The 41,512-nt window shown below is 41.9% G+C and carries 30 protein-coding genes and 2 rRNA genes (1 of these 32 running past the window's edge); 19 read left to right on the top strand and 13 right to left on the bottom strand.

The window, feature by feature from the left end:
- From BM375_RS15060 to BM375_RS15020, 9 genes are all read left to right on the top strand, one after another.
- A 23S ribosomal RNA gene (locus BM375_RS15060) occupies window positions 1-128 on the top strand; the annotation flags it as partial.
- A 97-nt stretch (window positions 129-225) separates the two neighbouring features.
- Window positions 226-337 (top strand): 5S ribosomal RNA (gene rrf, locus BM375_RS15055).
- 343 nt (window positions 338-680) lie between these two features.
- Window positions 681-1,127: a carboxypeptidase-like regulatory domain-containing protein gene (locus BM375_RS15050; RefSeq protein ID WP_093367252.1), complete on the top strand. Its 447-nt coding sequence runs from the start codon at window positions 681-683 to the stop codon at window positions 1,125-1,127.
- 6 nt (window positions 1,128-1,133) lie between these two features.
- A complete protein-coding gene (locus BM375_RS15045) occupies window positions 1,134-3,926 on the top strand; it encodes a SusC/RagA family TonB-linked outer membrane protein (RefSeq protein ID WP_093367251.1) in 2,793 nt (930 codons plus the stop codon).
- A gap of 23 nt (window positions 3,927-3,949) precedes the next feature.
- Window positions 3,950-5,470, top strand: a complete 1,521-nt coding sequence (locus BM375_RS15040; protein ID WP_093367250.1) for a SusD/RagB family nutrient-binding outer membrane lipoprotein — start codon at window positions 3,950-3,952, stop codon at window positions 5,468-5,470.
- A gap of 57 nt (window positions 5,471-5,527) precedes the next feature.
- Window positions 5,528-7,003, top strand: coding sequence for a S10 family peptidase (locus tag BM375_RS15035; RefSeq protein WP_093367248.1), 1,476 nt, complete (start codon window positions 5,528-5,530; stop codon window positions 7,001-7,003).
- A 65-nt stretch (window positions 7,004-7,068) separates the two neighbouring features.
- The gene (locus tag BM375_RS15030; RefSeq protein WP_093367247.1) at window positions 7,069-9,933 is read left to right on the top strand and encodes a tetratricopeptide repeat protein; all 2,865 of its coding nucleotides are present in this window, start codon (window positions 7,069-7,071) and stop codon (window positions 9,931-9,933) included.
- 119 nt (window positions 9,934-10,052) lie between these two features.
- Window positions 10,053-10,550, top strand: coding sequence for a DinB family protein (locus BM375_RS15025; protein WP_093367246.1), 498 nt, complete (start codon window positions 10,053-10,055; stop codon window positions 10,548-10,550).
- Window positions 10,551-10,820: 270 nt separating this feature from the next.
- A complete protein-coding gene (locus BM375_RS15020) occupies window positions 10,821-11,090 on the top strand; it encodes a hypothetical protein (RefSeq protein WP_093367245.1) in 270 nt (89 codons plus the stop codon).
- 68 nt (window positions 11,091-11,158) lie between these two features.
- On the opposite strand, the gene sucD is transcribed toward BM375_RS15020, so the two are convergent.
- Together sucD and BM375_RS15010 are read right to left on the bottom strand one after the other, a co-directional pair.
- Entirely contained in the window at window positions 11,159-12,031 is an 873-nt protein-coding gene (gene sucD, locus BM375_RS15015; RefSeq protein WP_093367261.1) for a succinate--CoA ligase subunit alpha, read from the bottom strand.
- A 79-nt stretch (window positions 12,032-12,110) separates the two neighbouring features.
- Window positions 12,111-12,644: an RNA methyltransferase gene (locus BM375_RS15010; protein ID WP_093367244.1), complete on the bottom strand. Its 534-nt coding sequence runs from the start codon at window positions 12,642-12,644 to the stop codon at window positions 12,111-12,113.
- A 164-nt stretch (window positions 12,645-12,808) separates the two neighbouring features.
- Between BM375_RS15010 and rpsT the strand changes: the two genes are divergently transcribed.
- Window positions 12,809-13,063 carry a 30S ribosomal protein S20 gene (gene rpsT / locus BM375_RS15005; protein ID WP_093367242.1) on the top strand — a complete coding sequence of 85 codons (255 nt, stop codon included), beginning with the start codon at window positions 12,809-12,811 and terminating at the stop codon, window positions 13,061-13,063.
- Window positions 13,064-13,179: 116 nt separating this feature from the next.
- On the opposite strand, the gene BM375_RS15000 is transcribed toward rpsT, so the two are convergent.
- Together BM375_RS15000 and BM375_RS14995 are read right to left on the bottom strand one after the other, a co-directional pair.
- Window positions 13,180-14,037 (bottom strand): 3-keto-disaccharide hydrolase, encoded by an 858-nt coding sequence (locus tag BM375_RS15000; RefSeq protein WP_244525924.1) that lies wholly within the window; start codon window positions 14,035-14,037, stop codon window positions 13,180-13,182.
- A gap of 14 nt (window positions 14,038-14,051) precedes the next feature.
- Window positions 14,052-14,864 carry a helix-turn-helix transcriptional regulator gene (locus tag BM375_RS14995; protein ID WP_093367239.1) on the bottom strand — a complete coding sequence of 271 codons (813 nt, stop codon included), beginning with the start codon at window positions 14,862-14,864 and terminating at the stop codon, window positions 14,052-14,054.
- Window positions 14,865-15,049: 185 nt separating this feature from the next.
- On the opposite strand from BM375_RS14995, the gene BM375_RS14990 reads away from it, so the two are divergent.
- Window positions 15,050-16,540, top strand: coding sequence for a succinate CoA transferase (locus BM375_RS14990; RefSeq protein ID WP_093367238.1), 1,491 nt, complete (start codon window positions 15,050-15,052; stop codon window positions 16,538-16,540).
- A 25-nt stretch (window positions 16,541-16,565) separates the two neighbouring features.
- On the opposite strand, the gene gldG is transcribed toward BM375_RS14990, so the two are convergent.
- From gldG to BM375_RS14970, 4 genes are all read right to left on the bottom strand, one after another.
- A complete protein-coding gene (gene gldG / locus BM375_RS14985) occupies window positions 16,566-18,986 on the bottom strand; it encodes a gliding motility-associated ABC transporter substrate-binding protein GldG (RefSeq protein WP_093367236.1) in 2,421 nt (806 codons plus the stop codon).
- Between the two features lie 155 nt (window positions 18,987-19,141).
- A complete protein-coding gene (locus BM375_RS14980; protein ID WP_093367235.1) occupies window positions 19,142-19,720 on the bottom strand; it encodes a hypothetical protein in 579 nt (192 codons plus the stop codon).
- Between the two features lie 120 nt (window positions 19,721-19,840).
- Entirely contained in the window at window positions 19,841-23,089 is a 3,249-nt protein-coding gene (locus BM375_RS14975) for a S41 family peptidase (protein ID WP_093367233.1), read from the bottom strand.
- A gap of 114 nt (window positions 23,090-23,203) precedes the next feature.
- The gene (locus tag BM375_RS14970; protein ID WP_093367232.1) at window positions 23,204-24,598 is read right to left on the bottom strand and encodes a 3-keto-disaccharide hydrolase; all 1,395 of its coding nucleotides are present in this window, start codon (window positions 24,596-24,598) and stop codon (window positions 23,204-23,206) included.
- Between the two features lie 171 nt (window positions 24,599-24,769).
- Between BM375_RS14970 and BM375_RS14965 the strand changes: the two genes are divergently transcribed.
- On the top strand, window positions 24,770-26,104 hold the full coding sequence (locus BM375_RS14965) for a Gfo/Idh/MocA family oxidoreductase (RefSeq protein WP_244525923.1): 1,335 nt from the start codon (window positions 24,770-24,772) through the stop codon (window positions 26,102-26,104).
- Window positions 26,105-26,131: 27 nt separating this feature from the next.
- Window positions 26,132-27,133, top strand: a complete 1,002-nt coding sequence (locus BM375_RS14960) for a 3-keto-disaccharide hydrolase (protein ID WP_093367229.1) — start codon at window positions 26,132-26,134, stop codon at window positions 27,131-27,133.
- Between the two features lie 67 nt (window positions 27,134-27,200).
- On the opposite strand, the gene BM375_RS14955 is transcribed toward BM375_RS14960, so the two are convergent.
- The 3 genes from BM375_RS14955 to BM375_RS14945 form a co-directional block, all read right to left on the bottom strand.
- Window positions 27,201-28,148, bottom strand: coding sequence for an MlaD family protein (locus tag BM375_RS14955; protein WP_093367227.1), 948 nt, complete (start codon window positions 28,146-28,148; stop codon window positions 27,201-27,203).
- Between the two features lie 57 nt (window positions 28,149-28,205).
- A complete protein-coding gene (locus BM375_RS14950) occupies window positions 28,206-29,057 on the bottom strand; it encodes an N-acetylmuramoyl-L-alanine amidase family protein (protein ID WP_244525922.1) in 852 nt (283 codons plus the stop codon).
- Window positions 29,058-29,138: 81 nt separating this feature from the next.
- Window positions 29,139-29,996 carry an N-acetylmuramoyl-L-alanine amidase family protein gene (locus BM375_RS14945; RefSeq protein ID WP_093367226.1) on the bottom strand — a complete coding sequence of 286 codons (858 nt, stop codon included), beginning with the start codon at window positions 29,994-29,996 and terminating at the stop codon, window positions 29,139-29,141.
- 204 nt (window positions 29,997-30,200) lie between these two features.
- On the opposite strand from BM375_RS14945, the gene BM375_RS14940 reads away from it, so the two are divergent.
- The 3 genes from BM375_RS14940 (at window position 30,201) to BM375_RS14930 (ending at window position 35,666) form a co-directional block, all read left to right on the top strand.
- Window positions 30,201-32,813, top strand: a complete 2,613-nt coding sequence (locus tag BM375_RS14940; protein ID WP_244525921.1) for a putative LPS assembly protein LptD — start codon at window positions 30,201-30,203, stop codon at window positions 32,811-32,813.
- Between the two features lie 99 nt (window positions 32,814-32,912).
- Complete coding sequence (locus BM375_RS14935; protein ID WP_093367224.1) at window positions 32,913-34,160, top strand: competence/damage-inducible protein A; 1,248 nt, start codon at window positions 32,913-32,915, stop codon at window positions 34,158-34,160.
- A gap of 114 nt (window positions 34,161-34,274) precedes the next feature.
- Entirely contained in the window at window positions 34,275-35,666 is a 1,392-nt protein-coding gene (locus tag BM375_RS14930; RefSeq protein WP_093367222.1) for a dihydrolipoamide acetyltransferase family protein, read from the top strand.
- Window positions 35,667-35,712: 46 nt separating this feature from the next.
- Here BM375_RS14930 and BM375_RS14925 read toward each other — a convergent pair whose 3' ends face one another.
- On the bottom strand, window positions 35,713-37,074 hold the full coding sequence (locus tag BM375_RS14925; protein ID WP_093367220.1) for an MATE family efflux transporter: 1,362 nt from the start codon (window positions 37,072-37,074) through the stop codon (window positions 35,713-35,715).
- Window positions 37,075-37,247: 173 nt separating this feature from the next.
- Between BM375_RS14925 and BM375_RS14920 the strand changes: the two genes are divergently transcribed.
- The 3 genes from BM375_RS14920 to BM375_RS14910 all read left to right on the top strand — a co-directional run bounded on the left by BM375_RS14920 (window position 37,248) and on the right by BM375_RS14910 (window position 40,482).
- Window positions 37,248-37,772: a Sec-independent protein translocase subunit TatA/TatB gene (locus BM375_RS14920; RefSeq protein ID WP_093367218.1), complete on the top strand. Its 525-nt coding sequence runs from the start codon at window positions 37,248-37,250 to the stop codon at window positions 37,770-37,772.
- 106 nt (window positions 37,773-37,878) lie between these two features.
- Entirely contained in the window at window positions 37,879-40,101 is a 2,223-nt protein-coding gene (locus BM375_RS14915; protein WP_093367217.1) for a Tex family protein, read from the top strand.
- A 90-nt stretch (window positions 40,102-40,191) separates the two neighbouring features.
- The gene (locus tag BM375_RS14910) at window positions 40,192-40,482 is read left to right on the top strand and encodes a hypothetical protein (RefSeq protein ID WP_093367215.1); all 291 of its coding nucleotides are present in this window, start codon (window positions 40,192-40,194) and stop codon (window positions 40,480-40,482) included.
- Here BM375_RS14910 and BM375_RS14905 read toward each other — a convergent pair.
- Window positions 40,479-41,512, bottom strand: the 3' portion of a protein-coding gene (locus BM375_RS14905) for a translocation/assembly module TamB domain-containing protein (RefSeq protein ID WP_449618946.1). The gene runs 3,370 nt beyond the window's last position; 1,034 of the gene's 4,404 nt are visible here — the last part of the coding sequence; the start codon falls outside the window, past its right edge; its stop codon occupies window positions 40,479-40,481. The genes BM375_RS14910 and BM375_RS14905 overlap by 4 nt on opposite strands.

The following is a 41,512-nucleotide window of genomic DNA, read 5'->3' as shown; positions in this document are numbered from 1 at the left end:
GTGCGAAACCGGCCACGAGATGAGACTTCTGATAAGGGCCGTGGGAGATGACCACGTCGATAGGCCATAGGTGTAAAGGTTGAGAGACCAAAGCCGAGTGGTACTAATAGCCCGGGACTTTCCATGCCCGGAAGGTTGTTGTCTTCCTTCTTACTTCTTTCTACCGATTATGTTTATGCTATGGCTGGGGCTTATATGTCCTGAGCTGCTGGCAAAAAAAGATATTCAGGTGCCTATATCGGCGGTGTCTACCTCTTCCCATTCCGAACAGAGCAGTCAAGCCCGCCAGAGCCGATGGTACTGCCGTAACAGGTGGGAGAGTAGGTCGGTGCCTAATTTTATACGGAGCCCCTTACAGGAAACTGAAAGGGGCTTCTTTCGTTTTAACCTATTTTGTCTTTTGTTAAACTTATCTGTTTCTATCGTTAAAATGTTAATGAAGATGCTACTTTGTTAACATTATTTTAATTTATATTGGTCTAAAATATAAGACTACTGACCTCGGCTACATCATTTTATTAATGATTATTGAGTACCGCTTAGTTTTAAAAAACTGAAGCACATATAAATTATATAAAGTATAGAATTATGGAAAGAAAAGGTCTACTTAACCCTCCTCCTTGAAAGATTGTTCAAGAACATTGTTTTTATTTTTTAATGTTAAACTAAAATACTATTCGATGAAACCTAAACAATCAAAAGACTCAGCAATTCCCAAATTGCTAACTAAAAATTATTTTAAATCACGGCAACTTATTGTTCTTGCTCTGGGCTCGAGCATATTCCTTTCTTATGCGCAAGCTGAAAGTGCAAATCTGAGTTATTCGCCGAGTAGCAGTTCAAATTTTGCTACGACAAATACTTCTTTAACTTTCTCCTCTCAGCAATTAAGTGTCAGAGGTGTGGTGGTAAATGCTGATGGGCAGCCTATTGAAAATGCAACCGTTAAAGTTAGAGGCTCGAGTGAGGGCACCCAAACAGGGACTGACGGTACTTTTAATCTGGAAGTTCAGGGAAGCAGACCTGTTCTTGTTATTACCCACGTAAGCTATTCTCCGAAAGAAATTACAGTTGCAGGTAATCAACCTTTGCGTATTGTGATGGATGAAGGTGCTGAAAATATTTAAGAGGTAGTGGTGACTTCCTTTGGTATTCAACGCGACCGCAAAACGTTAGGATATGGTATCAGTGAGGTAAAGGGCGATGATTTGACGAAAGCACCGACTACCGAAGTTACGAATGCCTTAGCCGGAAAAGTGGCTGGTGTACAAGTAAGCGGTGCGGGCGGTGGATTTGCTGGTTCAAATGTGACTATCCGTGGTTTTTCAACTTTTACAGGGAGTAACCAGCCTTTGTATGTTGTAGATGGTATTCCTTTGGATAATTCCGGTGGCGGAAACTCTGTTAATACGGGAGTCGTGAATTCCAGCCGGATTTCGGATATTAACCCACAGGATATTGAATCTGTAAATGTATTGAAAGGTGCTGCTGCAACTGTCCTTTACGGTTCAAGAGCAGCTTCCGGGGTAATATTGATTACGACAAAGAAAGGAAAAAAAGGACAACGCAACCAGATTTCTTTTGGTACGAATACTGCAGTCGGTAGTGTTTCCAGAATGCCGGATTTTCAAAATGAGTATTCGCAAGGTACTAATGGGCAATACAATAATAGTGTAACTGGTTCCTGGGGAGCAAAAATTGCTGGTCAGTCGGTTAAAAACTGGTTTGGTGAGGATGAAATTCTTCAGGCATACCCTGATAACATCAGCGACATTATGCAAAACTCTGTTAACTCGGTAAATGATGTGAGCTTTACCGGGGCTTCAGATCGATTTGACTACCGTGTTTCTTATGGCTATACCTTAGAAACAGGATTGCTTCCGAAAAATGATATAAAACGGAATAATATATCTGCGAATGTTTCTACACAGCTGACCGATAAATTTAAGATTGGAACATCGTTTTCTTATGTAAATAATATTTCCAACCGTACACAAGGGGGAAATCAAGGTGCTAACCCTCTTTGGAGAGGGATTTACACGCCAAGAAGTTATGATTTGACTAATATGCCATTCGAAGACGCCGAAGGAAATCAGCTATGGTTCGCTCCGGAGGATCATCCGTACTGGTCGATTGAAAACGTGAAAAACAGAGGGGAAGTGAACAGGTTCTATGGTAACCTGAATTTGAAATATGATATTTTGACTTGGCTTTCTGCGGATTTGAAAATCGGAGCGGATGTATTCAGCATGAATTCTAAAGGCTTTGATAACAAAGGGATTCGCAGTAATGGTAATACGAGTTCTGCCGGGGCAGGAGGTGTCGTGGATAGAAGTATGACCATGAAAAATATCAACTCTTATTTTACACTGACTGCTAACCGTGCACTGAGCGAGAATTGGAATCTACTTGCTACATTGGGTAATGAGGTCATCTCCAATAATAGAAATAATCTACAATCGACAGGGTTGGGTATTGTATTGCCAGATTTTGATAATCAAAGTAATTTCTTGACTTTTAATACTTTAGGTGAGATTACGAGGGAGCGTGCTATAGGTTTGTTTGGTGATGTTGTGTTGGATTATAAGACGTTTTTATCTTTAAATGTGAAAGCGAGAAATGATTTTTCATCGACCTTAGCCAAAGGAAATCGTTCGATATTTTATCCGGCAGCAGCAGTAAGCTTTGTGCTTACAGAGGCATTTCCTTCGATGAAGAGCAATGTCCTGTCTATGGCAAAGATTAGGGTGAATGCGGGTGAAGTAGGTAAAGGTACAAGCCCTTATGCGACGAACACCTATTACTCCAGAGCAAGCGCTTCCGATGGATTTGTATCCACCTTGGTTAGTTTCCCTTTTAATGGTTTAGCTGGTTATACCTTGGATAACGGTGCTGGTAATCCATTGTTGCAACCTGAATTTACACGGGAGTACGAGATTGGAACGGAATTGTCGTTTTGGAATGGCCGTTTAGGTTTCGAGGGTTCGGTGTATAAACGGGATACCCGGAATCTTATTTTTGCGGTGCCATCACCAGCGACTTCTGGATTTACGTCTCTGCGTACCAATGCCGGTAGCTTATCTACCAAAGGTTTAGAAATGATGCTGACCGTTGTTCCTGTGAAATCTGATAAGGTAACCTGGAGATCGGTGTTCAATTTCACAAAATTCAAGTCCATTGTGGAAGAGTTAGCTCCGGGGGTGAATAATATTTCCATAGGTGGATTTACTTCGCCTAATATTCGACTGGTGGCGGGTGAGGAGTATGGACAAATATGGTCAAATGCTTACGAACGGAATGATCAGGGGCAGATGATTATCAATGCGAATGGTTTGCCAAGACCAACCTCGAATGTCCAAAAGGTGGGAAATCCTAATCCTAAGTTTAATTTAGGCTGGTCAAATGATATTTCTTATAAAGACTTTAGCTTTTCTTTCTTGTTGGATTTTAAATACAAAGGCGATATTATGTCCCGGACTATAGGGGATTTGCGCATTCAAGGTGTGGCTAAAGAGACTGCAGAATTTGCCCGTGTGGATGCTTCCGGCGCAGTGACAACACCTTACTTGTTTGAGGGTGTATATCAGGACGGAACCCCGAACACGACGCATGTTACAGCTCAGCAATATTACAGCTTGCAAGGAAAGTATGTCGCATGGGAAGGCTACGTATTAGACGCAACTTTTCTTAAATTAAGAGAGGCTAATATTACCTACAGACTACCTTCAAGGCTGTTGTCCGGGCAAAATTTGATTAAGAGCGTTAATATATCTGTGTATGGACGTAACTTGTTGACTTATGCACCAAATTTCCCGCATCTTGATCCAGAACAAAACTTGTTGGGGATTAGCAATGCAAGAGGATTAGAGTTTGGTTTTTCACCTACTCCTCGTACAATTGGGGGCAGTGTTCGATTTAGTTTATAGATTAGTTATTAGATAAAAAGGATATGAAAAAGATATTTAGTTTACTTTTGGTTACGTCATTGCTGAGCACTTCCTGTGAGTCGTTCTTAGATATAAATGACGATCCAAATAGTGTTACAAAAGTTGGCGTGAATCAATTGCTACCTTCCGTTACTGTGAATGTTGGGTATTTGGGAGCGAGTGATTTGTTTCGTGTTGCGGGGGTGTTTTCACAGCAATTCAGCGGACAAGGGCCTGTAAATGGTCATGTGGCTTTTAAAGAATATGAGCGGTATAATGTGAATGATTCAGATATAAATAATCAATGGGTCGCTATTTTTGGTACGACATTGAGTGATATTTCTATTCTGATAGAACAAGCTACCGCTGAGGGTAGTCCACATTATGCAGGCGTTGCGAAACTGTTGAAAGCTTATGTTTATCAGATCACGGTAGATACGTGGGGCGATGTTCCCTATTTCAATGCATCCCAGCATAATGAAAACCGTACGCCTGAGGTCGATGATGATGAAGCGATCTATGCGGATTTGATTCGTCTTATCGATGAAGGAATCTCTGATATTAAATCTTCAAGCTCAACTTTATCACCAAACAGCTTCAGTACAATATATAACGCAAACAGTTGGGATGCGTCACGTGATAAATGGGAGAAATTTGCGAATACGCTGAAACTTCGGATTTATCTGCATTACAGTGCCAAAGATCCGGCGTTCACAAGACAAAAGATCGCTGAGCTGATAAATAGCGGGGCGAAATTTTTTGAAGGCAATGAGGATAGCTTCCAGATGGCTTTTACAAGCAGCCCGCAAAGACAAAATCCGGTATACAGCATAGAGTTAGGACAATTCCGTAACCAGTTTTTGCCTAACAAATATATTGTAGAGTTGATGAATGGTAACGAAGACCCGCGTCGGGAGAAATTTTTTACTCCTTCGCCTTATTATTCAAATCCTAAAACGTATAAAGGGGCAAGTGTTCTGGATGGAGGTGCGAGTAGCTCATACTCCAGATTACATGAGTATCTATACGGCTCTGTAGCGTCTTTTAATCCAGGGCTGATTGATAGCGAAGGCAATATCCAAACAGGTGCGTTAACTTACTCAGGCGCATCTCCGGCAAGATTGCTTACTTATGCTGAATATAACTTTATTCGTGCGGAAGCTGCGTTGCTTTATGATGCACCGGGTGATGCTGATGCGTTTTTTAAAGCCGGTATTCGTGCTTCTTTTGCAGAAGGAGGTTTAAGCGAGGCGGCTTTAAGCAGCTACTTAGCAACGAAAGGTACTTTGACAGGGAGCAATCAACAAAAGCTAGAGCAGATTATTACGGAAAAATATATTGCTAATTTTGGTGTAGTAGTCGAGCCTTGGACAGATTACAGACGGACAGGCTACCCGAGTTTAACACCTTTGTCCCAACCTTTGGCGATTTATAGTGAAGTTCCACGTACATTGTACTATTCACAGTCAGAGATCAATAATAATCCGAACGTGAAACAAAAAGCAAATCTGTTGGAACGTGTTTTTTGGGATACAAAACAGTAATAAGTTTAGAAATTTTATTATTTTATGGACAAAATAATTTTTAAATATAAATCAATTATGAAAAGAGTTCTTTCTTTAGTGTTGTGCTGTATAGCCTTTAGTATTTCGGCTTCAGCGCAACGTGTGCCTGCCGCGGACAGTGCTGTGGTGACCAAACATCAGATGACGGCTAACGGCCAGCGCTTTGCTTATACCGCAAAAACAGGTACGCAACCCGTATGGGATAATAGCGGAAAAGTTGTAGCGACAGTTCACTATACTTATTACTCCCGGGATGATGTTCAGAATCGCGACAAGCGGCCTTTGGTTATCTCTTTTAACGGAGGCCCGGGCTCAGGTTCGGTATGGATGCACTTGGCTTATACTGGTCCACGGTTATTGAATATTGATGATGAGGGGTATCCTTTGCAACCTTATGGTGTAAAAGAGAATCCTTATTCTATCATGGATGTGGCGGATATTGTGTATGTGAATCCGGTAAATACGGGTTATTCCCGGGTTTTGGATGAAAAGGCTGACCGTAACCTGTTTTTTGGAACGAATGCAGATATTAAATACCTGGCTGAATGGATTAATACCTTCGTAACCCGTAATAACCGTTGGGCTTCACCGAAGTATTTAATTGGAGAAAGTTACGGTACTACGCGTGTATCGGGCTTGGCTCTGGAACTTCAAAATGCGCAATGGATGTATCTGAACGGTGTCGTGCTTGTCTCGCCAACCGATTTAGGAATAAAGCGTGAAGGAGCAGTAGACATTGCGAATCGTCTGCCATATTTTGCGGCAACGGCTTGGTTCCATAAACGTTTATCGGCCGATCTTCAAAACAGGGATTTGGAAGAGTTCTTACCGGAAGTGGAAAAATTTACTTTAGATGAATTGTTGCCAGCTGTGGCGCGTGGACATAGTGTGGATGCCGCTACAAAAGAACGCCTTGTTAAGCAAATGGCTAAATATTCGGGACTTTCTGAAACGATTATCCGTCAGAATAACTTCGATATTTCTACTTCGTTGTTCTGGAAAGAGCTGATGAGGGATAAAGGCATGACAGTGGGGCGTTTGGATTCTCGTTATTTAGGGATAGATTTTCGTGACGGAGGGGAACGTCCGGATTATAATGCCGAGCTTACTTCCTGGTTACATTCGTTTACCCCAGCGATTAACTATTATTTCTTCAATGAGCTGAACTATAAGACCGATGTGAAATATAACATGTTTGGTCCTGTACATCCATGGGATAGAAGCAATGACAAAACAGGTCTAAGCCTTAGACAGGCTATGGCTGCCAATCCTTTCTTGCATGTAATGGTTCAATCGGGTTATTACGATGGCGCATGTGATTATTTCAATGCGAAATACAACATGTGGCAGATGGATCCTTCCGGTAAGCTTTCTTCACGGATGGATTTCAAAGGGTATAGAAGTGGTCACATGATGTATCTGCGTAAAGAAGATTTAATCAAGGCGAATGAGGATATTCGTCAGTTTATTAAAAATTCTTTACCAGCTCCGGATCAACCGGCTAAATATTAATTCCATTAGCGGTGTTTAATGATGTAGAAACGTTATTGAACACCGCTTTCTTTAAAATTGTAAGTATGCGTTTAAGTCGTTTTATAATTGTTTTGTTCTTAGGTTTTACAACCTTGCAGGCACAGGATTTAGTGAATGATACGAAAGCTGTCCAGGCATTGTTGAAACAGGAGAAAGAAAAATATAAGTCTAACCTTCTAAACCCGAAGCAGACTTATTCCGCATTGCTCAGATTGTTGGAATTAGGCGAGTGGGATTATGTAGTCAATCAATTGCAGGATAACAAAGGGTTGAGTGCTGTGGAATCTGCCGAATTGTGGGCAAAATACCACTGGTTGAATAATGATTTCTTTGCCGTTGAAAAAGCTCTTCAGCATTTAAAAGCAGCGGATAAATCTGATTTACGCATTCAACGTTTATTCGCCTTGTTGGATATTGAGGCTTGGGAACTTACCAAAGCCGAACAGCTTGCGAAGCAGCTTTTGGAAAAGTACCCGAACGATATAGAAACAAGCTTAATCCTTGGCAGGGCATTGCTTTTGCAGAAGAAATATCCGGAAGCATTGGATTTAGCCCATAAAATGATTGCCCATGATACAAAGGATGCATCGGGCTATTTTTTGAAGGCGGATATTTTTTTCTGGGACCAAAAGCCTAAAGAAGCAGAAGAGACCTTGGTACAAGGGTTGAAGTTAAATCCTTTGCATGCTGATTCTCGATTTTACTATGGTTATGCTATTTGGAGAAGAATTGATGCAACGCAATTGAATGATATGGTGGCCCAATGGGAATTGGCTTTGGGTATCAATCCGCTACATTATCAGGCTCATTGGCATCTGGGTAACGGACATACAAATCTGACGTTTACAGACTATGTTGATGATCAGGAGAAAGCTATTCGCGGAGAATTGGAAGAAGCGGATGAGCTGTTTACGGCAAATAAAATAGCGGAAGCATTTCAAGTTATTGACCGTGTAGAAGCGAAGTATCCACAGTCTGTCTTGCCGGCAATGCATCGGGGTTCATTACTGTACGGTGATTTTGACGCGATGGATCGGAAAGAACGTTTGGATAAAGCGGAGCAGGTGTTTTTGTCTATTTTACAGAAGAAAAAGCACTATGGCCCAGCGCACAATGGATTGTCGGCTGTATTGAAATCAAAGCGTATCCCTTTCCTGTCCACGTATGAGGAGAAGATGAAAGCGTATCGAAATCCTAAAATAGATAATATGCAGGATTTCTTGCAGGTCTTTCCGGATGTAGCCTATTACCCGGGCAATGTGGCGAAAGGTATGGCGTGGAATCAGTTATATACTGCTGTGGTTTATTTTCCTTTTTTAGTTAAGCAGCATCGTGATTTCGTTATCCCTCCTTTGCATGAGGACTTGGCAATTGCGATGAAAGCTCCTTATTTCCGTTTTAACACGACCTTTGATAATCGGCAATGGATGGATATTCGTGGCGTAGGAAGTGGCGCAGCTTCTATAGAATATACAGAGCGTGGCGCTTTTGAAGAGCGGAATGTATTATTACATGAATATGTCCACCTGTTTCACGGACGCGTATTGACCGATGAGCAAAACCGCAAAATCAAGGCGTTGTACTATAACGCCATGGTGAATGGCCTGACATTGGATTACTATTCACAGAACAACGAATCGGAGTATTTGGCGCAGACTTATCCGGCTTATTTTGAGGAAGTCAAAGTGCATCCATTGGATTTTAAATCTATGAACACGACGGCTGATTTGAAGACGAAAGACCCTGAGATGTATGCTTTTCTGCACGATATGATTACCAAAGAGAAAGCGTATCTGGCGGGAGATAAGCAAGCTATGGCATCGAACTGGTCTCAGGTGTATGTGAATCTGGCAAGTGAGGCTTCAAAGAATGACCTGACGTCGGCTTATCTCTTATTGGATACAGCATTACAATACGATAGTAAATATCTGCCTGCTCACTTAGCGTATGCAAGGTATCAGATAAGCGAACACAAATTTGATCTGGCTAAAGAACGTTTGAACCTTGCTAAGGGAATTAACACACAATATGCACCGATTTATGCGGTTGAGGCAAGCCTGATTGTTGCTTCTGAACCGGCTGACATCCAAAAACAAGCGGCTTTGTATCAGAAAGCTTATGAGCTGGAAACGGACTACATGGAAAAAGCACAGAATGCCAATATGTTGCGAAACTTCTATTTCCAGAGAGGCATGCTGAAAGAAGCGTTAGAAGTGGCGTTGGAATACTGGAAGAACGGTTCGGAAATCTCGACCTACCTGCGGGACAGGAAGGATGATAACGTAGCTTTCTACGCCTGGCAAAAAGCATTGCTGGGAGATAGTAGTCCAATCAAGGATTTGGCTTATTTAGTTTCGCAGAAACCACAGAATTATAACCTGCGCAGACAGTATGCAGAAGTGTTTCTGGCTAATGGTCAGTATACAGAGGCTTTGGAAAATCTCATGCCGGTATACCGTAATTTGCAAGCTTCACAGGTTAGCCGTCCGGAATTTGAATTGCTGTTGGCGGAAACGTATGCTGGCTTGGGCAATCTGGCGGAAAGGGATGCATTTCTGGCTAAGCTTACCGCTGCGGAGGCTGATGTCGTTCGTCTGGAACCGTTATATAACCTTCGATTGGTGCGGTTGCTTTACAAAGCCGGAAAAGCGACAGAAGCAGCACAGCTGTACAGCCAGATCAAGAAAGAGGATATGCTGTTTTATCGTTCAGCCGATTTGCTGACCCAGGCGTATGCGGCTAAGGACAGCGGAAATAGCGATAAGGCTTTAGAGCTGGTTCGGCAGGCGTTGAAAATCTATCCTTATGAAGCGGAATCTTTGGTGCTTTTGAATCAGCTTGCTGAAAAAAGTGATAAAGCAAAAGAGTTAGCCGCTATTTATCGGTCTAAAGTAAATGATATTCCATAGGGAGGCAAGAGGATTAAAATAACATACTTTCAATGTTTTTGATATTAATCCAGTTGTAAAAAACATCATATACTAATTTATTTTTACCTAAATTTAGAAAGAATAAAAGTATCAATATTATGAGCATAAAAGAGGGATTTTTGATTGAACTGGAACGAGAGACAGCAAATACAAGACGTATTGTCGAGCGGTTGGAGGATAAACACTTAAGCTGGAAGCCGCATGTTAAGTCGATGTCAGCAGGTGAATTGGCGGGTCATGTTGTGGAATTGCATAATTGGGTGGCTGGGGGTCTTGGCTTAGTAGAGTTTGATTTTCATCAGCATTATGTGCCTTTCAAGCCTACAACTGTAGCAGAGATTTTGGCTAAGCTGGATGATGGTTATGAAAAGAATGTAGCGATGATTAATGCGTTGTCAGATGAAGATTGGTCTTCATTGTGGAAATTGAAAGCAGGAGAGCACGTAATTGCTGAGATGCCGAAAATAGGTGCTATGCGCTTCATTATCCAGAACCATCTGGTTCACCATAGGGGACAGCTTTCAGTCTATTTGAGAATGCTGGATATTCCTGTTCCGGGAATCTACGGGCCTTCTGCGGATGACAATAATGTCTAATGAAAAAGAACTTTTGCGTATGTTAATCTATGGCAAATGCAGGAGATGCTGTCATAGTGAGTTTGAAGTTTGAACCTGAGTAGTGTAAGTTGATTAAACAAATGAAATTACAGTTATTAGAAGACTTAAGCTCACTTTTAGCCTTTTCGAGAAAGGTAAGTAACCAGAAAGGTGAAAATTTTAATTTAATTTCCCTTCTTAATATGGAACGGGATGAAATGAGGACGCATTCTCGTATTATAGGGGAATTATTGGAGCTTTCAATTTGGAATGACTGATAAGCGGCATTTTTATTACGGTTTATCATTTAATGAGAGTGTTGGTGAGAGGAAGGATACTTATGAAAAAATTAGAAATAGAATCAAAATTGCTGACGGAAGGTTTAATGATTTTTCAAATGAATACTGGTTGTATTGGCGTGATTCTGAAGATTTTTTAAATTGGAAAGACAATAGTGAGTTATTGAATATGAAAAATGGTGTTGGATTAAGAGAAATCTGCGATAAAGTTGAGTTTATGTTAGATTTAATAGAAGACTGATCATAAGTAAATAAAAAAGGATCTTCCAATTGGAAAATCCTTTTTTTAATACAGTTATGTCGCTTAGACTATTTCGCTAATTCTTCAGCAATAGCTGCACCGATTTCCGCAGGAGATTCTACTACGCGGATACCACACTCACGCATGATAGCCATTTTAGCAGCAGCTGTATCATCAGCACCACCAACGATAGCTCCAGCGTGACCCATACGGCGTCCTGGAGGCGCAGTTTGTCCTGCGATAAAACCTACTACAGGTTTAGTGCCGTGTTCTTTGATCCAACGAGCCGCTTCAGCTTCCATACCTCCACCGATTTCACCAATCATGATGATACCTTCGGTTTCAGGATCGTTCATTAACAATTCAACAGCTTCTTTCGTTGTTGTACCGATAATAGGGTCACCGCCGATACCGATGGCTGTAGTGATACCTAATCCTGCTTTTACAGTCTGGTCAACAGCTTCGTAAGTCAATGTACCTGATTTGGAAACAATACCTACTTTACCTTTTTTGAAGATAAAACCTGGCATGATACCGATTTTAGCTTCTTCCGCAGTGATGATACCAGGACAGTTAGGTCCGATTAAACGAGAATTTTTGTCGCTCAAGTAAGATTTTACTTGAATCATATCTTTTGTAGGGATACCCTCTGTGATACATACGATAACTCCAATTCCTGCAGCAGCAGCTTCCATAATCGCGTCAGCAGCAAAAGCAGGTGGAACGAAAATAATAGAAACGTTAGCACCGGTTGCGTCTACTGCATCTTGAACAGTATTGAATACAGGACGGTCTAAGTGTGATTGACCACCTTTACCTGGAGTAACACCACCAACAACGTTTGTTCCGTACTCAATCATTTGAGACGCATGGTAAGTACCTTCATTGCCGGTAAAACCTTGTACGATTACTTTAGAATCTTTATTTACTAATACACTCATTTTTTCTGTTTTTTTGCAAAGCAAATCTACCATTTTGCCACGACTTCTAAAAATTAACTGCGGCAAAAGAGGCTTTTTTTTATAAAAGCGTTAACTTCTTGACAAAATCCCACAAGACAATGCCTATCGTGACTGATACATTGAAGGAATGTTTAGTACCAAACTGTGGGATTTCCAGACAGGTGTCAACCTGTTGCATGGCTTCTTCAGATACACCATGTACCTCATTTCCAAAGATGAAGGCATACTTTTTGTCATTGTCTTTCGGAAATTCGTGAAGCATGACGCTACCTTCGGCCTGTTCGATAGCCAACAGTTGGTAACCTTCTTGTTTTAAGTCGTGCAATGCTTCTGTAATGTTCTTATGGTATACCCAATCTACGGATTGTGTAGCGCCAAGTGCTGTCTTTTCGATCTCCCGATGCGGGGGAGTTCCTGTAATACCGCACAATATTATTTTTTCAATGGCAAACCCGTCTGCTGTGCGGAAAGCAGAGCCTACATTGTGCATGCTGCGTACATTGTCCAATACAAGGACAATCGGTATTTTTGTTTGATTTTTAAAGGTGTCGATATCTACTCGATTCAATTCCTCCATGGATAGCTTCTGCATAATGCAAAGTAAAAGGTAAAAAATCAAAAGTCAAAAAAATTAAATCAAGCGCAGGAGGAGGTATCAAGGTAATTTTTTCAAATAGATTTTGAATATTAGAAATAGTATGTTATTTTTGCATTCCGAAATTAGTATAAAAGAAAAAATAAATATAGCTAAGAGAAATGGCAAATCATAAATCAGCGATTAAAAGAATTAGAGCTAACGCTGCGAAGCGTTTAAGAAATCGTTACCAAGCAAAGACAACTCGTAACGCAATTAAGAAATTACGTAATACAACTGACGCTACTGAAGCACAAACATTGTTGCCTAAAGTTGTTTCTATGCTTGATCGTTTGGCTAAGAAAAACGTTATTCACAAGAATAAAGCAGCTAACAACAAGTCTAAATTGACGAAGTTAGTTAACAAGTTAGCGTAACTTTAGTTAGATTGTTATAAAATATTTAGGGGATGTATATTCTACATCCCCTTTTCTTGTTGAACTTTTTTGAGTACAGTCATTCTTCGAAATCAAAGAATGACTGTATAAGTTTTTTATTGTGCTAACACTTTCTGAATAACCTCGTCCAATTTGGCTTTGTCAGCTTTATAGGGTGCAAGGTCGTATAATTCTACTTTGCGGAAATCAATAGGATGGCTTTCACTTTGTAGGTAAATATAACCTTGATTCAATAGTTTACCATCGATTTTTTGTGCGGGATCATAATTGTCTACATTTCCTCCTCCGATTTGTGGTTTGAAATACTGCAATACGATTTCTTTATCAAGGATATGTTGTATGATAGAGTCTCCCAAAACGACAAATTCTGCTGTTACCCAGTCATCACCATGATAAGTTTTGGATGTTGAGCTTTTGCAATGTGGTGTGAATAGTTTGTCATCAATGACAACATTAGTACCAGGTGTACATAGGTTGGAATTGGTCCGTTCGTCCGTTCCATTTCCGCCGAGCAGTTGTCCCTCAATTGAGATAGGAAAATCCTGATCTTTTAACATAGTCTTTGGATCTTGGCCATGGAGCATTGCTCCACTATTGCGCCAGGCCCAACCTTCACCTCCTTTAGCTTGTTCGTCCACGAACCGGTATTCTACGCGTAATACGTAGTAGCTGTATGGTGTGTTGTATGCTAAATGGCCATATTGTTGGTTGAACTCATCATAGCCATCATAGCGAACTTTTAATAGACCATCTTCCACACGATAGGTATTAGCATAGTTCTCGCCAACTTCGTGTAATCTGATTTTCACGGTCCAATCGTTGATGTCTTTTCCATTAAATAATTGTATTGGTTTCGGCGTGCCGTTATCATCTACGGTACTTTTTTGTGTGCTGTTCGCACAGTTCATAAATAAAAGGCTGCAGGCAATTGCTGTTATAAATTTTAGCTTCATACAAGTGGTTTAAGTTATAATAATAATTTTTTGTTCTTGACGTATTCTGTCGGTCTGACGCCTATGATTTTATTGAATGTATTACTGAATGTAGGTAAGCTGGTATAGCCGACCTGAATGGCTACTTCGTGGATGCTGAGCCCGCTGTCCAGTAGTAGTTTTAAAGCGGTGAGCATACGTAGTTGTGTGTAATACTGGATAAAGGTCATGTTTAGCTCTCTCTGAAATAGGCGGGATAGTGTACGGTCGCTTATATCAAAGTTGGTAGCTACAGCTTTGATATGCAGATTGTCTGCCATTTTCTTCTCTAAGAATGTAACGACTTCTTTAAGAAGAGGATGCTTAGGATAGGGTAGGGCAAGCGGTAATTCTGTATGGGAAAGCTCGGGCAGGATAAGTTTGAAAGCCTTAGCGATAGCAAATTTTGCCTCTTCAGAAGGGAATATGTTTCCGTTCCAGCGGTTGGTGAACATAATGAGTTCGATTAATAAATCGTTGACCGGATATATGTTGACTTTATTGTAAAAATCAGTGTCAGTATCGAAGACAGGGAAGTAGAGATTGCGCATGATGACTTCGGGATTGCTGGGATGGATGCTGTGCTCAACTTCTGGCGGGATCCAGATATAATGCCTTGCCGGCAGATAATAGGACTTTTCTCTCGTGCGTAGAAAAACCATACCACCTTCGGTGTATAAAAACTGCCCCTTTTGGTGACTGTGCTCTTGAATGACTTCCCCCATCATGGCATGATGACAATAGATGCTATCGGGAAACGCGTCCACATCCGTCAAGTAATATTTGTCTACATAGCGTTTATTGTCCATGATTTTCTTCTTCGTGCTATAAATTTCTTGTTTTTAAATGACATAAGCAACTCCCATTGTGGCAATAACTACGCGTTTGCATGATTTGTGTCATTTTTACACTACGATAATCTTATTTTCAGTATTTTGTACAGATTTGTTGCATATAGCAAAGACAGAAATATTAAAAGATCGTATCAATAAAAATGGTAGAAGAAAGAATAAAATTAGCATCACTTAAAGACAAAATAATGACGGCCCAAAAGGCAGTACAGATCTTTGAAAACGATATGGTCGTTGGTTCCAGTGGGTTTACCAAAGCAGGAGATAGCAAGGTTGTGTTGGAAGCATTGGCAGAACGTGCAAAAAATGAAAACCTAAAGATAACTTTAATGACCGGTGCTTCTTTAGGTCATGATACCGATGGAAAACTGGCGGAAGCCGGCGCTCTGAAGAAGCGTATGCCCTTTCAGGTAGATAAGGTATTGCGAAGTAAAATCAACAGTGGTGAAGTACTCTTTATCGATCAGCATTTGAGCGAAAGTGCCGAATTGCTGCATAATAAAAATCTTCCACCGGTGGATATTGCAGTTATTGAGGTAGCATTCATTGATAGAGACGGTAGTCTTGTGCCTACCACTTCGGTGGGTAATTCAGCCACTTTTGCAGAACTGGCGGAAAAGGTGATTATTGAAATCAATACAGCCATCCCAATGGATATTTATGGTATCCATGATATTTATAAGGCAGAAAATTATCCTTATCGTAACGTTATTCCTATCGTTGCGCCATGGAATAAAATCGGACGTAAAACGATAGCAATCGATCCAACGAAAATTGTCGGCATCGTGTTTACCGATAAGCAGGACAGCCCTGCGGATATTGCAGAGCCTGATCCAAAGACCATTGCTATTGCTAACCACATATTGGCATTCTTTGAGAATGAGGTGCAGTTAGGGCATTTGACTGACCGTCTGTTGCCTATTCAAGCAGGTATTGGGAAGGTGGCGAATGCGGTATTGACAGGTTTCAAAGACAGTAATTTCTACGATTTGACGATGTTCTCCGAAGTGTTGCAGGATAGTACATTTGACTTGATTGATTCAGGGAAACTGTCATTTGCATCGGCATCATCAATAACTGTATCTGCAGCGTGCTATGATCGGGTATTTGGCAATCTGCAGAATTACCGGGAGAAAATTGTTTTGCGTCCGCAGAATATTTCCAATACACCGGGATTGATCCGCCGTTTAGGTATTATTGCGATTAATACGGCTATTGAGTTCGATATTTATGGTAATGTCAATTCGACCCACATTGGCGGTACGAAGATTATGAATGGTATCGGCGGCTCGGGGGATTTTGCACGGAATGCTTATTTAAGTATTTTCGTTGCCCAATCGGCATCCAAGAATAATACGATTTCCCATGTATTGCCGATGGTATCTCATGTGGATCATACAGAACATGATGTGGATATTCTAGTAACGGATATTGGTTTGGCGGATTTGCGGGGCTTAGCTCCACGGGAGCGTGCACAAAAGATTATTGATAATTGTGTGCATCCGGATTTCAGAGAAGAACTACAGTCTTATTTTGATCGAGCTTGTGAGCGAGGAGGGCATACGCCACATTTGCTGGAAGAAGCATTTAGTTGGCACTTGCGCCTGCAACAAACTGGGACAATGAAGAAGTAAGTTGCAGTATAGACTTCCGAAGTTCTCAAAACTTCGGAAGTCTTTGATATTTACGTTTTCGCCAAAACTGTTGCTCTATCCCAAATAGCAAAAGAACGATAAGCGGAAGTGCAACATTGATAAGCTGCCATGTTGTTTTTTCCGCTTTGACTTTCGCTTGGTCAAGTAAGCGGAGCTTTACCTCTCTATTGCGCAGGTTGATGACCTCTTCATCGTTGAGCAGATAATCGACAATATTCTGTAAAAGTGTTTTGTTGGCAAATTGTTGTTCTGTATAGCGATCCCAACCCAGTGGATATGGCGATTGATCTTTGTGGTTTACCTGATTAATCAGCCAGTCGCCATCGGCGAATACCAACATTTTTGTCTCTCGACTTGTCGAAGTCAAGTCTATTGCCTGCTGAATACCTTCCGGGGCTGGTCTATTCTCAAAAATATAAGGGAATTTCCCAGAAAGCAATAGTGCTACAGGTTGGGGGTTTGTCTTGAATTTTGCCGGATCTGGCGCTTCTTCAATCATCTGTAATGAGATTGGCGCTGGGGTGGCAATGGTTCTGGCGAAAGGAGAGGAGCTTAGCAAGACTTCTTTCCTGATTCGAGGTGTTTCAATGGTATCTATAGTGCCGATAAATTCGGTGCGTATACCATCAAGGTTTTTTACAATTGGATTTGCACTGGTAGGCATTAAAATGGGGAAAAAGTACCACGGTACTAACTCGATTTGGGCTTGACCTCCGATATTACCTATAGACATTGGAATTTGTCCACAATTTAGATCTGCCAATACATTGTAGTTTAGTCGAAACCCGTACAGAAAAAACAGATCGTCCAAATTCAATTGTTTCCCGATGAGCGGCTGACTGGCAGCTTGCCGTAGGTTGTCCAAGCTAGCATCAACCTGATCTATAGTCCAGACCACCCGACCGCCATTACGGACAAAGTAATCAATCTTATACTTGTCACTTTCCGAAAAAGCCGATTGGGGCTTGACGACAAACAATACTTTCAGTTGTTGGAGTGATTCATACGTGACAGAATCCAGGTTTACCCGTCCTACTTGGTTTCCGGTCATGATGCTGTGCATCGCGTCATAAAGTTCCAGATCCGAGGGTTCGCCATGCCCTTCTGTAAATCCTATAAAAGCTGTTTCCTGCTGGACAACTTTACCAATTGCCGATATAAAGGCATATTCCAGATTCTGTATGGAATTATTCAATGCCTCTTCGGGTTTTGCCCCTGTTTTTTGTTGCAGGAGGTTGACAGTTAGCTCTTGGTCTTCTGTACTGACGATTGCTGCAGGAAATATGAGCTTTTGTGTAAAACCAGCTTCTGTTCTTACGCTGAGGTTGGTCGGGAAAACCCCTCTTTCGATTAAGGCTTGGGTGAACTTTTGCTGCTCTTCCTGATTACCTTCTAGCGGATCGATAACAGTAAATTTAATCTTACCACCAGATAGCGCTTTGAGGTCGCTTGCCATGTTGATGGTTTCTTGTTTCAAGCGGGCAAATCCACTCGGCAGATCACCATCTAAAAAAATCGTAATATAGATGTTTTCGTCCAGTTGGTTGATGATTCTTTCTGAAGTGTTAGATAAGGTAAAGCGCTTATCTTCAGTGAAATCTATCCTGCCAAATAGATTAGTGAAGCTTGTACTGTTTAATATAAAAAAGAGTGCTACACCAATGCCGTATGCGGTGAATGTTTGTTGTCTTTTTCTGAATTTTCTGCCTAGATGTCCGATAGTGAACAGAATGAAGATAGCTGATAAAGAAAGGAAATAAATCAGGTCTTTGGCCGTTAATACACCACGGCTGATACTGTCGTAGTGGGTGCGAATACCTAAGTCCTTTATAAAATCTTCTGCCGGCTGGAAAACAGCTAATTGACTGCCGGCATCAAGACCATAGTACGCCAGAAAACAGGCAAATACAGCTAATAAAAATGAGACAATAGGGTTCTTGGTCAGTGAAGAGCAAAAAATGCTGATGGCGGCATAGCTACTCGTCAGAAACAAAAGTCCAATATAAGAACCGATTGTTGCACCGATGTCAATATTACCCTTGGGGTACGCCAACAGGTAAACTGAAATTGCATATATTAATGTCGGAGCAATAGATAAGATACCTATACTGTTAATACCTAAATATTTCCCTAACACAATATCCTTTAGTGTATAAGGTCGGCTCAATAGCAGATCGAATGTTCCGTCAGCTTTTTCTCCGGCAATAGACCGCATGGCTATAGCGGGGATTAAAAACAGAAAAAGGTAAGGCGCTATGGAAAAGAAACCATCTAATTGGGCATAACCGGCATCCAAGATGGAGGTGTCCGGGAAGATCCAGAGCACAAGCCCTGATAGTAAAAGAAATAAGCCTATGGCTAAATACCCTATCAGGCCATTAAAATAAGACGCTATTTCTTTTTTATATATGTTTGTAAAGCTCATGTTACTTTCTTGACCGCTAATTGTCAGGGACAGTAAGTGGTTTCTTTTGCGGTCGAAAATAGGAAAAACATCGCTGTAAAACAAACGAGGTGACTTCCCTCGCGGAAGACACCTCGACACTTATATAGTTGTATTGATGCGACAGTTTTGTTATTCTATCTTCTGCCTGGTAGATAGATTTGAAAACCTAAGCCGACCCCTAGGCCATTGTGTCCACCACCGGCATTAATATTGGCTTTGCTATAATTGTAGCCGGCGGTTACTTCAAGTGCTACGGACTGCGTGATAAAATGTGCGTAACCTACATTCGCCCCTAAAGCAAATGATACGTTATCGCCAACTGAACTGCCTGCAATCCCGACATCACCCTGACCGAAGAAACGTCCGGAAGCCGATGCTCCGCCAGGAAAATAGTAACGAACAAAAGGAGCAATACCATAATTCCATTCGTTGTCGGCACCTTTCTCTGTGGTCAAACCTAGGGTAGCTTGCGCACCAATGGCTAGCCCATCGGAAATGAAATACCCTGCACGAGGTTGTAGCCCAATGCCAAAAGATTTGCCTTCAAAGCTGTAACCGATATTTCCAAGGGAACCACCTACCATCCAATTACCTTGTTTGATTGGATCCATACCTACGTTGGCGGTAGTCTGAGGTCTGGTCTCGATAGACTGTGCTTGTAATCCCAAGCTAAGACCTCCTAAAAGTGCTAAAAATAATGTTATCTTTTTCATATCTATACATGTTAATTTATGTTAATAACAGTGGTTAGATAGAAAAGTTTGCCGTGAGGGAGTAAAAAATATTCCGTATGAAGATGGAAGTCTTCATACGGAATAAATATTAGGGTAAGGCTATTTAATGTCTTGCAGTAGTTCTTGAATTGCCTTTTCCAATTGTTGGTCCTTACCTTGGGCAATAACCTCTGGTAGGTTTTTCACTTCGAAAGTTGGTTTGGTTTCATTGTTTTCCAGCCATTCGCCGGCTTTGTTCTTCGCACTGATTGGTACAGCACCCCACATAACCCCGTTAGGTAGCATTTCCCATCCGGCAAAGCTACATGTACCTGGAACAGGCATCCCGACAGTTTTACCAATATTCAGATCGGTATAACCACAGGAAAAACAATGACCATCACTATAGTTTGCTTCGTTGAACATGGCTAAAGTTGGTTTTGTCCAACGGAAAGTGGGTTCATAGCCTACTGAACGATCGGCCGTCGCATAGTCCAGAAACTTCTCTCCGGTAAAGAACATGGCTAAGTCGGATACCAGATCACCGCCACCGTTGAAACGCGTATCTACAATTACGCCTGCACAGTCGGCATATTTACCCATCATCTCATCATAGATATTGCGGTACTGTCCGTCAGCCATGCCGGAAATGTGTACATAACCCAGTTTCCCTTCGGTAGCTTTCTCTACTTCCTGTTGGTTTTTCTTTACCCAGCGGCGGTAGAGCAAAGCATTTTCTTCGGCTAAGGAAATCGGTTTCACGGTTACTTGTTCGCGATTGTTGGTTTTGGGATCTACAATCTCCAAAAGCACAAATTTTTCTGCTTTCCTGTTCAGGTACCGAGCGACATCCTTATCCGCAGCGATGGTTTCACCATCAATCTTTTCGATGATGGAACCCGGTGCAATTTTTAAAGAGGCTTTGTCCAAAGGTCCACCGACCACAATTTCTTCTATACGGATACCGTCACCTGTGTGGTTATAATCCATGAATATTCCTAAGGACGCTGTTGCATCGCCATCTGCAGAAGAACCGCTATAGCGTGCGCCCGCATGGGATACATTCAGTTCGCCCAACAATTCGGAAGCCATTTCTGCAAACTCATAATTGTTGCCGACGTGTGGAAGGTATTTCGTGTATTCTACTTTCAGTCCGTCCCAATCTGCACCGTGCATGTCAGGCGTATAGAACATCTTTTTCGTCCGTTGCCATACGTGGTTGAAGGCATCAGTCATCTCTGCTTCTTTGTCCAAGAACATATCGCCGGCAATTTCAACGGCATCTCGTTTGTTGTTCTCCGCATTAATTTTGGTGATCCGACCTCCGCTAAGTAGATAGATGGATTTTTGCTCTTTGTCCCATCGTATGCTTCCCCCGGCGGCATCCAAAGGAATTTCCATTTTAGTTTCCTTAGTGCGTAGGTTCGTGCTCCAAAGATTAGCGCCTTTTTCAAAACGCGCAAGATAGTACAGCTTTTCTCCGTCTTTGGATAATAATGCATCAGATAGGGCAGAAGAATGTATGGTCAATCGTGCTTTGCGTTCGTCCAGACCTTCCCAATCAATTTTGATAGGTTCTTGCTTTGCAACATTTTTGGTGGTATCCTTATCGTTTTTCTTTTTGTCTTCGGTTTCCTTCTTGTTGTTTTTTTCAATTTCCTTTAAAAGGTTGAAATCATCTTTGCTCATGTTGTATTTATCCCAGCCTTCTTTGGTCAGGAATAAGGAGTAGACATCCATCTGTGTGCCGCCACTAAATGCATGGCTCTTTAAACCATGTCGGTTGCTGAACCATAAAATCTGCTTTCCTTCATTTGCCCACATTGGTCTGTGGTCACTATACCCACTTTTGGTGAGGTTGACCATCTTCTGCTTACCTTCCACATCCAATAATACCACCTCGCCATTAGCCATGGTGGGATTGTATTCTGCCAATAGCCATTTGCTGTCCGGGCTCCAAGAGAAATACTGGTCGCCATCCTGCATGTGAAACAGTTGCTCAGGTGTAAGTAAGGTCGTAGTGGCTTTGCTGGCGATGTCCAACACTTTTAATGTGCGTCTATCCTCAATAAAAGCCAGTTTTTTGCTATCCGGAGATAGCTGTGGTAGGTAGTTGTCTTTTTCGTTGCTCACAAGTGGTTTTTCCTCGATCAAAGTCGCAGCAAAGAAAAATGGTTCTTCCTTGCGCGCTTTTGTGGCTTGGAAGATTTGCCAGCGGCCATCGCGTTCGCTGGCATATATAATAGATTTGCCGTCCGGTGCAAATTGAACAAATCGCTCCTGTGCGGCTGTGTTGGTAATGCGTTTGGTTAATTTTCCGTCTACCGAAGTGACAAATACTTCACCGCGGGCGATGAACGCCACTTCTTTTCCATCCGGCGAAACGGACATTTCCCGCACGCCTCCATTGATGCTAATGTAGCTATCGTTGTTGGATGCCGTTTGGGTTTTAAGCTGTACAGCTACTTTTTTCGGTTCTTGTCCCTCAGTGTAGGTGTACAATTCCCCATCGTAAGAGAAGCACAGAACTCCACCGTTGGATATGCTTAGCGAGCGTACCGGATGTGTTTTGAAATGCGTCAGCTGGGTGTTGTTAGCGGGTTGTGCTAAAGATAATTTGTGGAGATTAAATGAACCGCCTTGCTCACTGAGGTAATACATGTTTTGTTCATTACTGTCAAACAGCGGATGACGGTTTTCTCCATAAAAGGATGTTAGCTGACGATGTTTGCCTTCTTTTTTATCCCACAGCCAAATGTCACGGGCAATGGAAGACTGTTGGTGTTTACGCCATTCGTTTTCCCCGCCTTTTTTATCATGATACAGCATCTTTTGACCGTCTTTACTAAAGCTGACATATTCGGCAGGTGTGGTGAGTAGCTGATTGATACGTCCACCGGCTATAGAAACCTCATATAGTTCGGGTTGTGAAGCTGTAGGATATTGACGGTGGCTGGCTAAATCCTGTATGTTTCCGCCAAAAACTATGTTTTTTCCATCGGGAGTAAAAGCGTATGGATATTCTGATGTCGAGTGGTAAGTCAGACGGATCGCTTCTCCACCATCTGCCTGCATGATGTAGACGTCGAAGTTGCCGTAACGATCCGAAGCGAAAGCAATCTGTTTGCTATCTGGGCTCCAGACAGGCATAAAATCATGAGCCTGGTGAAATGTTAATCGTGTTGTTGTTCCGCCTTGCGTCGGGACGGTGTAAATGTCGCCTTTATAGGTAAAAGCAATTTTTTGTCCGTCGGGCGATATGGCCGGATAGCGTAGCCATTGCGGGCTGTCCTGTGCAACAGCAGGACTTGCGGGAAGTGACACGGCTAATACAATGGCCGATATAAACCCGGATAATTTTATTTTCATAAACATAAGTGTTTTTACGGGCGCAATATACACATGTTTGGTACTTATGTAAAAAGCCCGCTCTAATTAAGTGGGCTTTTTTACGAAACTTCATTAATATTTTACAATTGAGGGCTAAAGCTTCTTAATTTTTATGTTGCGAAAAGATACTGCATCACCGTGGTCTTGCAGCAGGATATGTCCTTTTTCAGCTTGTCCGAACTTATCCCAATCTTTGTATTTGCTGATCGCAACCAAGTCCAAGAAGTCTTGGGAACCACGTACGTATTCCAGTATTTTCTCCCCGTTCAGGTAATGGGTGACTTTGTTGTCCGGCGTTACGACAATACGCCCGCGGTTCCACGTGCCAACTCCGCGTCGAGGGCGAGGATTGCGATCTGATGTAATCAGATCGTATAAGGAAGCCAATGTGCGGTTGCCGTCTCTACCCATCTTAGCGTCCGGATGCTTTTCGTCATCTAGAATCTGGTATTCTAATCCGATGGCTGAGCCCGATGTCTGTTCTTGTAGGGTAACAAAATATTTCACGCCACTGTTTGCACCTTCGGTTAAACGAAATTCAAAAGACAGGTCGAATGCTGTATATTGCTCGTTGGTGATGATGTCTCCGCCATTTGTAGACTCTCCGCCGTCAGAAGGCAGCACGGAAATAATGCCGTCTTTTATTTCCCAGCCTTTCTCCGGGAATTGTTCGGATCTGGCACTGCGCCAACCGTCGCTGTTCTGTCCATTGAAGAGCAGTTGATAGCCGGCTTTTTCCTCTTGTTCGGATAGTTGGTTCGAGGCAAGGTTTACCCAATAGAAATCTTGCGGGAAGTCCTTAGGTATAAGGTTCTCGGTTTGTATTTTTATATTTTTAAAATAGACTTTTAAACCGTCCAACGAGTCGGGAATGCTGTGTACCTGCAAACCGATAAAACCACTGTTGTCAATTGTGTCGATAACTGCAGAAACAGGAACATCGTTCACCCATGTGCGCATTTCGTTGCCTATAGCTTCAATACGTATATGGTTGAATTCTCCGGCTTTAAAAGCGGTTTTTGCACTTTCATTCAAATCCAACGGGTATAGCCATCCTCTGCGTGCCTCATCGTATATACCTCCTGTCCATGCACGAGGGGTAGGGTCTATCTCAACTTGTCGGCCATATACACGCCCTTTTCCGTCATTCGCTGCGGAGTCCAAATGGCTACGGGTCTGTATGCCCGAATTGGTTGTAGCACCTTCGAGTTTGACCTCTACTTCCAGAATGAAGTCAACGTATTCTTTCTCAGTAATCAAGAAAGAGTTCGGCGTGCCCTTAGTCATGGTGCCTACTATCATGCTATCTTCAATGGTATACGGCGCATCACCGCCTACGGATTTCCATCCTTCAAGGGATTTGCCATCAAATAACGATTGCCAGTTATCTTCGACAGGTTTGTCCCTTTGACAGGCAAAAAGAAATAAGCTCAAACAGCAAGCCGACACAAAGATTCTTAAGGTAAAGAGTTGTTTTGTTTTGTTCATCTGTAATGAATTTTTTCAGGTTTATTCGCTGAAATTAAACAAAATAAATTATATTCGGTAATATTTCTAACCTTAAAACCAGATGTTACGATGAGGCAATCTTTATCGCGAAGAACTTTTTTAAGAAACTCCATCCTAGCTACTTCTGCATTGGCGTTATCACGATACAGTATGGCGGAAACAAAATTAGCTAAACCCAATGAACGTGTGAATCTGGCCTGTGTGGGTATAGGAAATCGTGCAGGGGAGATTATCCGGGATTTGTACAAAACGGGCTTGTGTAATATCGTTGCTTTGTGCGATGTCGATATGGGTGCACCGCATACGGAGGCTATTCTAAAAGATTTTCCAGATGTTCCGCGCTTTCAGGATTTTCGGCAGATGTTCGATAAAATGGCGAACCAGATTGATGCGGTGAGCATCGGTACGCCAGATTTCTCACATTTTCCAGTGACGATGATGGCAATAGATCTGGGTAAGCATGTGTATGTGGAGAAACCACTTGCACGCACTTTTTACGAGAATGAGCTGCTGATGCAGAAAGCTAAGAAATTTCCAAAAGTGGTTACACAGATGGGAAATCAAGGACACTCGGAAGCGAACTATTTTCAGTTTAAAGCTTGGAAAGATGCGGGGATTATCAAAGATGTGACGCGTATCGATGCGCACATGAATAATGCGAGGCGCTGGCACGGTTGGGATGTTGGGATGAAAGGTTTTCCATATCCGGAACGTATTCCGGATACATTGGATTGGGACTTGTGGCAGATGCAGACGGTAGGACATGATTACAATCGCGATTTTGTGAATGGGCAATGGCGCTGCTGGTATGATTTCGGTATGGGAGCTTTAGGTGATTGGGGAGCGCATATCCTGGATACGGCGCATGAGTTTCTGGAATTAGGTTTGCCGACACGTGTTGAAGCAGTGAAGCTGGAAGGGCACAATTCGTTTTTCTTTCCGTACTCGTCCACTATAGCCTTTCATTTCCCGAAACGTAAAGATATGCCTGCAGTAGATGTGACCTGGTACGATGGTCTGGACAACTTGCCGCCTATTCCGGAAGGTTATGGCATATCGGGACTTGACCCGAATATTCCACCGCCAAGCACGGGAGCAATAGAACCGGCTAAGCTCAATCCGGGAAAGATTATCTATGGGAAAGATTTAACCTTCAAAGGCGGTTCACATGCGAGTATACTGCATATCATTCCGGAAGACAAGGCGAAGGATCTAGCAAACAAGTTGCCGGAAGTGCCGGAAACCCCGTCAAATCATTTCGCTAATTTCTTAAAAGCGTGCAAAGGTGAGGAGAAGACGCGTTCGCCATTTGAATTGTCTGCACCATTATCTCAGGTATTCTCGTTGGGTGTTATTGCCCAGCGTTTATATACGAAGCTGGAATTTGATGCAGTGAAAAAAGAGGTGACAAATAATAAATTTGCACAATCTTTATTAATTGGCCCTCCTCCACGCAAAGGTTGGGAAGATTTTTTTGTAGTTTAGTACTTTAATCCTTAAACTTTATAAATAATGTTAAAAAAATATGTAGGATATGGCACAATGATGTGTCTTTTGATTGCGGGTACAACCTCTTGTAACAATGCTGAAAAGAACGAGAAGCAAGGCGATGAGATCCACAATGTAGCTGCCCAGAAAGTTCCTGAAGAAGCCGAAGGTCTGATTGGCCGTTGGGATATTACCGTGGACAAGGATGGGAAGTCTGCTCCTTCCTGGTTAGAGGTGAAACTTTCAGGTTTTAGTACCTTGGTAGGCGCTTTTGTCGGAGAAGGCGGGAGTAGCCGTCCTGTATCGCATATTAAACTTCAGGGAACGAAATTCTCCTTTGAAATTCCGCCACAATGGGAATCGGGAGGAGGCTTGTTTACTATTGAAGGTGAACTGGTAGGCGAAGAAATTAAAGGTACTATTACGACAAACTCTGGTAATACTTTTCCATTTACCGGAGTGAAAGCTCCTTACTTGGTGCGTACAGGTGAAGCACAATGGGGCGAACCGATAGAGTTGTTTAATGGAACAGACTTAACTGGCTGGACAACATCGGGCGATAATAGCCAATGGGTCGTGGAAGAAGGTATCCTTATTAATAAAGGAACAGGTGCAAACCTGATTAGTGAACAGAAATTTGAAGACTTCAAGCTGATTGCTGAGTTCCGTTATGCGGAAGGTGCGAACTCCGGACTTTACCTACGCGGACGTTATGAGGTACAGATTGAAGACTCTCCAAAAGACAGACACCCGGGTTCACTTTACTTTGGTGGCGTGTACGGTTTCTTAGCGCCAAGCGAAATGGCAACCTTGGGGCCTAACGAGTGGAATAAATATGAGATTACACTACGCGGACGTATGGTGACTATTGTTGCGAATGGTAAGACAATCATTAACAACCAGGAGATACCTGGTATTACCGGAGGTGCTTTGGATAGCCGCGAAGGTGAACCGGGACCTATTTATATTCAAGGAGATCATACCGGCGTTGAGTTTAGAAAGATAACGGTTATTCCGGCAAAATAAGAAAACAAGCAATAATGTGCTTTTCGCGAAAACGGCGAACCTTAAGGTTCGCCGTTTTATATTCTATTTATTTCGTGTCTTTTTTTCCGAAAATACTTAATCGTATATACTTTCCAGGCCTTTCTTTGACATCTTTTATCAGATTGTCCAATTCGGCTGAGGCATTATTTAAGTTGTTGTAAAGTTTGTCATCGTTCAACAATAGGCCAATAGACCCTTCGCCGTTATTGATTTTCGAAGTGATGGCCTGCACATCCTGCATCGCTTGATTGGCGTTATCGATAGTCGCCTTGATTTCTGTTTTGGAAAGGTCGTTCGATAAATTATCTAAGTTTGCGAGTATATTATTGATTTTGTCGTTATTGTTTTTAAAGTTATTGGTAATGGATTCCAAGTTCTGCATGATTTTAGAAAAGCGGATTCTTTCTGATCCCATAAGCCCTTCCACATCGCTAGTTATCTTTTCCATGTTTGCCAAGGAAATAGAGATACTATGCAAACTGCTCTTGAAATCACGCTGAAATTCATCATTTAAAGCTGTATTTACCGCGGAAAGTACAGAGTCTAGCTTCACAACGAGGTTTTCAATCTTTTTTTGTAGAGGTTCAACTTTCTCCAAAAGGTTGGCTTGTACATCGGACAACAAGGGGTCACCACTTTTCGCCAAAGTCTTGCTGTTTCCCAGCTCGAATACAATGGCTTTGCTACCCAAGAGATCGGCACTGACAATACGAGCTACAGTGTTGGAAGGGATGTCGTATTCACTTTTTATCTTAAAATGGGTACGGATTTTCCCATTATCCAAAAGCGAAAGTTTGGACACCCGACCGATTTGGTATCCGTTGACAACAACGGGTTTCGAAACTGTCAAACCGTCTACGTTGTCGTAGTCTGTGTAAAAATCGTTTTCCCGTTGGAATATGTCGTTCCCTTTTAAAAAATTATAACCAAAAAATAGCAATGCTAATGCCACTACTGTAATGATGCCTACTTTTGTTTCGTTGGATACCTTCAAAATTGTATGTGTTATTTTTAAGACCTGTCAATATCAACAAACTAATGTACTAAAAGTTTATCGTTCTGTTGAAGTTTTATAGGTTTTTATTGCGTTAAAAAGATTTGCTACGATTTGCTCTTGTCCAGACGAGGAAAGCATGAATGCTTCTTCATCTGGGTTGCTAATAAAACCGATTTCTGTCAGTACTGCTGGCATTCCTGCTGTTGCCAATACGGCGAGCGATAGTTCTAATACTCCTCTGTCCCGACGTCCGGAAGACTTGTATGTATCTTGCATATATGAAGCTAATTTAATACTTTCTCTGCGATACTGGTTCTTCATCAATTGGAAAACAATCATACTTGATGGGTCGTTCGGGTCAAATCCACCATAGTTTTCTTGGTAGTTATCTTCCAATAATATGGAAGCATTCTCACGGATAGCTGCATCCTGTTGAGCTAAGCGGTTGAATCCACTTACGATTGTTTCTGTACCTTGTGCGGAAGTATTCAATACTTTACTGGTCACGTATCTTCCACGGCTATTTTTCCGACGAACGGTCGTCGTTCCTCCAGAGTTGCAGTGGATGGAAATAAATAGATCTGCTTTGTTTTCGTTTGCTACAGCAGGACGTTGGTATAGCGGAATAAAAACATCCGTTTTACGTGTGTAAATCACCTTGACACCAGGCATTTCCTTCTCTATTTTGGCCCCTAGTTTAAGAGTGACTTCTAAGGCAATATCTTTTTCATTGGATCTCCGTCCGACAGCACCAGGATCGTGCCCACCATGTCCTGCATCCAGCACAATGAGTTTCATCTGCTTTTGTGGAAGTTGAGGCTTCTCTTGTTGTACAGGAATAAAAGAGGTGAATAGGCAAAAACTGATAACTGTTAAAAAGACTATTGTACGATACGCGTTTGACACAGCAGAATGACGTTTAAAATATGTAAATTATAAAGACTTGAAATTAATTATAATAAAGAAATATATCTGATAGGACTAAAATTAATGCCTCATGTATTCCTTGAATTTTTTGACTGCATTAGCAAGATTTTGGGCGATTTCGTTTTGTCCTTTTTGCGAAAGCATATAACTTTCTTCATCTGGACTGCTTATAAATCCTATTTCTGTTAATACAGCGGGCATAGCCGCTTTGGCAAGGACGGCGAGGCCTTGTTCTTTGACGCCACGGTCTATCTGTGAACTCTTCACATACTCTTGCTGGATAAGCGATGCTAATTTGATGCTTTCTTTACGGTATTGGCTCCGCATCAATTGGAAGATTATATAAGTGGATGGATCCCTCGGGTCGAAGCCGTATTCTTCTTCGTAGTTATCCTCCAATAATAGATCGGCATTTTCCCGGATAGCTACATCTTGTTCGCCTGTGCGGTGGAATCCTAATACCAACGTTTCTGTACCGCGTACCTGCGGATTCCGCTGTACAGAATTGACATAGCGCCCGCGACTGTTCTTAACGCGAACATCGCGATCAGCTGAATTCGCGTGGATAGAAATAAAAAGGTCTGCCTTGTTTTTGTTCGCTATTTCTGAACGTGTCTTGAACGGTACATCTATATCCGTACTGCGGGTCAAGATAACTTTCGTGTTGGGAATTTGTTGTTCTAAAAGTGTTTTCAGTTTTTTGGAAACATCTAATACAATATCTTTTTCAGCCGAGTTTCTTCCTCTGGCCCCTGGTTTATCACCACCATGTCCAGGGTCAATAACCACAACAAACGTCTCTTTCCCCCTCTCGCCTGCTATATTTGGGGATGGAAATGTAAAAGAAACAAGCATAACAAATGCGAATACTGTCGCGAAAATGGCTATGACAGGCTTTACATTTAAATTTCTAATCATGTGTATAATATCCTAATCTACCTTCGTTTAATTAAGTGCAAAAATAGTTTGAAAATTTATCTTTCATTAACATTATTTACACCATGTGATGTGAATGTTTTTGACTATTTTTGCCGAAACAAGTTTAAAAGATTCATACAAAAATAACATTCATAATTCATTTTGAAGGCGTTTGCACGAGTTTTATGTCAATTTTTATTCATATTGTTGAGCTTCTCCATCAGTGTGGCTCAAGTGGTAGAGCCTTCTAAACCCACCTCTAATAACGTTGTTGATACAACTTTAATTGTCAACGATACTACAAAAAACCATCTTCGTGAGGTTCAAGGACAGGATACTGTTGTCATGACCGATCCAGATGGACTCGAAACTGTGGTGACCATCGTGGCCAATGATTCTTCATGGAACCAAGTAAATAAAAACATTCTTCATCTATATCGTGGTGCTAAAGTGAAATATCAAACATTTGAATTGGCAGCTGATTATATCCGTTTGGATAGAAATACCAACCAATTGTTTGCCAGTGGTGTCATTGACCACAATGGGGAATATGTCGGTAGACCGGTGGTTATATTCCCTGGTGAAACACCGAAGACAGTCGATTCCCTCCTTTATGATTATAAGACACAGGAAGGAAATACGTATGGCATCATGACGGAAGAAGACGGAGCATATATACAGGCAAGTGTGTTGCGTAAAAATCTGTATGATGAACTTTCGTTGAAATCAGGTATGTACAGTACTTGTAACTTACCCTATCCACATACGCATTTTGGTATTCGGTTTACAAAAGGTTTCTTGGCGAAAAATCATATTATTGTTGGCCCGGCTTATTTAGAAGTCGAAAATATCCCGATTAAGTTTATCGGTGTGCCTTTTGGTTTCTTTCCAAAAAACAATAAAAAGGCTTCAGGGCTACTTTTCCCTTCCTTCGGCGAGGATGCAACACGTGGTTTTGCAGTGCGTGATATGGGATGGTACTTGACTTTCAATGACTATTGGGATAGTGAGATTAGAGCGAGCCTTTATTCTAAGGGTTCTTGGGAAGCAAGTGTTCGTACAAATTATGTTGTAAATTATAAATATAGCGGCGGATTCAACATACGCTATGCAAGTACGAAAAGTGGGGTGGAAGGAACCAGTAACTATGGGACAAACAAAGATTTTAACGTAACGTGGAATCATACACAACGGCAAGAGGCAAATCCTGGTACGTCATTCTCCGCGTCGGTGAATTTTGGTACAGGTTCCTACTTCCGTAATACCGGTTTTAACCAGAACAACAGTATGCAAGACATTGTACGAAACAATATGTCTTCATCTATTGCTTATGGAAAGGTCTTTGCCGATGGTAAGGTCAATTTCACAACAAACTTGAGCCATAGACAGGATATGGCATCAGGACGAGTTGATCTGGAATTGCCTTCTTTCAGCTTGAACGTGTCGACCTTCAATCCGTTTGATTCTAAGAAAAGGGTAGGCGAGCAGAAATGGTATCAACGTATCACAGTTGGGTATAGCTTACAGGGAAGAAATACGATAACTGCAGGAGACTCTGTGTTATTCAAAAAAGAAACTTTAAATAACTTTACGAACGGTTTCCAGCACAGCATTCCGGTGAGCTTAAGCTTGAATGCTTTTAAATATTTCCAATTTAATACTTCGGTAAACTATACCGAACGTTGGTATTTACAATCCATACGTAAGGGTTTGGAAAACCGTTTGAATGGCTTTGAAGAAGTGCGGGATACGGTGCAAGGATTCCGAAGAGCGTATGATTATTCGGTGTCATCAGGACTTTCAACCAAAATCTATGGTATGTACCCAAAAATGGGTAAAGTCGAAGCTATCCGTCATGTGGTGACGCCTTCGGTCAACTTGAATTATCGCCCTGATTTCTCGGCAGCACGATATGGATTTTATCGAGAATATACGAATATGGATGGGTTGATACAGAAATATTCCGTATTTGAAAATGGTATCTATGGTGGACCAGGTGCAGGGAAATCTATGGGGATAGGTTTCTCCGTTGATAATAATATTGAGGCAAAAGTGCGAAACTCGAAGGATACGACGGGTAAAGAAGCTTTTAAGAAAATACCGATTATCCAGGGATTGACTTTTAGTGGTAACTACAACTTTATGGCAGATTCCCTGAAGTTATCGACGATTAACTTTTCTGGACGAACATCCTTGTTTAACCAGAAAATTAACTTGAACTTTAATGGTACTTTTGATCCTTATACTATTAATGAGAATGGAGTGCGGGTGGATCGTTTTGCAATTAAAGATGGAACTTTGGCACGTTTGACAAATTTTGGATTATCCTTTGATTATAGTTTGAACCCCAGTGCCAATAAAAGCCGAAGTGATAATTTGGATTCGCTACGGAACAGAATGCCAAATATGACATCGGAACAGGCGGAGGCCTTGTCCCGAATCAGTACCGATCCGAATGCTTTTGTGGATTTCAATATTCCTTGGAACCTGAACGGAGCATTTAGTATGAATTATTCTAAAGTGTGGGATAATACCGATCGTGTTATGCGTAACCAGATTACGGCGACGGTAAATGTGAACGGGGATTTCAATGTTACCCCGAAGTGGAAAGTGCAGTTTAATACAGGATATGATTTGCGTCAAAAGGCACTGTCATTGACAAGGTTTAGTATATATCGTGATCTGCATTGTTGGGATATGTCAGTAGGCTGGACACCTTTTGGGCAATACCAAAGTTACAACATTACCATACGGGCGAAAGCCTCCATCTTGCAGGACTTAAAACTGACAAAACGAGAGAGTCATTATAGATATTAGTACTCAGCGTATTGAGTACTGAGGTATGAGTATTGAGATGTTGAGGTTTACTCAATACTAACTACTAACTACTGAATACTCAATACTAATTACAAAAACATGAAAGCCGAAATTATAACCATTGGCGATGAGATTCTGAATGGACAGATTGTCGATACCAATTCTGCTTGGATAGCACAACGTTTAGCCCCTTTACAGATTCATCTTGTACAAATCACATCTATTTCAGACACGAAAACAGCTATTATTGATGCTTTGACTAATGCAGCTGAAAGAGCTAACTTGATTATCGTAACTGGAGGATTGGGGCCAACCAAAGATGATGTGACCAAACATGCCGCAGCAACCTATTTTAATACTACATTGATTAATGATACCAAAGTGTTGGAACATGTTCGCGGGATATTTCGCAATGCCGGCTTTGAAGAAATGCCTGCCATGAATGTACATCAAGCCGATGTGTTGGCAAATGCCAAGATTCTTTTCAACGATGTAGGGACTGCACCGGGGATGTGGGTGGCAAAAGATGGCAAGTTTTTCGCTTTTCTGCCGGGCGTGCCTTTCGAGATGAAATTTTTGATTGAAAACAGGGTTATTCCAGAGCTTAGTGGCATAAAGTCCGAGACCACTGTCCATAATGCTTATATACTGACCACCGGAATAGGAGAATCACACTTAGCTGATCGTATAGCGGATATTGAAGAAGACTTGCCAGAGCATATACATTTGGCATATCTTCCCAAAATAGGTATGGTAAAACTAAGGTTGACGGCAGTAGGGAATAACCAATCTATTTTGGAAGAAGAAACGCAATTATTTGTGGAACGTATTGTGAGTCGAGTTGGAAAACATGTTTTGGCCACGGAAGATATCGGTTTTGAGGAAGTACTGGTGAAAAGATTTACAGAGGCAGGGTGTACGTTGGCTACAGCTGAAAGTTGTACAGGCGGCGCTATTGCTTCGTTAATAACGAGTGTCCCGGGCGCAAGTGCTATGTTTAATGGTGCGGTAGTAGCTTATGCCAATGCCGCAAAAATGCATATGCTTGGAGTAGAAGAAGAAACGCTCAAAAGTTTTGGGGCCGTTAGTGAATCAACGGTGAGACAGATGGCAGAAGGTGCAAAAAGTCATTTGGGGACAGATTATGCTATAGCAACCAGTGGGATAGCAGGACCAGGAGGTGGAACAGCCGAAAAACCAGTGGGAACAGTCTGGGTTGCTGTGGCAGGAAGACAGGCGACAGAAGCACGTGTTTTCTACTTTAAGAACGATAGAATGGTAAATATAGAACGTTCGGTTACGGCATCCTTACAGATGTTATGGGATTTATTCCAAAAGGAGCAATAAATATATTCCAAATAACATTCTGTAATTTTGGAAATATGAAAATTTAATTTTATTTATAGGTATTACTTGGATTAAATGCTATTTTAGTGTTTCATTCAATGAACAGACATACGTATGGGAATATATAAACTGCTGCTTCCAAAAATGGGAGAGAGTGTTTCTGAAGCCACCGTTACCAAATGGGTGAAAGAGATAGGGGAGATGATAGAGGAAGACGAAGCCATAGTAGAGATTGCAACTGATAAAGTGGACTCCGATGTTCCTTCGCCGGTGAAAGGTAAATTGATTAAGAAATTTTTCGAAGAGAATCAGATTGTACAAGTTGGAGAGGCCATCGCTTTGTTAGAAATTGAGGGCGAAGGCTCTGCTGTTGAAGAGAATGCTGATCCAGTAAATGCGGAAATAGCAACTGCTCCTGTAGCGGAATCTGTTACTGAGCAGGAAGAACAAACAGAAGAACCTTTTATTGAAGAAGATAATAAGATGACTATTCCTGGAACAGAACTCTTAGAAGAACCTTCCGTGCAGGAGAAAACAACTATTCACTCTGGCGCACGTTTCTATTCACCTTTGGTGAAAAATATTGCTCAAGAAGAAGGTCTTAGTCAAGAAGAATTGGATAATATTCCTGGAACAGGAGCAGAAGGTCGCTTGACCAAACAGGATGTTCTCGGATATTTGTCTAATAGGACAGGAGGGAAATCATTCGCAGCATCTGCTGTAAAAACAACAGAGCAGCCTGCGACAATCCCCATGCCGCCAAAAACAACGGTTACACCTGTAGGAACGACATCGGCCGGCGATGAAATTATCGAGATGGATCGCATGCGTAAACTCATTGCCGATCACATGGTACATAGTGTGAAAACATCCCCTCACGTAGCCTCTTTTGTGGAAGCAGACGTGACCAACTTAGTAAACTGGCGGAATAAAGTAAAAGATAGCTACAAGAAACGGGAAGGGGAAAATATCACTTTTACGCCGATTTTTATTGAGGCTATCAGTAAAGCTTTGAAAGACTTTCCGATGGTCAATGTTTCTATTGACGGACATAATATCATCAAAAAGAAAAATATTAATATTGGGATGGCGGCAGCTTTGCCTTCGGGCAATTTGATTGTTCCTGTTATCAAAAATGCGGATCAACTGAGTCTGGTAGGGTTAAGCAAAGCGGTGAACGATTTAGCACATAGATCCCGTGCTAATCAGCTCAAACCAGACGATACGCAAGGCGGAACATTCACCTTTACCAATATAGGGGCCTTCGGAAATATTATGGGGGTGCCGATTATCAATCAACCACAAGCGGCTATTTTGGCTGTCGGAACGATCAAGAAACGTCCGGCTGTGTTAGAAACGGAGCATGGAGATGTGATTGCTATTCGTCATATGATGTATCTGTCTATGTCTTATGACCATCGTATTATCGATGGGGCGTTAGGAGGAACTTTCTTGAAGCGCGTAGCGGATTATCTGGAAGAATGGGACATGAATAGGGTGATATAAATTTTAAAAGGGAAGGGGATGTCAAATCGACATCCCCTTCCCTTTTTTAGAACCGTTTTTTCATTAGGCGTAGTACATGTTTGTAGCGAACAAATAGTAATACCGAAGAGGTCAACAGACCTAAAGTCAGGCCGTACCAGACACCTTGTACACCCAAATCAAAGTAAATGCCGAAGAGATAAGCCGAGGGAATCCCGATTATCCAATAGGCAATAAAAGTTATCAGCGTAGGTATATTCACATCGCCCAATCCTCTCAATACACCCAAGCCCACAACCTGTGTACCGTCAAAAAGTTGAAAAAGCCCTGCTATAAGCAGGAGTTGGGCGGAAAGCACAATTACCTGCTGATCGTCACTAATCATCAAGGGTAGGTACTGATTAAAGATTGCAAAAATCAGTGCACAGGCAATCATAAATAATAATACCAGATGATAGGAAACAGTTGCGAACTTTTGAACACGGAAAATGTTGTGCTTACCAAAACTATTCCCAGTTTTGATGGTTGCTGCTGCTGCAATCCCACTGGCCATCATATAGGTCATGGAAGCCAAGGTTATTGCTACCTGATGGCTGGCCTGTTCCACAGCCCCGATCTTTCCGGCAATTAAGGAAGCCGAAGCAAAAGCCCCTACCTCAAAAACATACTGTAGAGCAACTGGTGCACCGATTTTGAAAATACGTTTTACTTGTGGAGTATCAAAATGAAAAATTTTGAAATGTTGGATGTATACTTTAAAATGCTTAGAACGTAGCACATAGGCTGACATGGCTATCATCATAAGCACTCGATCGATCAGTGTGGCATACCCCACTCCGACAATGCCCATAGGCTTCAACCCAAACATCCCTTTAACAAAAACAATTGCCAGTACGATATTCAAAATATTTCCCCATATCGTAATGCTCATAGCCTGTTTCGTGAAACCCAACCCTTCAGCGAATTGCTTAAACGTATTGAAGACCATCAAAGGCACGATGGAAAGCATGAGTACCAAGAGGTATGGTTTTGCTGTTTCTACGACACGTGGATCCTGATCCAAATGCTCCATGGCATACATCGAGCCAAAATTGACAATACAAAAAAGTACGATAGCCGAAAGGATATTCAGCCACAAGCTGTTGGAAAGAAGTTTACCACAATTGTCTTTGCGGCCTTTGCCGTTTTCTTGAGCAATCAAGGGAGTCAGTCCGTAGGAAACGCCTAATCCTATTACCATGACGATGATAAATACGGAATGTACAAGTGATACGGCTGCCAAAGGAATGGTGCCGGCAAATTTACCAACAATAATCGTATCGGCTGTCTGCACCATGGTATGTCCCAATTGCGAGATAACCACCGGTCCTGCCAAAGCAAAGGCACTCCAATAAAAAAGCTTATTCTGTTTGTAATACTTCGATATCATGCGAGCGCAAAGGTACGGATTTAAAAACTGTTAAATCACTGTTCGTAGTCTACTGCACCTTTTTTCCTTTCAAGTGATAAGATGATTTTGTTACTAAATAATTACACCAAAATGTTGAGGTTTTTTAAATTTACACTTACCTTAGCATCTTAGTAAAGCAAAAGAGAAGAAAGATGAGTTTAGCATTTATGAATATCGGTACACAAGAGATGGTTCTTATCGTCATCGTTATCTTGTTATTATTCGGTGGAAAGAAATTGCCTGAATTGGCACGTGGATTAGGTCGTGGAATCAGAGAGTTTAAGGATGCTTCAGAAGGCATTAAGCAGGAAATTTCAGACCAGATCAATAATTTTGAGAAGGATTTGGATGTTACGGTAGAGGATAAACCTGCAGCTAAGACGCATCCTACTTCTGCGGCGATAGCCAATGAAATCAATCAACAGGCTGAAGTAGGAACAGAAGAGGTAGCAAAAGTTGAAGAAACAGAGGAAGTCAAGAAATCTTTTCCACAGTTCACTGCTCCTGAAAATACCTACCAGCATAATCCCGGACAACAACCATCCTCCGGAGAGGAGCATTATACATACGGATATAATGACCACTTCGCTAATAGCGAGGAGTCCAATGTGGAAGAAGCGACCGCTTCTGAAAGTTCAGATGCCCCTGTATCAGATGAACAAACCAAAAACGCTTAATCTTATTACAATATAATTGGTTAAAAAGCTGTTGGCTAAGGTCTACAGCTTTCTTTTTTAACATAGTCTAAGCGTTATACATTACGCTGAAAATTTTAATTCCTATATGACGTACGAAATTATTATTTCGCAAGAGTTGGGTGTCAGCAGCAGACAGGTGCAAACCACCATCAATCTGCTTGACGAGGGCGCAACAGTACCTTTTATTGCCCGTTATCGTAAAGAGTTGACCGGTAGTCTGGATGAGGTACAGATTACCAATATCCGTGACCGTGTTCAACAGCTTCGTGATTTGGACAAGCGCAAAGAAGCGGTCTTGAAATCTATTACCGAACAAGGGAAACTTACTCCAGAACTGGAGAAACAAGTCAAGGAAGCAGAAACCATGGCTATCCTTGAAGATATTTACCTGCCTTATAAGCCAAAACGCAAAACCAGGGCTTCGATGGCAAGAGAAAAAGGTCTGCAACCTTTGGCGGACACACTGTTGGAGCAAAGCTCCAATGATGTGACAACCCTGGCAGAGGCTTTTGTCGATGAGGAGAAAGGCGTTAACTCCCTTGAAGAAGCGTTAGCAGGTGCTCGAGATATTATCGCAGAACAAATAGCCGAGGATGTCGAAGTGCGCACAAAAGTGCGTAAGACCTTTGTAGATGCAGGTCAGTTTGTAGCTCGTGTTGTTCCCGGAAAAGAGGAGGCAGCTATCAAGTACAAAGATTATTTTGAATGGTCTGAATCGTTGAAAGATGCACCTTCACACCGTGTGTTGGCAATGCGCCGAGGCGAAAAGGAAGAATTGCTGTATTTGGATATTCAGGTAGACGAAACATTGACTTTACCCATCATAGAAAAGCAATACATCAAAGGCCGTAATGAGGCTGCTGAGCAGGTTGGTTTAGCTATCCAAGATAGCTATAAACGTCTATTAAAGCCATCGATGGAAACCGAGGTACGTGTATTGACCAGACAAAAAGCCGATGAAGAAGCCATTAAAGTCTTTGCGGACAATGTGCGTCAATTGCTATTGGCTGCACCTTTGGGGCAAAAAAGATTGTTGGCTTTAGACCCGGGCTTCCGAACAGGTTGTAAAACTGTCGTGTTGGATGAGCAAGGAACCTTGTTGGAGAATACTACGATTTATCCCCATAATGGTGCCGGTGGATTGAGCGAAGCTGCAAAAACAGTGGAACTTTTGGTGAAAAAATATGCTGTTGAAGCCATTGCAGTGGGTAATGGCACTGCGGGACGTGAAACCGAAGAGTTTGTCCGAAAGCTTGGTCTGAAAGATGTAACAATTGTCATGGTCAATGAATCGGGAGCATCTATTTACTCTGCTTCCGAAGTGGCACGTGAAGAATTTCCGGATTATGATGTGACAGTGCGTGGAGCTATTTCCATTGGTCGGAGGTTAATGGATCCGTTAGCGGAATTGGTAAAAATTGATCCAAAATCTATCGGTGTAGGACAATACCAGCACGATGTAGACCAAAACAAGTTGCAAACATCCTTGGATGATACAGTTATCTCCTGCGTAAATGCTGTGGGTGTAGAGCTTAACACGGCCTCCAAGCAAATTTTGGCTTATGTGTCCGGTTTAGGACCGTCTTTGGCACAGCAGATTGTGAATTACCGTGTGGCGAATGGTCCTTTTCGCTCCCGTCGTGAATTGAAGAAAGTACCTCGTCTGGGTGATAAAGCTTTTGAACAAGCTGCAGGATTCTTACGTATACGAAACGGTGAACATCCTTTGGATGCCTCTGCTGTTCATCCGGAAAGATATGCCTTGGTGGAACAAATGGCAAAAGATTTACAGGTGAAGGTAGAAGATTTGATGCGTGATGAAAAACTGCGCAAGCAAATTGACTTGAAGAAATATAGCAGTGAAGATGTTGGACTACCTACCTTGAACGACATTCTTGCTGAGCTGTCCAAACCCGGAAGAGATCCGCGTGAACAATTTGAGGCTTTCTCTTTCACTGATGGTGTAAATAGTATTGCCGATTTGCGTATAGGTATGAGATTGCCGGGGATTGTTACTAACATTACCAATTTCGGTGCTTTTGTGGATATTGGTGTGCATCAAGATGGTTTGGTTCACCTTAGCCAGTTGGCTAACCGTTTTGTATCTGATCCACACGAAGTAGTTAAGGTACAACAGCAAGTGATGGTGACTGTGACCGAAATAGATGAACGCCGTAATCGTATAGGCTTGTCCATGAAAACAGAGGACGGACCGGCACCACGCAAGCGTTCCGAAAAAGATAAAAAAAGAGAACCGGAAACCGATATGGCTGCTAAACTGGCCGCATTGGCAAGTAAGTTTAAATAATAGCCAAACCTATAAGGTTTTTAAAAACCTTATAGGTTTAAGCTTAAAAAAGTAGATGATTAGCATTGAATAAAATCCTTATCTTTAAATATGACATTCGAAGAATTTAAAGAAACATTAGGGCAGCCCCAACCTCCGGAAGGGCTTTCCGTTCACCTAAAAGCATTATGGTATAATGCAAAAGGAGAGTGGAAACAGGCGCATGACCTCATTGACCATCTGGAAGATGCAACATCCGCACATGTGCATGCTTACTTGCATCGCGTAGAGGGTGATTTGTGGAATGCACGCTATTGGTATAACCGGGCGAAACAACCGGAATGCAAAAGTAGTCTGCAGGAAGAATGGGAATCCTTGCTACGGATGTTATTAAAGCATTAATTAGATGTCGAATCCTGAGCAGCAGCGGTAGTAGTTTTCTGTTCCTCGGGCTTGCGGCGCTCTTTCCATACCCACATCTTGCGCCAAAATTCTGATAGAGAATTGAATTCCTGTCGATACACCAAACCAACAGCGTTAATATAATCACTATTCGGTGTGAAAAGGAAATTCCGTGCGTTCAAGCGGTTGTACGCACGAAGCACCAGATTACCATCCTGACGCAATTTGAAAGTCATCTCCGCATCGGTAACAACCTTGTCTGTAAACAATGTTAGGTCATTTATTTGCCGGTTTCGGTTATCCGTTACACCGCCTGTAAACACCAGACGATCATTAAAGAAGCGCAGAGAAGCAGAAGCATCGTTGAAAGAGCGGATGTTTAGGTCGAAGAAGTTAACGTTCAACGACTGGGATATAATGCTGTTCAGTTGGTTGAAAGCTATTTCCGTTCCGGCAGAAAGCAATGTGTTGTTCACTTCCCGTCCAAATTCCTGTGTAGATGCAGGCGTAAAGCTCCTTCGTACGATAAGGCTAATTGCCTGTTGGTTGACATTATTGGCATCGCTGAAAAAAGCTTGCAGTTCATCTTTGATATACGGATTTTGTGGAAAGTTCAAGTCGAAGGAAACTTCGGGTTGGGAAAGCGTACCTCTCAGGTTCATATCTGCCTGTGCCAATATCCGTTCATGATTCTCAGCTCGACCCGCCGCATTGTAGAGTGGTGCAATGGAAGTCCGCTGCTGATACAATGCGCTAACATTAATTGTCGCCTCGGAAGGGTTTCCTGTCCAACGGATGGTTCCTCCTTCCCGAATATCAAAATATTTATTGAAAAAATCTTGCGCTGTAAAATGGAACTTCCCTGAGACAACGTTATAATCACCAAACATTTCAAAATCCCCTAAACTCGAAATCCGTAAGGAGATAGCGCCTGTCCCAGTAGCTTTCAGCGAGCCAATGTTGTTTTCAAGATTGATTTCGGCATCTGGCGTAACGGACAGATCCATGTTCATAGTCAACCCGCTGAACA

It is taken from the genome of Sphingobacterium wenxiniae (assembly GCF_900116225.1).
GTDB classification, from domain to species: domain Bacteria; phylum Bacteroidota; class Bacteroidia; order Sphingobacteriales; family Sphingobacteriaceae; genus Sphingobacterium; species Sphingobacterium wenxiniae.
This window is presented reverse-complemented; position numbering and strand designations above follow the sequence as displayed.

Bases quoted from the DNA above. Each gene is read 5' to 3' on its own strand.
- BM375_RS15050 (WP_093367252.1), top strand. From the start codon at position 681: ATGAAACCTAAACAATCAAAAGACTCAGCAATTCCCAAATTGCTAACT.
- BM375_RS15040 (WP_093367250.1), top strand. From the start codon at position 3,950: ATGAAAAAGATATTTAGTTTACTTTTGGTTACGTCATTGCTGAGCACT.
- BM375_RS15035 (WP_093367248.1), top strand. From the start codon at position 5,528: ATGAAAAGAGTTCTTTCTTTAGTGTTGTGCTGTATAGCCTTTAGTATT.
- BM375_RS15030 (WP_093367247.1), top strand. From the start codon at position 7,069: ATGCGTTTAAGTCGTTTTATAATTGTTTTGTTCTTAGGTTTTACAACC.
- BM375_RS15025 (WP_093367246.1), top strand. From the start codon at position 10,053: ATGAGCATAAAAGAGGGATTTTTGATTGAACTGGAACGAGAGACAGCA.
- BM375_RS15020 (WP_093367245.1), top strand. From the start codon at position 10,821: ATGACTGATAAGCGGCATTTTTATTACGGTTTATCATTTAATGAGAGT.
- sucD (WP_093367261.1), bottom strand. From the start codon at position 12,031: ATGAGTGTATTAGTAAATAAAGATTCTAAAGTAATCGTACAAGGTTTT.
- BM375_RS15010 (WP_093367244.1), bottom strand. From the start codon at position 12,644: ATGCAGAAGCTATCCATGGAGGAATTGAATCGAGTAGATATCGACACC.
- rpsT (WP_093367242.1), top strand. From the start codon at position 12,809: ATGGCAAATCATAAATCAGCGATTAAAAGAATTAGAGCTAACGCTGCG.
- BM375_RS15000 (WP_244525924.1), bottom strand. From the start codon at position 14,037: ATGAAGCTAAAATTTATAACAGCAATTGCCTGCAGCCTTTTATTTATG.
- BM375_RS14995 (WP_093367239.1), bottom strand. From the start codon at position 14,864: ATGGACAATAAACGCTATGTAGACAAATATTACTTGACGGATGTGGAC.
- BM375_RS14990 (WP_093367238.1), top strand. From the start codon at position 15,050: ATGGTAGAAGAAAGAATAAAATTAGCATCACTTAAAGACAAAATAATG.
- gldG (WP_093367236.1), bottom strand. From the start codon at position 18,986: ATGAGCTTTACAAACATATATAAAAAAGAAATAGCGTCTTATTTTAAT.
- BM375_RS14980 (WP_093367235.1), bottom strand. From the start codon at position 19,720: ATGAAAAAGATAACATTATTTTTAGCACTTTTAGGAGGTCTTAGCTTG.
- BM375_RS14975 (WP_093367233.1), bottom strand. From the start codon at position 23,089: ATGAAAATAAAATTATCCGGGTTTATATCGGCCATTGTATTAGCCGTG.
- BM375_RS14970 (WP_093367232.1), bottom strand. From the start codon at position 24,598: ATGAACAAAACAAAACAACTCTTTACCTTAAGAATCTTTGTGTCGGCT.
- BM375_RS14965 (WP_244525923.1), top strand. From the start codon at position 24,770: ATGGCGGAAACAAAATTAGCTAAACCCAATGAACGTGTGAATCTGGCC.
- BM375_RS14960 (WP_093367229.1), top strand. From the start codon at position 26,132: ATGTTAAAAAAATATGTAGGATATGGCACAATGATGTGTCTTTTGATT.
- BM375_RS14945 (WP_093367226.1), bottom strand. From the start codon at position 29,996: ATGATTAGAAATTTAAATGTAAAGCCTGTCATAGCCATTTTCGCGACA.
- BM375_RS14935 (WP_093367224.1), top strand. From the start codon at position 32,913: ATGAAAGCCGAAATTATAACCATTGGCGATGAGATTCTGAATGGACAG.
- BM375_RS14930 (WP_093367222.1), top strand. From the start codon at position 34,275: ATGGGAATATATAAACTGCTGCTTCCAAAAATGGGAGAGAGTGTTTCT.
- BM375_RS14925 (WP_093367220.1), bottom strand. From the start codon at position 37,074: ATGATATCGAAGTATTACAAACAGAATAAGCTTTTTTATTGGAGTGCC.
- BM375_RS14920 (WP_093367218.1), top strand. From the start codon at position 37,248: ATGAGTTTAGCATTTATGAATATCGGTACACAAGAGATGGTTCTTATC.
- BM375_RS14915 (WP_093367217.1), top strand. From the start codon at position 37,879: ATGACGTACGAAATTATTATTTCGCAAGAGTTGGGTGTCAGCAGCAGA.
- BM375_RS14910 (WP_093367215.1), top strand. From the start codon at position 40,192: ATGACATTCGAAGAATTTAAAGAAACATTAGGGCAGCCCCAACCTCCG.